The sequence below is a fragment of the Ureibacillus aquaedulcis genome, from assembly GCF_030418165.1.
Lineage (GTDB): Bacteria > Bacillota > Bacilli > Bacillales_A > Planococcaceae > Ureibacillus > Ureibacillus aquaedulcis.
In genome coordinates, this window is sequence record NZ_JAUHTQ010000022.1 from 1 (window position 1) to 41,468 (window position 41,468).

Genomic DNA, 41,468 nt, shown 5'->3' on the forward strand with positions numbered 1-41,468 from the left:
CGCTTTTTGTCCTTGAAGACAGCACCGAAGTTGTCGAGGAGCTAGCGTTCGCAACTAGACAAAACGAAAAGTAGAGAACGCTCGCCCAGCTCCGACAACAACAGTTCAGAAGGAAACCTGAACCCAACGGTAAGGAACTAGCAGGTGAAGTTCCTTTTTCTATTCCTGTTGTTGTATGATAAAATAAACTCGAAATAATTGAACTAAAGATCAATAGGAGGCCTCATATACATGAGCAAAGTATTAGTTTTCGGACACAAAAATCCAGATACAGACACAATTACCTCTGCAATTAGTTATGCCTATTTAAAGCAACAACTAGGTATTGATGCAGAAGCAGTTAGATTAGGTGAAGTAAACAATGAAACGCAATATGCATTGGAAACGTTTGGTTTTGAGGCGCCTCGCCTAGTTGGCAATGTGGCAGGTGAAGCGAATGAAGTAATTTTGGTAGATCATAACGAGCGTCAACAGTCTGCCGATGGAATTGAAGAAGTAAAGGTGACAGAAGTAATTGATCACCACCGTATTGCAAACTTCGAAACTTCAGATCCGCTTTATTATCGTGCTGAGCCGGTTGGATGTACAGCAACAATCCTCAACAAAATTTTCAAGGAAAATAATGTAGAGGTTCCTTCAAATATTGCTGGACTCATGCTTTCGGCAATCGTATCAGATACATTATTATTTAAATCGCCTACTTGTACGGAACAAGACGTACAAGCCGGAAAAGAACTAGCAGAAATAGCTGGTGTGAATGTGGATGAATATGGTTTGGCAATGTTAAAAGCAGGTGCAGACCTTTCTGATCTTTCCTTAGAGGAATTACTAACATTGGATGGTAAAGAGTTTACGTTTGGCGAAATTAAATCAGTTGTAGCTCAAGTAAATGCGGTAGATGTAAACGATGTTTTAAATCGTAAAGACGAGCTAGTAAGCTTAATTAAGCAAAATATCGAAGAAAATGGTTTAAATCTCTTCTTCTTCGTCGTAACGGACATCTTGAACAATGATTCAACTGCTGTAGTCGTTGGTAATGCTGCTGAAGCTGCTGCCAAAGCATTCGGAAAAGAATTAGTAAATGATTTAGTTGACTTGCCAGGTGTTGTATCTCGCAAAAAACAAATTGTTCCTGTATTAACTGAAGGACTATAGAATGCAAAAAAGTTGACCCAAATGTCATTTCAATCTGACTTTTGTGGTCAACTTTTTTTATTTATAGCATCGATGCTGTTAATATTCAGTGTAACAACCATGGACTCTGTACTATTTTTTTAGCTTCAATGGATAGACAGCGGGTCCCTCGATTACATTGCCATCTTTATCAAAACGGGAACCGTGGCAAGGGCAATCCCAAGTTTCGTCCCCTTTGTTCCATCTTGTCTTACAGCCCAAATGTGTACATTTGGGAGCTTCCATTCGCGTTAAATATCCTTCTGCTAAATTAGCAGTGACAAACCCTATTGTACTCAAGCCTCTTAGGAAGTTCGCTCCGAATTGATCGCGAGTAGGACTATAAAGATGGGCAGCCTTATGCTTTTCTTGCGTAATTAAACTCGATAGGATTTCTCCTGCAACAAGGGAACTCGAAAGCCCCCATTTTCGGTAGCCGGTTGCAATATAGAGATCAGGCGTGTCCTCGGAAATCTGGCCGATATAAGGCACTTTATCAGGTGTATTCGGATCTTGTGCGCTCCAAAAGAACGGAGGCTCTGGTACATTGAAAGTCGTCTGCATTTCCTCTTTCAATGTATCATAATAGTTTTGTGTATCCTCGACTTCTCCTGCGATATGGCTGCTTCCCCCATAGATCAGGTAAGGGACATTTTCTATTAAGGCTGTACGAATTGAACGTGAAGAATTTTCAACAGATAAGTATTGGCCTTTATATTCATCAGTTGCTTTAGCCGCAAGTAAATAGGAACGGTCAATCGATAGCTTTGCAGTGACTAGTCCCCTGATAGATTCAATAGGGTAGTGTGTACATAATATTAATTTATTAAATGTTACCTTTGAATCGTTGTCGGTCAATACAAACTTTTCATCAATTTCAACCTTTGTCACACGGCTATTTGTGTATACGGCAGCGCCATTTTCTAAAGCGAGTTTTAAAAAGTGTGTTGCAAATTTTGTGGGGTGGATTTGTGCGGTGTCCTCCATTTTGAGAGCGGATGTGACATTAAAAGGAAGCTCAGTCTCTGTTGTTTCGACCCCAGGAATATTTAATTCTTGATAGGCGTATAATTCCTTTTCTATCGTTTGCTTACCTGAAACGGTAGTGGCATACAAATAGGAATCCACTCTTTTGAAAGAATCCTCAGCAGCCGCTTGAAGTGCGGATTCGATGGCATTTTTGTTTGCTTCGTAATACGTATACACATCTTCAGTAGAAAAATATTTTAAAAGCTTTGAATACACTACACCATGTTGAGGTGTCAATTTACCAGTCGAATGCCCGGTTGTTCCGATAGCAAGAGACGGCTTTGCTTCAAGTAAAACAACATTCACGCCCTTTTTTGCAAGTAGATAGGCTGTGTAGATTCCAGATAATCCGCCGCCCACAATACATACATCACAATCCAAAGAAGTCGATAAATTGGATAACGAAGGGGTTTCCACATTTTTTAGCCACAATGAGTTTTGCATAAGTGCCTCCAGTTTACTTATATTTGACAGTAATGAAACAATCAATGTTGAGTAATTTCACTTTCTGGTGAAATTGGCGATTTTACTAAAGTATTGGAAAAAAGGAACAACTATATTCAAGCGAGCACTTTAATTGTTTGAAAAAAAATTCAATCGTACAATAAAGAAAGTGAGGAGGAATGTCTGATGAAAGTAGAAGTGTGGTCAGATTATGTTTGTCCGTTTTGTTATATCGGAAAACGCCAATTAGAACAATCAATCAAGGATGCAGGGTTTGAAGGGCAAATCGAAGTTGTATTAAAAAGTTATCTGCTAGATCCTACAACTCCGGTAGATACCAATCAATCGGTATATGCTAGTCTAAGCAAAAAGTATAATGTCTCGGAAGAACAAGCAAAAGAGATGACGAAAAATGTTGCTGAGCGGGCAAAAGAAGTAGGTTTAAACTACAATTTCGATATAATGAAGGACGCTAATACAACTTCAGCTCATCGTCTGGCGAAATGGGCAAATACAAAAGGAAAAGGCAAAGAACTAAGCGAACGACTTCTAAAGTCATACTTCTTGGAAGGTGGAGCGATTGGCAAACAGGATGTGCTGCTGAGTTTAGTAGAAGAGGTTGGGCTAGATCAAGCAGAGGCTCAGGAAATTTTAAAGAGCAACCAATTCCAGGATGAAGTAAATCAGGATATTTCAGAAGCTCAAAACCTGGGTGTTCGAGGAGTTCCTTTCTTTGTTGTGGATAATAAATATGGTATTTCAGGTGCACAACCGAAAGCATTATTTGACCAGACAATCGCACAAGCAGCAAGTGAGGCTGGTTTAAAACCGAAACTAAAAATGGTTGGAGATGCCGGGTCAGTCTGCACAGATGGACAATGTGAGTTGTAATAATTTATTTCCCATAAATCTGTTCAGAAAGTGTGAATTCAGTCAAAAGTAGTAGAACTATTTTATTGAAATAGTATATTAACTCCTTTAAGATTAATTATATATCTTGATTTCAAGATACATAATTTTTTAAAGGAGTTTTTTATATTATGACAAACGTATTAGTAATTAAAGCAAATAATCGCCCAGATGGCGTTTCAACTAAAATGTATGAAGCTTATGTAGAAGAAGCAAAAAAAGTTGAAGGTGTTAATTTAACAACTTACGATGTATTCGAGGAAGACACACCATATTTTGGTCAAGAATTATTTAATGCTTTTGGCAAAGTTCAAAACGGAGAAGAGTTAACGGAAATCGAATCACGCCTTCTAGCTGCAAAACAAAAGGCAATGGATGCAGTAACTGCTGCTGATGTAGTAGTACTTGCTTTCCCGCTTTGGAACTTAACAATTCCTGCTAAATTACAAACTTTCATTGATTATGTTTATTCAGCTGGCTTTATGTTTAAATACTCTCCTGATGGTCAAATGATTCAGCTATTAACTGACAAAAAATTTGTTGTGTTAAATGCACGTGGCGGCTATTATTCTGCTCCTGAAGCACAACCAATGGAAATGTCCGTAAATTACATTAAAAATGTATTTGGTGGAGTAGCTGGTATGACACTTCATGATGAAGTAATTATCGAAGGACATAATGCTGAACCAGGCAAAGCACAAGAAATCATTGCTGAAGGAATCGAACGTGTAAAAGCGTCGGCTCAAAAATTAGCTACAATCAATGCATAATTAGATGGAACCCTAACTTCCTTTTCGAGGTTAGGGTTTTTCTTCGTTTTATTCCTTCCCCTATATTACATTTCAATCGCCTGATTATAAGAATTCTCTTTGTCGAAATGAATAGAATCATAAGTGTGTTCATAAAATCTTGAAGGTAAAGAATCCAATATATTTTCAAATAACACGCTCAAATTCAACTTGCTTACTTTTCGTAACTAGATGTAAAATGGTACACTAGAAATAGAGATAGCATATGATATATTCAATTGAATGTTTATAAGTATATTGAACTACTTAATTTGAGGTGGAATGATGAAAGAATCTGCAATATGTCCCCGCTTAGCTAAAGCGATGGAGCTGCTTGGAAAACGGTGGACAACATTGATATTATATCAACTATTAGAAGGACCCCAGCGCTTTAACGAAATCGAATCAGCATTGCCCGTAAGTGGTCGTCTTCTTTCCGAACGTTTAAAAGAACTCGAAAAAGAGGGAATTGTTGAAAGGAAAGTTTACACAGAAGTACCTGTCCGTGTCGAATATTTCCTTACAGATAAAGGGAATGCATTGGAGGGGGCTATCCGTGAAGTCGAGAAATGGTCACAATGTTGGATAAAATAAGGCCATGTATCACTTGTCAAAAAGCTTTTAATTACCCATACTAAAAAAAGAGTAAGTAGTAGAAAGGAAATTTGCTTTTATGACAATTAAGCGATGGGCAGAAGATTTAGCACAAATAGTAAACCCTAGTAATATTAAAATTAATGAATCTTTAAAAACATATACAATGACGAAACTCGGGGGCAATGCGGATATCTATGTCCTGCCTGAAACAGAAGAAGAAGCAGCGGCAATCGTAAAATACGCATATCAACATGAGGTGCCCCTATTAATGTTGGGGAATGGTTCTAACATGGTTGTACGTGATGGCGGTGTTCGAGGAATCGTTATTTCTTTTACAAAGCTTGACGAAATCCGTTTGGATGGGGAAAAAGTATATGCCCAAAGTGGAGCACTCATTAAGGAAGTATCTCGCCTTGCTGCAGCAAGCAGTTTAACGGGCTTTGAATTTGCATGCGGCATACCTGGTTCGGTGGGAGGAGCTATGGCCATGAATGCAGGAGCTTATGGTGGGGAAATTTCTGATATTATTGTAGATTGCACGGTTTTAACTAAAGAAGGCGAACGAATCGTGCTATCAAAGGAAGAGCTGGAGCTGGGCTACCGTAAAAGCATTATTGCCAAAAAAGAATACTTTGTTCTGTCTTCAAACTTCCAACTTAAAAAGGGAGATCAGCAAGAGATTGATGAAAAAGTTGCAGATTTAACATTTAAGCGTGAATCAAAACAGCCTTTAGAATATCCATCGGCAGGCAGTGTCTTTAAACGGCCGCCAGGTTATTTTGCAGGTAAATTAATCCAGGACAGCGGTCTGCAAGGTAAAGGTGTAGGTGGCGCTGAAGTATCGACAAAACATGCAGGATTTATTATCAATAAAGGCAATGCAACGGCTACAGACTATATTGAAACAATCGAGATGGTACAACGTACGGTAAAAGAAAATTTTGATGTAGATTTGGAATTGGAAGTCAAAATCGTTGGTGAAGATTTATCAAATTAATATCTTAAAAGCGTTTATCACAAGATGAACGCTTAGTGTGAAGACAAAGTCGTCCGGAGACTTTGTCTTCACGGTTTTTTTGGATAGTATTCTAAGTTAAACATAGTGGGAATTTAATTAATTTATACATAGAGAGGTTTGCAAATGAAATTTATATCGTGGAATGTTAATGGAATTCGTGCCTGTGTGAAAAAGGGATTTATTGAATATTTTAATGAAGTAGATGCAGATTTTTTATGTATACAAGAAACTAAATGCCAAGAAGGGCAAATTGATTTGTCCTTCGAAGGGTACCATCAATATTGGAACTATGCCGAGAAAAAAGGTTATTCCGGTACCGCCATTTTTACAAAACATGAGCCTTTAACGGTTGCATATGGTGTGGGGGAAGAAGAAAGTGAATCGGAAGGGCGTATTATTACACTGGAATATGACACATTCTATTTAGTAAATGTATATACACCCAATTCACAGCGTGATTTGGCGCGACTACCAAAACGACTTGATTGGGAAGATAAGCTTTCCGCGTATTTGAAGGAACTGGATAGTAAAAAGCCGGTAATCTATTGTGGAGATTTAAATGTTGCCCATGAAGAAAAAGATTTAAAAAATGCAAAATCGAATATTGGAAATTCGGGTTTTACTTTTGAAGAAAGGGGCAAAATGACAGAGTTGCTTCATGCAGGATTTACCGATACCTTCAGACATTTCAACCCCGAGAAAGAAGATGCATTTACATGGTGGTCTTATATGAATAAAGTACGCGAACGAAATATTGGTTGGCGTATTGATTACTTTATAATTTCAAACCGATTAGTTGAACACGTGCGTAAAACAGATATCCATGCACATGTACTAGGCAGTGATCATTGCCCGATATTGTTGGAAATAGACGTCGATTAGTTTGCGGCAGTTACGGGAAATGACTTGTTGATGCATGCAATACTTTTGTAAATTGATCTAAAAAGAGTTTTGGAGCAAATGAAATAATAAGCATAGGTAGGCGAACATCTTTGTCAAAGCCAATATTAATAAATGTAACAGAAGAAATCGTGCTGGGTCTTGTAAGATTTTTGTTGCATAGTCCTGGTTATCAAACGTTTTGTGATTGTGAGTACTGTCAAATGGCTATTTGTTCAGTTGCATTAAATAATTTGCCAACTTATTATGTGTCGACCAGCGACGCTAGAGAGGAAGCCTATCTTACTTTAAAAACACAGGAAAATCTTGAGGTAATCAATAAAAAAATAATCGCCGCAATTCATGAAGTTGGAAAAAAAGCAAATCATACAATATAAGATGTCCAATTAGTCTGCAATAGACTTTTTGGACATTTTTCTTCAAATTTAGGGTTGGACCAATCTCAAATTGTTTTAAGTTACCTTTTTATAAGTGTTGTAGTAAAATTAAACTGATATTTTGAAAGTGAGGAGACTTGTTATGCCAACACCTAGTATGGAGGATCATATCGAGCAAATTTATTTGTTAATCGAAAATAAAGGATATGCGAGGGTGTCGGACATAGCTGAAGCATTATCTGTTCTCCCTTCCTCAGTAACCAAAATGGTGCAAAAATTAGATAAGGACGGATATTTAGTTTATGAGAAATACAGAGGGCTTACATTAACCTCAAAAGGGGAAAAACTAGGTAAACGCCTTGTTAAAAGACATGAATTGCTTGAGCAGTTCCTAAAACTTATTGGTGTAGATGAAGAACGGATTTATGAGGATGTTGAAGGAATTGAACACCATTTAAGTTGGAATTCGATAGACCGAATAGCTGACTTAGTCCAACTGTTAGAAGAAGATTCGCTCCTAGTAAAAAGATTGGAAGCGATGAAGGAACAATAAAAGGACTTCTATATTACAAAGTGAAAGGAAAAACAAAAATTGAACGAATTACAATCAGGTCAAGTTGTTGAATTAACAGTATTGGAAGAGCAGGGATCCAGGTGGCTACTAACGGATGGCCATATCGAAATCCCATTGAATAGTTCTGATGTACAAGCTCCATTAACAATTGGAGAAAGAATCAAAGTGTTCCTATATGCCGATCGTCGGGGCAATCTACAAGCAACAAGTGCCATCCCGGAGATTTTGCAAGGTGAGTATGGCTGGGCTCGGGTGATAAAAGTAACAAAAGAGGGAGCCTTTGTTGATATCGGTTCCTCTAGAGAGGTTCTGGTCAAAGGGGAAGATTTGCCTCCTTTAGAAAGTGTATGGCCGGAAGTTGGGGACCATCTCTTTTTAACACTTCGAACAGACCGTAATGGTGATTTATTCGGACGTTTAATTACGGAAGAAAAGGTAAACGAATTGTATGAGGGTGCCTTTGAAGATATGCACAATAAAAATATCAAAGCACGCCCTTACCGACTTTTGCCAGTTGGCTCGTTTTTACTGGGGATAGAAGAACCTTACCGAATTTTTGTTCATGAATCTGAAATGGAAGCAGAACCTAGACTCGGGCAGGAAGTGGAAGTGCGAATCATCGCAGTAAAAGAAGATGGCTCACTAAATGGCTCTATGCTGCCTAGGAAGCATGAACGACTTGGACAAGATGCGCAAGCGGTATATGAGTATTTACAGAGCGTCGGCGGTAAAATGCCATTTGGGGATAAATCCACTCCGGAAGAAATAACGGAAATGTTCCATATGAGTAAAGGAGCTTTTAAAAGAGCGCTTGGGACGTTAATGAAAGCCGGCAAGATTAAACAACAAGATGGCTGGACAGAAATTTTATAAACAAAAGCAAAAGCTGTGACTCCATCATCCTGTGTCACGGCTTGTTTTATAAAAAAGGGTCTTTGCTATTCAATTCCGGGGAAAGATGAAATGGAACCTTTTCCTTTTTTTTACGTACTAATTGTTGAAAACCAAATAAAGGGGATATAGTATGATAAAACAAAAGTGGATATTGATTGTCGCAACTCTTGCATTATTAGTTTCCGTGATTATGCCAATGAGTACCTTGGCTGCTGATAATAGTCAAAATCAAAATGCTATAAATGAAAAACTGGGAGTGCCTATTGTTGTTTACGGAGCAAATTTATCCGAGGATGAAAAAACAACTGTAAAGGAAGCGCTGCAAGTTGAACAGGAGCAAGAAGTAGATGAAATTACGGTCTCCGGTGAGGATTTAGCGAAGTATATCAGCGATAGTAATCCAAGTTCAAGAATGTATTCTTCAGCTAAAATTACACGTGAAGAAGAAGGCAAAGGGTTAATTATTAGTATTGTCACACCTGATAATATTACGCAAGTGACTTCCGAAATGTATGCCAATGCAATGCTGACAGCCGGGATTGAAGATGCAACAGTAGAAATAGCTGCACCAAAACCTGTAACAGGGCATTCGGCACTTGTTGGTATTTACAAAGCATACGAAGTCAAAACAGGTGAAACACTAAATACAGAACGTACTGACGTAGCAAATGATGAACTTTCTGTCGCTACACAAATTGCAGAAAATGCGAATATTAGCGATGAACAAATAGCAGAACTACTAACAGGCATCAAGCAGCAAATTTCGGAGTTGAATCCAGCTACCAAAGAAGAAGTAGAGCAAATTGTTAAGGATCAATTAGCAAAATTAAACATTGAGCTTAGTGAGCAAGACCGTCAACTATTAGTCGATTTGATGGATCGCATTAGCAAGCTTGATATTGATTTCTCGAAGCTTTCCGATCAATTAACAGATTTGGCGACTACATTTGAAGAAAAATATGGCGAGCTCATGCAGGATGAAGGCTTCTGGAATGGCGTGAAAAACTTTTTCAATAACCTGATCGATACGGTCTCTTCTTGGTTTAAATAAGGGTTTTGACTACATTGATATTTGTGATTGAAAAAGCAAATCAGTACCATTAATAGCTCTTCTATGTTATATTTTAGCAAATGGGAGGGATGTTGATGGAATTTAAACTGATTGAGAATAGTCCAAAACATTTTGCTTTTGAGTATGAACAAGAAGGTAAAAAACTAGCAGAAATTGAGTGGGTAGAACGAGATCATATTATGGATATGACTCATACTTATGTTTCAGATTCACTGCGCGGCCAAGGGGTAGCAAAGAAATTGCTGGACAGAGCAGCGGAATATGCTAGAGAGAATGATCTAAAAATGAATGCCATTTGTTCATATGTAGTGGCAGCATTCGAAAAAAGTGAAGCTTATAACGATGTAAAAGCATAAAAGAAGGGTGTCTAACTACGGTTAGGCACCCTATTTATATAGTGTGTAAAACAGTTGTACACTCTCTAGTAGTAGAAGAATCTGTCAACAAAAAAACCAGCATATTCATTCTAATAGAATACGCTGGTTTATTAAGAATAGAGTTAAATAAAACATCTAAAACATGAATGTAAATCCATAAATAACAGTAGTCAAGAATGATGAGGCAAGTATAATTGAACTAACTTCTTTCCAGTCATACGTAACTTCTTTGTTATTCATCATCATTTGTTCCTCCTTTTAAGTGTTTGTATAGTAGTTTTGAATATTTATCATTTAAAGTATGCCTTAGTATGATTAATTGAATTTATGCAATCGTAGTATAGATAGGTATTCAAACTATGCCAAAATTATTCATCTAAAGCTTTGTTATGTATCTTTTCCACATTTTTAGAGATTCTAAACAATGGAATCGATGGTTTAATTGAATCGAATTCGGGAAAAGTAAACCATAACACTTTTTTGGAGGCGATAGTAATGGCGAAATTAAAAGGAAAAGGTGTAGTAATGACAGCGTTAGTGGCTGGAGCAGCTTCATTTCTAAGTAAAAAAGAAAATCGTGATAATACAGCAAAGTTCTTTAAAGATATGAAATCAAAATTATTTGGTTCAACGCAGCATACAGGAACTCAATCATTAAAGGAAATAGCTGAAACAGCTGCTGGTGCGACATCCACAAAAATTCGAGAAAACAACTTTATTTCTGAGGGTGGAGGACAAACAGCTCTGGCCTATTATAACGAAGCGGATCAGAAACAGGTCCATTAAAGTAAAGAAAAAAACGACAACCCATACAGTTGTCGTTTTTTATGTGAAGATGGGAGCTTCGTCAATTGAGAAACTTCCTTATAATATTAGGCTTTAGAGATTTCTTTTTTCATTGTTTTGTTTTTAGCTAGGTTTACATGCCATGAAAGAGCTTCCTCTAAGATATGAGGAGTTTGAGCATTACCAGTAACTTCTACCGCGCGATTATAGTAATCCCACATTTGTTCTTTGAAATCTGGGTGAACACAGTTTTCAATAATTAATACTGCACGTTCCTTAGGAGCCAATCCACGTAAATCTGCAATACCTTGTTCAGTTACGATAACGTCAACATCGTGCTCTGTGTGGTCAACGTGAGATACCATTGGAACGATTGACGATATAGCGCCACCTTTAGCATAGGATTTCGTTACGAAAATCCCTAGGCGAGCATTACGCGCAAAATCTCCAGATCCACCGATACCGTTCATCATTTTTGTACCGCTAACATGTGTAGAGTTTACGTTTCCGTAAATATCTAACTCTAGTGCAGTATTGATAGAAATTAATCCGAGGCGACGGATTACTTCTGGGTGGTTAGAAATCTCTTGTGGACGTAAAACTAATTTATCTGCATATTTTTCAAGATTTCCGTATACTTTTTTCTGTAATTGCTCAGAAATTGTAATAGAAGTTGCAGCTGCAAAGCTTACTTTCCCAGCATCAATTAAATTGAATACCGCATCTTGAAGTACTTCAGACGCTACAATTAAATCTTCGAATTCAGAATCCGCAAAGCCATCTAATACAGCGTTTGCAACTGAGCCTACACCTGATTGAAGCGGCATTAATTTATTTGTTAAACGACCAGCTTCGATTTCAGAACGGAAGAAATCAAGTAAAAGGTTTGCCATTGTTTGTGTTTCTTCATCAGGCGGTACGATTAATGAAGGAGCATCAGGCTCTTCAGAAATAACGATCGCTTTAATTTTTGCAGGATCGACTTTAATTCCAATTTCACCAATTCGTTTTACAGCATCCGTCATCGGAATTGGTTCACGTTGTCCTTGTGGTCCTGGAACATAAATATCGTGGATTCCGATAAGGCTCTCTGGATGAGAAATGTTCAATTCAACGATAATATTTTCCGCGTACTCAGCAAATACTGGTGAGTTACCAACAGAAGTTGTAGGAACAATTAATCCATCTTCAGTAATTGCAGTAGCTTCTAAAATTAAGTATTTAATAGGGCCGATGATTCCTTGGCGCACTAATTCAGCATTGTGAGATAGGTGGGCATCTACATAATAAACATTCCCGGAGTTAATTTGGTTACGAATACCTGAGTCAGCTATGAAAGGTCCGCGTTTGCGAATAACGCCAGCCTCAGCTAAGTACTTGTCCACTTCCGGTCCTAGCGATGCACCAGTATAAATGTCGATTTTGAAATTTTCATTTTTTGCACGTTCAACTAACGCCATTGGAACGACTTTAGCATCACCCGCACGAGTGAAACCACTCATACCAACTACGTCACCATCATTAATAAGTGCAGCAGCTTGTTCAGCTGATACTACTTTATCTGCTAATTCTTTTAAACCTAAACGATTCTCAACTCTCGGATCCATATAAAAATCCTCCCCTATATTAAAGTAAAAAGAGAAAATTGTGTAGAATTTTCTGTTAAATTGGTTGAATTAATTATCAACTTGTATAATTCATAATAGCATTGTAATGTCACAAAATCTCCATAAAGCGCATGAAAGTGCTTAAAAAATGTTTTTTCGAGAAAAAACAGTGCATTTCGATTGAATATAAAACTCGATAGAGAAATAGGTGGTTTTTTGTATTGTATAAAAATACAAATGACCTTTGCACTTTATGCAAAGGTCGATATAATAAAAAGTTTGTCTCTTTATATTAGGATAGTTTATTGTTGATACATCTTGTAACATAACCAAGAAGGCTATGCCAATATTAGAAGCCTAAAGAGCGTCGGAAATAGCTGGCATAACGTTGACTTACAGGAATTCTCGTCCCGTCTTTCATGATCAATAGGAAAGTTGAGTGGGAATCAGGTTGAACTTCGTCGATATAATCAATGTTCACGATGTATGATCTATGACAGCGAATAAATGAATCAGGAGCTAAAAATAACTCAAGGTCACTTAGATTTAAGCGGTGATACCCTTCACGATTCATTGTTTTTACAAACGTTTTACGTAATTGAGTCTCAAGATAGATGACTTGGTCGTGTTTGATAGGGTACCAACAATCATCAATTTTTATTGTAATATAGTTTGTTAAAAATGGTGACGGCTTCTGAGGGAAGATTGCTGTAATAGCACCTTTTGTTTCTCCTTCTTCAATTAGGGGAATACTCATCCCGTAGTAAGGAACACCGAACACATCAGATTCGATGTAGGTATTGATTTTTTGTCCATAAGTAAGTGCTTTATGTGCAGCGGATCCATCTTTAATAGGGTCACCGGGTTTAATTTTTAAATCTACCTTTTTACTAGGCTGATAATATAGATATTCATTTGTATCCGATATTGCAATTGACGTATTTTCTGGGAAGAAATCTTTAATTATATCCATGATTTCTTCTATTTGTTTTGGTTCCAATTTAAGACACCTCATTTTGTATACATTTTATATCATATATTTTCTATTTTACTACAGTTTGCTGTAAATGAAATAGAGAAGATTACGGTATAGCAGACGAATTTTCTGTAAATATGCAAAATACATTCTTATTTTTGTCACTTTTTAATATTTTCAGCGAAAATAGTGTAACGTATACTTAATAGTAAAAAACAGGTTCGTATTTGTTTAGTATTTAGAACTTGCGTAGAAAGTATGCCTGGTTATAACGATTTTGGAGAAATTAACAGATCACTTAGTTAGTCTTCTAGATTGTGGAATTAAAAAGTCAATTCTTTCTTCAGTAATAAAATAGAGTTTGAAAAAATGCGAAATTATGGTAATATTCACTTAGTTATATATGATTAATTCTTTATTCTTATTAGTAAATTTATTTTAGGTAAATTTCTAGCAAAATCTACTCAATAAGTCAGTTATTTCATAGAAATATCTAGTGAGAAGAACTATATTCTTTATTTAAATTAGGTTATATTACAGTAGTCGATGTGTATTGTTGTAAATTTTAAACAATATTGCAATTGTATTCTGAAGAAAGATGGGGTAATCTATGCAGCTATTTCCACATTCAATATCTGAAACAATTTCTAAACGGTACTTTCAAGAGATTGATAGTATAAATCAATATAACGGGATTGAAGATTTTTATAATATTGAATCTAAGCTGTTATTTGAAATCTTTCACTTAGAGTCGGCAAAAGCAAAAAAATCTTTGCATGAAATAATTGATATATTATCAATAAGATTTGGAAAACAAGTAATCAAAGTAGTGAGAAATTACTTTGTGATCCTTTCATCGATTGTTGCACGCAAGCTCCTCGATAATCAAGTACCTTCCAAAAAGGCATTTGCGTTCAATTTAGCTTGCGCTGATATGATTGAAAATAACATGAAAGATGCTGAGTTCCTGCAATTTGCGGATGATCTAATTGATTTTTATGTTTACTTTATTGCAGATCGCAAACAACCAACATTTAGACATCAAACGGTAAATAAAGTAATCATGTACATAAACGATGAACTTGAAAATGATTTAACGGTAGAAAGCATTGCTCAAAAATTCCATATTAGTACAAGCCATTTATCCAGGATTTTTAGAGAGCATGTGGGCATAACATTGGTTGAATATCTAAATGTTAGAAGAGTAGAGGAATCTCAATACTATTTACGTCATACCAATAAAAGTATTACTTCAATATCCGATCAATTCCATTTTTGCAACCAAAGTTACTTTACAAGAATATTTAAAAAGTATACAGGTGTAACGCCCAAGCATTTTCGTGATGAGTTGCATCATGAGTTTTACCGCTTTGAAATTCCAGAAAATGAGTATGAACACGTATAAGATGTATCTAATGCTGTTGCCGAATTTCTGGCTTATCAGGATTTGTTTATTTTTCTTATATCTCAATAAAAAAGACAACGACTCGGCCTACTTCGGTCGAGTTCCGTTTTTTCTAATAAGGAATTTTTTGAAAACTTAATCGGTTCCTTATCCTTTTTCAATGAAAGCCAACCTCGTCATAATGGATAGTATTTAATTATATGAGCTTGTATTTGATATTCATAAAGTTAATACTGTATACTTCAATTTAGCTAAATAAAATAGTAGGTGGAAAAATGAAAAAACTGAAACTTTTCTCAATCCTAGGTCTTATGCTGTTCTTGCTATCAGGGTGCCAAGCTGTTGAGAATCAGGAAGGCTTCTTTTACAGTACATTTGTTAGACCAATGAATTGGCTGCTGCACTTTTTAGGGAATGATGTTTTTAACGGCAGTTATGGTTTGGCAATTATTGCTATTACGGTGGCTGTTCGCTTAATATTGATGCCATTTATGTTGAAAAATTATCGTCAGCAATCGGCTATGAAATCTAAAATGGATATTGTAAAGCCGAAAATGGACGAGATTCAAGAAAGATTAAAAGCGGCTCAAACAAAAGAAGAGCAAATGGCAATTCAACAAGAAATGCTAAGTTTATATCGTACTCATGGTATTAATCCACTAAATCTTGGCTGTTTACCAATCATCATTCAAATGCCAATTATTATGGGATTATACTTTGCAATTTTATATTCAGGCGATGTAAAAACACATGAGTTTTTATGGTTTAATTTAGGTACGCCAGATATTATCATGACAATTGTTGCTGGTATTGTGTACTTTGTCCAAGCAAAAGTTTCACTTTGGACAGTTCCAGATGCCCAAAAAGCACAAATGAAATTAATGATTTATATTTCGCCTATCATGATTGTATTTATTTCCTTTACATCGATGGCCGCACTTCCATTATACTGGTCCGTAAGTGGTTTACTATTAATTTTACAAACTTATATCGGCAGAAAGTACTTCTCCGAGCATCCAGCCAAACCTGAAACAGATTCAGTTTCATTAGATAAAAAATAATCCAGCAAGTCGAGGTCAACTGCCTCGGCTTTTATTTATGGAAATTTAGTTAAATGTGGGTACCTTGCTTTAACTATTAAGAAGAATAAACCACTTCAAAAAGCCCAGCCTACCACGTAAGCTTCGCAAGGACCCCAGATGCTTTCAGAAGGATATCCAATAGTGGGCGGGCTTATTAATAAAGCACACCAAAGAAATAACTATGGAATCTTTATTAGAATAATATTTTTTAGTTTGTAAGTTTGTTATATAAAGCTGGAATTTCAGGAAAATAATCAAGTCAAATGGTTAAAACAGTGCTAAAATAAAAGCATTGTATAGGAAAGAGGCTCATACGTATGAAAAGAACTACAACTTATGGGAATAAAAATAATAGCAAAAAGAAATACATTTGGATTGGTGTTGGTATCTTGGTTATTTTGGCAGCAGCCATCATGCTGTTTGTGTATTTCAAGCAAGATCGCCTCGATGATCAATCGGCAAATCCTCCTGCTCCAACCGAAGTGAATGAAAAAGAGAACGCTAAACCGAATGATGCAACAAAAGAAGAAGATACTGATTCCAAGTCGGATACTCAAACAAATGAAGAGACGGCTGATATAAATGAGCAACAAATAGAACCAAAAGAAAATGAGCAACCTACCGACAATAATGGCTATATAGAAGGCCAGCCATTACCAAAAGATCCTACAATTGTAGAGGGAGTTCTAATTGCAAATAAAAAGTATCCTTTGCCTAGCACTTTTGCCCCTGGGGAAAATCAAGAGGCACGCAAGGCATTCAATCAAATGGCAGCTGATGCGAAATCCGCCGGCTTTGAACTAGTAGCATTCAGTACTTACCGTTCCTATGAATATCAAGGCACCCTTTATAATAACTATGTCAGCCGCGATGGAAAAGAAAATGCAGATCGCTATAGTGCAAGACCTGGCTATTCTGAGCACCAAACGGGTTTGGCCTTTGATATTGGCGAAAAAGGGAAAGAAGACTTATGGCTAACCGAAGAGTTTGGTGAAACGGGAGCTGGGAAATGGCTAGTTGAAAATGCAAACAAATACGGTTTCATTCTACGTTACCCTCAAGGGAAAGAGGCAATTACTGGGTATATGTATGAATCATGGCATTTCCGCTATTTAGGTGTGGATTTAGCTACAAAAGTAAAACAAGCAAACGTTACATTAGAGGAATATTTAGGAATTCAATAATAAAAGGATGGTGCAGCTAAAATAGCACCATCCTTTTTTTGGATAAATATTGTGAAATGTATCACAAGATGGGGGTTAATAAGCGGGAGATGGATTCTTTGAATTTAATAATACCTGATCGGTTCTCATATCTTTCAATTGTTAACTCTGTACAATCGAATATATCCTTTTCAAATATCTCGGCCAACTCATGGGATATTGTACGATCGTATATAAAAGCGTTTACTTCAAAATTCAAACTAAAGCTGCGGACATCGATATTTGCTGTGCCTACGGTCGAGACTTCATCATCTATGACAATGGACTTTGCATGGATAAAGCCTTTTTCATATATATAGACTTTGGCCCCTGCCCGCAGCAAATGGCCAACATATGAATAGGTAGCCCAATAAACAAACATATGGTCGGGTTTGTTTGGAATCATGATGCGTACATCAATACCGGATAAGGCAGCAATCTCAATGGCGTTTAAAAAACTATTATCCGGAATAAAATAGGGTGTTTGGATGTAAATATACCGCTTAGCTTCCATTAGCAATTTTAAATAGCCGTTTTTGATGGCAGGGAATTCTGTATCTGGTCCACTTGAGACAATTTGCATGGCGATGTCGCCTTTTTGCGGAATAGCTGGAAAGTATCTTTCTGAATAAATAATATTATTATCGCTTGCTTGATTCCAATCAAGTAAAAAACGGGTTTGTAAAGGGTGGACTGAACTGCCTTCAATACGTAAATGTGTATCTCGCCAATAGCCGAATTTTTTATTTAATCCCAAGTATTCATCACCGACATTGAACCCACCGATATAACCTATGCGCCCGTCAATGATGACAATTTTACGATGGTTTCTAAAATTTAAACGCGGGTTGATTAACGGGAAAATAGAGGGGAAAAATACTTCAACCTCTCCTCCTAATTCAAGAAGGGATTTAAAGTACCTTTTTCTCAAACCTCTGGATCCCATTTCGTCGTAGAGAATACGGACCTTCACACCTTGCTGTGCTTTCTTTAATAAAGCTGTATAGATGCGTTTTCCTAAGTTATCTAATTTAAAAATATAGTATTGTACATGAATATGATCCTTTGCATGTTCAATGTCCTCGAGCAAAGCCTCGAACTTTTTAGTACCGTCATCAAAGAGCTGAATATGATTATCCTGCGTTAAAACTGAATCACTTGTTTTTAAATTCATGTGAATTAAACTTTTGAATTTCCCAACTTCTTTAGTGCGGAAATCCAGCGAGTTTTCTTCAAGTGCCTCAATTTGGTAGTTTATTAATTTATCAATCCCAATATCTTTTTGTCCTTCCCATCGGAATAAATGCTTTTTGCGCATAGGTCTGCCGAGCAATAAATATAATATAAATCCTGCTAACGGAAGGAAGAATAGTACGAGTGTCCATGCCCATGTTGAAGAAGGGTCTTTTCTTTCCAAAAAGATGACCGTAATTGCTAGAATAATGTTTAATACGAGAATAATTGGAATAACAGTTATGGTATTGAAGAAAATACTCATATGACTGCACCTACTTTATTTTTATTAAAACAATTATAACTTAACCAGTGATTGAATTGTACTATTGAAGGTAATATCAGAACTGTTCTGCTATAAAATAAACTGAAGAAAAATCAAGATTTCTTAAAGCGTGCTGATTGATAAAAAATTTCAAGACCCCTGAATCTCCGTACATTATTCCTTGTTCGTCATTTGAGACAATTTGCAATAACAAAGTATCAAATCTTTTTAGGAAATTAGAATTCTTTCTTGTATCATATTCAATAAAATACGGATAGCCACCTAATTTATGTTCTGCCGCCAAAAAATTTTCAAAATAAATGTCCTCGAATGTTCGTTCATCTTCGCTAATAAATTCGCTTTCATGATTCGAAATTTGTAAAAGCTCCTCCATCCTATAATCTGAGGCGGAAACAGGTTCGTGTTTTGGGGTAAATTCCAGCTTCCTCTCTTTTTGAATTGGAAAGCAGCCAGATTGTTCCGAATAGGAAAAACTATGTGTATGTTTGTTGTCATTTAAACGTTTCGGGAAGTAGCGTACCTTAAAATCGTGTTGAAAAAGCAATTCCACTTTTTTCTCAATAGGCTGATTAAATTTATTTGAGATAAAGAACTGCAGTAGCCCCTTATTGGGAAATAGCGGGTTCGATGGCAGCTGTTCGAAATTTATTTGAGCCAGTAACGCCATTGATTCGCTATTGGAATCCTTAGGATATAGATGCGACTTAGGCAAATAAGGGTATCCTGCGAACTTGCTATCAGTTAAAGAGGGGTTACCTGCACTAGGGGTAATCCATAAAGAGCTGACAACTGAAGATTCGATTTTATTTCTAAAACCTTCAAGATGACGCGGTAGGTAGATCGATTTATCTGTTTGCACTCATTTCCCTCCAAAAACAATAGGTCTTACTATCTTAGAAAACTTGAATAATAAATATTCATTTCCTTCCAAATTAAAGCATTAGGCACTTTAATATACGTACGCCATTTACTATTCATGTCCTAAAGACTTGGATTATGTTGGTTATCAAAAATACTATAATTACCATTACCCCATTTATACAAAAAGTAAAAGAATAGGTGAGGATGATGTTGGTACCTATAAATGTGAACAAAATGTGTCTTTTGATTTTGATGTTTTATATAGTAAATTTACGGTTATAATTTCAGTAGTGCCTAAGAGTAGAGCGATATTAGAAGGTTTTGGCAAAAAATATCAATGCTATTTAGTTGACAACTTGAAAGTTGTAACAGAATTGAAAAATATTAGTTGTTGGAAGCGTGTTATGATGAACTTAAGAATTGAAGCTAGAGGTTTAATCCTTGAAACTTTTAGAAGGTTAATACGTTATTAATATTATAAAAGAAGGTTAGGTGGAAGAGTATGACGAAGAAAGTAGACTTAAAGAAAATTGTTTCGAATTTATCTAAATTAGGTGTTACTGCAACAGTTACAAAATCCCGTCTTGAATTACTTAAAGTATTAACACCACCAACACAAACTCCACAAGTATAAAAATTAATCTGAATTAGCATACAAAAGCTCCCGACTAGAGAAAGACCAGTCGGGATTTTTTCGATTTCATTAGCTTCAATTTTTTACTTAGATTAGATAAACCTGTGTCTTTTTCACATAATAAAAACCACCTTCTTAGATAAACTTGAAGGTGGTTGCTGATTTTTTGGAGTTTGTGGTAAATCAGGCTTGCTTAAACTAACGAAAAAAGTTTCTATTCGTCATCATCTCTGCCGGCAAACATGTATGACTTGTAATGGTATTTCATACTGAACACTAAGCCGAGTGCCAGGGCATTCCCCATCAACGAACTACCTCCATAACTAATGAACGGCAGCGGAATACCTGTGATTGGCAATAGTTGAATTGTCATTCCAATATTTTCGAATACGTGGAAAGTAATCATGGCGATAATCCCGGCACAAACATAGGTACAGAAAGGATCTTTCAATGTTAAAGTCAACTTCGTCAAATGGTAAATTAATAGGAAGTAGAGACAGATAACGAAGCTTGCTCCGATGAATCCCCATTCCTCCCCAATTACCGTAAAGATAAAATCGGTATGACTTTCAGCTACATATACTTCCCGGTCTAAATAGCCTTTACCGAAGATTTCACCCGAACCAATTGCATTTAAAGAGGTAATTAAATGATATCCTGAACCTGAAGAATAAGAATAAGGATCCAACCAGGAATAAATACGTGCAAACTGGTAAAGTTTAAATCCAAATTGCTCTTCCAGGAAATCCTGCATATACAAAGCCATCCAAAGCAATGAACCGCCCAATGTAACACCTGCAGCAAATACTGGCAGAATGATTTTCCATGATATACCTGCTACAATAATTAGGGCAGCCGTTATCGCCAAAAATACCAAAGAGGAACCTAGATCGGGCTGCATCATGATAAACGCTAATGGAACTATTAGTGTTATCGCAATTTTACCTAATAAAATAAAGTCCGATTTAATACTTTTGATGGAGTATTTTTCGTGGTGCTTACTAATTACCCAAGCTGTGGCCAGGATATAGAAGGTCTTCATAAACTCGGTAGGCTGTATACTCCCTATTGGTGTGGAGAACCAGCTTTTTGCCCCGTTACGTTCGATAACAATTCCACCTGCTGGTATGATTGCTAGAAGTATCAACAATAAAATACCAAAGGCATATAAGTACCAAGACATCTTTTTATACTGATCGGGGTCAAAATAAATAACAAACGCTACAATAATGGCGAATATTACATAATTGACCAATTGCTGCAACACGAAGTTTGTTGCCCCATATTGTCCCGTTGTTTGGGCGGAAGAGATAGCCAACAAACTTACGATAAGAAAAATAAAAATAATTAACGCAAGCTTCCAATCAAACCGTCCTGTAAAATTCCGGTTATTTTCCATTTATTTCACCTAATTAATCTTAAAGATTTGAGAATAACTTATGAACTTGTACATTTTACTTTAACATAGAAATGATTAAAAGGGGACTATCGTTTCAATGTTAAAAGGGTGTAAAATATTGGAGTACTTGTTCAAAATAACATCCTATTTATGTAGCTGCATATGTACAAAAATTTATATGTAAAAGTACGACGTAAATGAAAATGAAAATGTTTCAAATTTACGAGTAACAGCATATAATAACTAATGTATTGTATTATTGGGGGAGTGAGCCTATGGCAAGAAAACAAAAAACTGCGGATGATTTTATACATCATTTATTTGTACATATGAATGATGTTGATCATTTTGTGATATTCAGTGGCCTGACGTTAAAGCAGTTTATTCGCTCTGTCGACCCCATACCAAATTTATTGCTGCTAAAGCACGGCTACGATGACGGATTATTTAATATGCATACTCAGTTCGATTTTGTATCAATTGATGAAATCGCTAAATTTGTTAAAAAAATGGATGATACGGACGGCGACTTATGCTGGATTGATTTTACAGGGGAAAGGGATGTGAATCAGCTAACAGCAATGGAACAAGCGGAATTGCTTTACATTAGCCACAAAAAAGAACCAATTCACACTCCGTTCTTTGCCAAATTGCAGAATCGATACCTGTATTATTCATCGGAAAATGACAAATTAACAAAAGTCTATTTTCGATATCTAAATGATTCGGAATACCTTGTATCCAATTTATTTAACCATCTAGTAAAAGAAAAAGAAGGCAACGGTAGTTTTTGGCGTAGAAAATCAAAGGATGCGATTCCCACTTTAGATCCAGTAGTGTTAAAGGCATATAGACCTTTTATAAAAGAAGGCGCCTTGCTATCTCTATACAAAATGGAGAAGCAAAATAACTGTTATGGTGTTGAAATACGTACTCTTTCCGACTATGATTATCCTGATGAAGTTTGGGATGATTTAGATGTTATATTAAAACAAAACTACGATGAACTAATCAAAATCACTTAAAACTTTCTGTCACAGCACATTTTTGACAGGGAGTTTTTTCGCTTTATTTGAATAGGTGCAACTAAGAATTCTTGCGAAACGTCTTTTTGGTAAACCAAGTTTTCTAACAAATCGGTTTTCGTGTTAAACTAGAACTACTCAATATTTGGAGGTCAAAAAATGAAAAAGCGCGTTGGTTTATTATATGGAGGGAAGTCTGCTGAGCATGAGGTGTCATTATCTACAGCGACTGCCGTTTCAAAAGCTATTGATTATAACAAATATGAAGTATATCCAATCTTCATAACGTTGAACGGTCAATGGCTACGAGGACCTCAATTGACAAAACCAGTTGAATCTATTGAACAATTGCAATTCAATCCTGAAAATACTTCACCTAATAATATTACAGAATTTATCTTAGATAATAATTCACAGGCCCAATTTGATGTAGTGTTTCCGCTATTGCACGGAACAAATGGGGAAGATGGGACCGTACAGGGATTGTTGGAAGTCCTTAATTTCCCATATGTAGGAAACGGAGTGTTAGCCTCTGCAGCCGGTATGGATAAAGTGACGATGAAACAACTATTCAGCGTTGCTGGGTTAAAACAAGTTCCTTATGTTCATTTTATCCGAAAAGAGTGGACTCAATCCCAAAAAGAAATTATCGGAAAATGTGAAGAGGAATTAGGTTGGCCGATGTTTGTTAAACCTGCGAATTTAGGTTCAAGTGTTGGAATTAGCAAAGCGACGAATAGCAGTGAGTTAGTGAAAGCTATCGAGTTTGCTTTCCAATACGACCGTAAAGTAATTGTTGAACAAGGAATTATAGCCCGCGAAATTGAAATGGGTGTGTTGGGCAATGATGAACCGGAAGTTTCTGTAGCAGGCGAAATCAAACCTATGACCGATTTTTATGATTATGATTCAAAATATAAAGATGGTTCAACTGCACTCATCATTCCTGCCGAAATTTCTTCTGATGTGGAAAGTACGATGAAGGACATGGCCATCCGTGCATTCAAGATTCTCGATTGCTCTGGACTTGTTCGTTCAGACTTCTTTGTAACGGAAAATAATGAGGTTTATATAAATGAAGTAAACACGATGCCTGGTTTTACTCCAGTAAGCATGTATCCGCTATTATGGCAGCATACGGATGTAAGTTATCCACAATTAATTGATAAGTTGATCGAGTTAGCGATTGAACGACATACAGAAAAACAACAACTACAATATAACCGAGATTAGAGTGAATTGACATGAAAAGAACAGTAAAAGAAATTGCCGATTGGTTAAATGTTGATTTTGCAGGGGACCTTGACACGATTGTAACGGGTGTCTCGATAGATACCCGAACAATTTCAAATGGGGATTTATTTATTCCTTTTCGTGGCGAGTCGGTAAATGGGCATAAATATGTAGAGCAAGCATTTCAAAAAGGGGCATCCGCAACTCTTTGGTTAAAGGATGAACCCAACCCGCCAAGCGATAGACCTGTTTTATTCGTTGATGATGCTGAACTGGCACTTCAGGCAATGGCTCGTGCATATCGTCATTTACACCAAGCAAAGTTTATTGGTGTAACGGGTTCAAACGGTAAAACTTCTTCCAAAGATATACTAGCCGGTATGCTGGCGCCTTTTTATAAAGTTCAAAAAACAATCGGTAATTTTAATAATCAGTTAGGCTTACCTATTACAATATTAAATCTTGACGAAGATACTGAAATTGCTGTGTTGGAAATGGGAATGAGTGGTTTTGGCGAAATTGAATTCTTAACAAAACTTGCGAATCCCCACTACGCCGTGATTACAAATATCGGAGAAGCTCATATGCAGGATCTTGGTTCGCGAGAAGGGATTGCCAAAGCGAAATTCGAGATTGTTCTTGGCTTAGGTTCAGATGGAATTCTGTTCTTTGATGGTGATGAGCCTTTACTGCAAAGTTTAGTAAAAGAACAACACGGACTTATGTCTAAAGGTTTTGGCTTCAACTCTTCCAATGCTTTAGTTGCAACAGCAATTGAAACGACCGAAAAAGGAAGCCGCTTTACTGTTAGCGGCGAGGTAAATGGTGAATTCTTTATCCCTGTGCTAGGCAAGCATCAAGTGAAAAACAGTTTAAATGCAATATTATTAGGAAACAGTCTTGGTTTGACTGAACAGCAAATCCGTGAAGGTCTATCCCAAGTAGCCCTGACAGATATGCGTATGCAGTTAGTTCCTGCCAATAAAGGGATTTTGTTTATTAATGATGCATACAATGCTGCGCCTACCTCTATGACGGCGGCTATTCAATTTGTCCAATCAACATCTTTGCGTGAGGATAAGTGGCTAGTTCTTGGAGATATGCTTGAGCTTGGTGATGATGAAAAGCGATTCCATGAGCAAATTGCAAGTGTCATTGATGAAAATGAGATCTCGAGAGTTTGCCTATTCGGGCCAAGAATGAAATGGCTATATGACCAATTAGAAGAGAAGATGGCAAGCGAAAAGTTAATTCATACCGATAGTGATTATAACGAGATTGTAGAATATATAGATAAGCATGCAAATGAAAAAACATTAATCTTATTAAAAGGCTCTCGGGGAATGAAGTTGGAAACCATTTTAAATTCATTTAAGTAACTGGGAGAACATTAAGGCACTTTCAAGTCAATTTTGACTTGAAAGTGCCTTTTTTGCGAAAGTAACGGGATTACCCAGCAAAAAGTTAAATAGGATGTAGCGAGTGGCAGAAGATGCAATACATGGGCAATTAAAAGTTCGCGAATTATTTAAACGCTTCAAGAGCAATATAAGACAGTACCAGTTAGTGCAAGTGCTTTGAACAAAAAAGTGCCATCCGGTTAGTAGGATTTATGGAAAACGATGAAGATTTTAAGTACTTTAAAATAATTACTCGCTGCAAGTTGAAAAAAGTTTTATTCCGTACTTAATGGGAAAAGTTATACTGAAAGAAATAATTTAATCTGACTAATGGTTTTCTTAACTTTTCGTCATGGAAAACGAAAATTAAGAATATTATAACAAGAGCAATTTCGTTGCAATGCAGTTAAGAGCCGTGATAGACTATGAGAAGCAATGGATACATTTTGTGCGAAGGCTCTTCACAAAACATGATGAAGAGTGCTTTTTTTTGAATTTAACGGTTTTATTCTATTTTTATTTAGCTTTAAACATAAGAAGATGGGTAGAATGAACCGCTCGGCAAAGACCGGGCTTTCCCTTTCATATAAAATCGCTCTCTGATCAAAGACAGAGAATTATTAAGTATCGGAAACGTTCCAAACTTAGGCTCGAAGTTTGCCGCATTTCATCTGAAAATGTAACCATTTGTCAACTTAAAGGAAAAAGGAGATTGAAGAGTTTGACAAATTTTTCAGAATTAAATATTAGCGAATCGACATTGCGTTCATTGAAACGTATGGGATTTGAAGAAGCGACACCAATCCAAGAAGGCACTATTAAGTTTGCACTGGAAGGCCGTGACGTATTAGGTCAAGCGCAAACTGGTACTGGTAAAACTGCTGCTTTCGGAATACCACTAATTGAAAAAATTGACCCGAAAAACCCAAATATTCAAGCATTGATTATTGCCCCTACTCGTGAATTAGCAATCCAGGTTTCAGAAGAACTATATAAAATTGGTTATGATAAACGCGTTAAATTATTATCTGTATATGGTGGACAAGAAATCGGACGCCAAATTCGTGCGTTAAAAAATAAACCACAGATTATTGTAGGTACTCCTGGTCGTATCCAAGATCATATTAACCGTCACACATTAAAGCTTGACCAAGTTCAAACACTTGTATTGGATGAAGCAGATGAAATGTTGAACATGGGCTTTATCGATGATATTAATGCAATCTTGGAAAACGTTCCTGAAGAACGCCAAACATTGCTATTCTCGGCTACAATGCCGCCTGCAATCCGCAAAATTGCAACCAACTTCATGAAAAACCCTGAAGAAGTGAAAATCAAGTCAAAAGAAATGACAGTTGAGAATATTGAGCAATTTTTCGTAAAAGCTCAAGAACGCGAAAAGTTCGATGTATTAACTCGTATCTTAAACGTTCACCAACCAGAACTTGCAATCATTTTCGGTCGTACAAAACGCCGTGTTGATGAATTATCCCAAGCACTAAGTATTCGTGGATATGTTGCAGAAGGAATTCACGGTGACTTAAGCCAAGCAAAACGTATGTCTGTACTGCGTCAATTTAAAGAAAATAAAATCGACATCTTAGTTGCGACAGACGTAGCTGCACGTGGTCTTGATATTTCTGGTGTAACTCACGTATATAACTTTGACATTCCTCAAGATCCAGAGAGCTATGTTCACCGTATTGGCCGTACTGGCCGTGCTGGTAAATCAGGACTTGCAGTTACTTTCGTAACACCGCGTGAAATGGGTTACTTGCGTATTGTTGAAGAAACAACGAAAAAACGTATGACACCACTTCGTCCACCAAGTGAATCAGAAGCACTTGTTGGCCAACAAAAAGTTGCTATGGAAAAGTTGGTTGAAATCGTTCAAGCAAACGAATTAAATGACTATCGTATTTTGGCGAATGAGTTATTGGAAGAACACAGTGCGGTTGATTTAGTAGCAGCGGCTATTAAATCGATGACAAAAGAGCCTGATGAGACACCGGTAACAATTTCTGAAGAGCGTCCATTACCAGCTCGCAAAGAACGTTCAGGTGGTGGCCGTGGCCGTGGAGGAGACTCTCGCGGTGGTCGTCGTGACTTCGGTCGTGGCGGAAGAAGCGGCGGCGGTGCACGCCGTGACGGAGGTCGCAGAGAAGGCGGTCGTCGTGAAGGTGGCCGTAAAGAAGGAGATCGCCGACGTTCTTCTTCAAGTACACCACGCCGTCGTGAAGACTAATTAATTTAACAAAGTGCCCTTTAGGGGGCACTTTTTTTGTGCATTTATCTGAATAGCTCTCCACACTATAAAATTTTTTGAATAGATTGAAACAATTTTATATTTCATTCGTATAAGATGGAAAGAAGGGGTGATTTTGTGCGTGACCAATTAATTCATCAAATACCTAGAAAAGGTTTGACCGTATGGCGGTTATATGGCCTATTTAATACTTTAGTAGTAGCAGTTGCAATGGGGGTCGCATGTTTTCTGACGTTTCATTTTGATTGGCCCTCTTTTATTTTTTACATAGCAATTGCTCTCGCCCTTATCGTTGCCCTCACTTCCATCTGGCTATTTCCAAATATTCGCTGGGATCATTGGAGATATGAAGTTCGGGAGCATGAGATTGAAATTCAGAGCGGCCTTTTTATCGTCAAGCGGACCTTGATTCCGATGGTTCGTGTTCAGCATGTTGATACATCGCAAGGGCCAATATTAAAAAAGTATGATTTGGCAAACATTTCGATTTCAACAGCCGCTACAACACATATTATCCCGATGTTAGTTACAAACGATGCGGACAGCTTGCGGTCCCGTATTTCAATCTTGGCAAGGGTGGCGGAAGATGATGTCTGAGCAGCGTTTTAAATTGCATCCGGTTTCCGCAGTCGTTGATTTTGTTAAGGGGTTAAAGGATTTAATCATACCTTTTTTGATACTCTTTTTTGCAAACGGTTTTAATGTGAATTTCAATCCGGGGGATGGCAGCTTTTGGTCAAATCTCGTTCCTATAGGTATCTTGCTGCTGGTTATTTTAGTTGGCCTCATCAATGGAATAATAAAGTGGTGGACGTTCGTGTATTGGTTCGAGGAAGAAGAGCTAAGAGTAGAGTATGGTTTGCTGGTCAAGAAGAAGCGCTATATTCCATTTGATCGAATTCAAAGCTTTAACTATAAAGAAGGCATCTTCCATAGACTATTTGGACTTGTCCAAGTAATGGTGGAAACAGCCGGCAGTACAAACGGCAAGCCTGAGGTTATTTTAACAGCTATAACAAAAGAGGCCGCAAACAAAATCGAACTTGTTACCCGCAAAAGAAATCTAGAAAAGCAGGAAATTGAACTGCGGGATGAATCAGTTGTACCGGTTGAGTCAACGCCAAAAACTGCAAGAATAATTCATAAGATGAACATAAAAGATTTAATCATACTTGCTACTACCTCCAGCAGTATGGGGGTTGTTATAGCCGGCGTTGCAGCGGTACTTTCCCAATTTGCGGAATTTATCCCCTTTGATTGGATATTTGAAGAGGTATCGCACTTTATTAAATTTGGATTTGTTATTGTATCACTAGCAATATTTGTATCGTTTTTATTCACGTGGGTTGTTGCTGTCGTTATTACATTTATTAATTATTATGATTTTACGGTGATAGAGGAAAACGAGCGTTTAACTATAACAAGAGGTTTACTGGAAAAAAAGAGAGTCACGATTCCTCTAAACCGAATTCAAGCAATTAAAATTGTGGAGAACCCTTTAAGGCAAATGTTTGGATTTGCATCAGTAGCTGTAGAAAGTGCAAGTGGAGGATTTGGAGGAGAAGAAAAGAAAATTACGCTCTTTCCATTAATCGGGAAAAAGAATCTATCTAATCCACTTCAAGATTTGTTTCCTCAGTTTGAGTGGCAGCCAACTTTGACCAAACCGCCTAAAAGAGCTAAGCATTTCTTTTATCGAATTGATTTTATTTGGCTCCTGCCGGCAATCGCACTATGCACGTATTTTTGGTTCCCGTATGGGATGTTGTCAGTACTGATTTTTATACCAGTAATACTGATCGGTTTATGGCAATTCAAAACAACGGGTTTTGCTATAAATCATAACCAATTGACGATTCGTTATCGCATTTTTAGCCGAGTGACATTTATTGTGGAAAGAAAACGAATACAAGCTTTGGAGAGCAGGCAGAGTTATTTTCAAAAGAGAAAGAAAATCACTTCTCTCCAGGTAACGGTGATGTCTGGATTGACGGGAGCGAAAGCCAAAGCACCTAATTTAGAAAATGGGGCTGCAGAAGATATAATGAACTGGTTTGAAAAACCATCTATGTGAACTTTGATGGAACATAGTAAAAGGCAATCTCAACTATAGAGAGATTGCCTTTTTCGTATTATTTTTGTCTCCATCGAATAATATTCTTTGGCGAGAAATAGGATAAACCAAGTAAGAAACCGGTAATCAAGCCGCCTATATGCCCTGTAACATTAATGTTGGGGGATATAAACGTAATAATCACACTAATAATAATAAGGGGCATAATTACTTGCTTTAACTGTGGCATGGTGCGGCGTGTATAGTAGACAAGCGCTGCAAAGGCACCAAATATGCCATAAATCGCTCCACTTGCCCCGACGCTGGCATACATACCGTCCTGCATTACATATGTAGCCATATTGCCAAAAATGCCAGCTAGGAAGTAAATCGTCAAAAATCGCATCTTTCCAGCGATTTTTTCAAGCTCAGGACCAAATAAGAATAACGAAAACATATTAAATAACACATGCATGAAGCTGGCGTGAAGAAATAAGGATGTTATAATCCGCCACCATTGGCCATCGCCTATTAAGTAATTCACACTTGCGCCTGAGTAAAAAATTTCATCACCGATATTAGGCAGCATTGTTATAATATAGACGATGAAATTTATCGCAATAATCGTTGATACAACTGGATATAGCTTTAAAAACTGATTGAAATTTTCTCTACGAATAAACATGTATTCACCTCATATCTAAGGATATTATACATTGTATTTTATTAATAATAAAAGGAGAACTTCCATATGATAAAAGGAATTGGACTAGATATAGCAGAAATCCCAAGAATTAAGAAAGCAATGGATCGTTCGGAAAAATTTGAACAAAGAATTCTATCCGAACGGGAACTGAAACTATTTTACCAACTATCCGAACTAAGAAAAGTTGAATTTTTGGCGGGGAGGTTTGCAGCGAAGGAGGCATTTTCTAAAGCGAATGGTACAGGCATAGGAAAAGGTTGCGAGTTTCACCAGATTGAGGTATTAAAAGATGACTTAGGAAAGCCAACTTTATTTTTCGACGGAGAATCAGTGAGTGGACATGTCAGCATCACACATACAAAAGAGTATGCAGCAGCTCAAGTTATACTAATGCAATAGCTGTAATGTAAAATACAGCTAACCAGAATCTATAGTAATAGGTGATTAATAATTTGTTAAGTTGTCCAAAAGTGATAGCATAAAGTTATCCATCCACTCATATATTTGACGTATCGGAGCTGAAAGTAGAAGAAAGGATGGAGTTTTGCGACACAAATTAATCTTATTTTTTGTCATGTTGTTGGGAGTGCTAATGCTTGCAGCTTGTGGGGGAGGTTCACAAGAAGATGTTCTACAAGATCTAAATGATAAGTGGAACGATGTAAAAGGATATGAGCTCGATGCCACAATGGAAATCAAAACAGGTACTGAACCACGAGTTTATGATGTAAATGTATGGCATACTGAACCGGAATTTTACCGTGTGAAAGTAACTCAGCAAGGCGAAGATGTTACACAGATGATTATTCGGAATGATGAAGGGGTATTTGTAGTAACGCCTTCTCTTAGAAAAACGTACAAGTTCCAAAGCGAATGGCCGAAACAAAATAGCCAAGCCTATCTGATTGGTGCGTTAGCGGAAGACTTATTGGCTGATGAAGGTGCAACAATGGAGGAAGATGATAAGAACTATATCTTCACTGCAGCAACTCGGAATAATCATAAGAGTATTATGCCTACGCAAAAAATTGTTGTGGACAAGAAAACAATGCTGCCTACTTCTGTTTCAGTAGTCAACGAAGCACAAGAAGAACAAATGGTGATTACGTTTAAAAATATTGATCTAGGAATGCAGCATAAGAAAAGTGAATATGCAGTAGAAAACTTCTCTGAGTCAAGTGAAGAAGAAAAAGCCAGCGCAAGTGCGGATGTTCCAACTGAGTTCCAAACTTATTATCCAAATTTAAATTGGGACAATACAAAACTGGCAGATGAAGAAGCAGTGATGGAAAATGGAACAGAACGCGTCATTTTAACTTTCGAAGGTGAAAAATCATTTACACTCGTTCAACAACCTGTTGAATACGGTGAAACAGCAACCCTTCCGGTATATGCACCTGGTGATCCGGCAGATTTAGGCTTTACGATTGGTGCGATTACCGAAAATTCGATTAGTTGGGAACGCGATGGTGTATCATTCTTTGTGGCTTCTAATACATTGACACAAGAGGAAATGGTAGAAGTTGCTGCATCTGTTACGACAGGGGGATTAAAATAAAATCAATACTATATAAGTATTTGATTTAAGATATACAATTATAAAATTTGAGAGGTTAGTCTTCGATGGTGGCCAAATGCACTCTCTAAGACTAACGCTCTCTTCATTTCTTTCAAAATAAAAGTGGTGGACAAGAACACTTATTAAAAATAAAATAAAAATAAAATTGATATTTACAAAAATTTGAAGTTTATAAACACTAAAAGAGGGAATATCAAAAATGCAAAACAAAAAGCACTTCCGACCAACCAAAGCCATCATCAATTTAGATGCAATAAAATACAATGTTAGTCAATTAAAAGAATATTTAAAACCTGAAGTTCAAATAATGGCTGTAGTAAAGGCTAATGCCTACGGACATGGAGATGTTGAAGTAGCGGCGGCAGCTATTGAATCGGGTGCAACCATGTTAGCGGTAGCAACCCCGGAAGAAGCCCTGCATCTTCGAAAAGCATTCCCTGATATTGATCTATTAATTTTAGGTTATGCGCCAGTATCGTTTGCCCCTTTTGCTGCAACTGAAAATATAACTCTAACTGTATTTTCACTTGAATGGGTGCAGCAAGTTAAAGAGTTAAGCCTATCACATCCTTTAAAATTACATATTAAGGTTGATACAGGGATGGGGAGGATAGGCGTCACCCAAATAGACGATCTACGAAACCTATATAATGAAATTACAGTTTCCGGAAAGTTGCTTGTGGATGGAATTTTTACACACTTTGCTACGGCAGATGAAGAGGATGATTCTTATTTCCACCATCAAGTTAGTAGATTTGAAGAGTTTTTAAGTTCCCTGCCAAAAAAGCCGAGACTAGTGCATGCAGCAAATACAGCAACGATGCTAGTAAAAGATCAAACTCTTCAATATGATGCGGTAAGGTTTGGCATTTCAATGTATGGTCTAGCACCTTCTGATTATGTTAAAACAAAATTACCTTTCCCATTGCAAGCTGCTTTCTCATTAGAAACAGAACTTATTGAGGTAAAGAAAGTCCAGGCTGGTCAATCGATTGGCTATGGAGCAGCCTTTACAGCATCAGAGCCGTCATTCATAGGGACAATCCCTATTGGATATGCTGACGGTTTAATTCGAAAATATAGTGGCCAACATGTATTAGTAGATGGCATACGAGTACCGATCATCGGAAGAATTTGTATGGATCAATGTATGTTACTACTACCAACTGCATATAATATAGGTGAAAAAGTAACTTTAATTGGAAAACAAGAAGAAGAAGAAATTACAATCGATGAATGGGCTAAAAAAGGGGATACAATTAACTACGAGGTTCCTTGTATCATTACTTCGAGAGTCCCTAGAATCTACTACAAAAAATAGTAAAATGCGACAAATACTTCAACAAAAACCGATAAAATTACATGGATAGCCAGATTTTTTAATAATTATCTTTTCAACATATCATTTCGATGATAGAATGAGAAATGAATTGAAATGGTACGGTTTTTGTGGAGGTGCTTGTTTTGTACGCGAAAAAAGTAGAAGAAGTAAAGGAAGTATTGGAACTTCCTCAAGAGTTGTTAATGGCATTTAATACACTTGAGCAAAAATCACGAGATAGTGAAAGCTTTGTTTATATTTCATCTCGTCGATTGTCTACGCACAAGCAACCAAATCAAATACGGGAAGCTTTAATGAAAGGCTATGTGGAAATGTCGCAGATCAACCTGAATATTTGTAGCGAATGTCTACATGCAGAGTATGAAGCGGAACATATGGTAGAGCGTCTCGTAAGCGGGGGATGACATTTTGATTGTGAAACGAGGGGACGTGTTTTTTGCAGATCTCTCACCAGTTGTGGGATCTGAACAAGGCGGTACGAGGCCCGTATTAATCCTTCAAAACGATATTGGTAATCGATTTAGTCCAACTGTAATCATCGCCGCGATTACTGCGCAAATTCAAAAGGCAAAATTGCCGACTCATGTCGAAATCGATGCTAAGAAGTATGGTTTCGAACGAAATTCGGTAATTTTGCTTGAACAATTGCGTACTATAGACAAGTCTAGGTTGACGGATCGTATTACTCAATTGGATGAAGAGCTTATGGAAAAAGTGGACGTTGCGCTGGAAATAAGCCTAGGATTATTGAAATTTTAATACATAAAATGTAAAGGTATGACCTAAGAACTAAATCTTTTGGGTCATTCTTTTTTTTAACCTTTTTGTTGAAAACGGTATTGTTAAAAGAGTATTGGTTCGGATATTTGTTAAATTATGGTAAAACGCAGTATAATATCACCATAATTAACTTTCCTTTTGGAAGGATTTGTTAGCTATAATATTTTCAAAATATTTAGTCTATTTATCACTCTAGCTTTGATATTAAGATATTTGATAATATATAATAGAATTATTAACTTATATACATATTGAGAAATTATAATATGCGTTCCGTTAATTTCATTTGCATAATGGGGGTGCAGTGATGAGAGATGCAAGAATCATAGAGATAGTGACAGAATTAGATATAGTAACTGCACGCAAGCTCGGCCGAGATGAGGCAAAAGAAATTGGATTCAACGATGTTGATCAATCACGGATAACAACCGCGATTGGTGAACTCGCAAACAATATATTATTATATGCCCGTGCTGGGAAAATCGTTATAGAAGAAATTGAAGAAAATGGCTCGAAAGGGATTGCCATTTCATCGATTGATAAAGGAGAGGGAATGAAAGAGATCCATAGAGTGCTGGAAGATGATTATTCCTCCGCGAATACTGGCGCAGGGTTACTTGCAGTTAAGAGACTTGTAGATTCTATAGATATTCAGTCGAAAATTGGGAAAGGAACTACTGTCAAAGTTGTGAAATGGCTAAGTTAGGATGTGTGTTTAGTTGGAGCAAATAAGAAAGCAATATAAAAAAATCCTATCGGACTATATTGGAAATCAGAGTGAAAGTGATCTGTATATCGGCCAAAATTTTATTAAGCGCATGATCCAAAAGAATGTAACGCCAGAAGAGGTAATCAGCATACATAAGCGTGCGCTTGAAGAAATATATGATGATATACCTGAGTCAGTATTGCATGGCTATGATTTCCTGATCGAAGTAATGGTACATTTCGGACTAAAGGTTCAAGAACACCAAGCTCTGTTAGCTAAACAAGAAGAACTAAGGATTGAGATGGAAATAGCAACGAAAATCCAGAATCTATTGTTGGAGAATGAAATACCCAGCCCCAGCTGTGTTGATATCGGGATGATTTCAGTACCTCTTCGTAAAATGAATGGAGACTATGTTCATTTTATGCATGATGATGAACGCTATTTAAGTGTTGCTGTGACAGATGTAGTAGGTAAAGGGGTACCGGCTGCACTATGCATGTCTATGGTGAAATATGGATTGGACACTCTGGAATATGCAAACAGCAATCCTTCCTATGTGCTTGAAGTTTTAAATAGAATCATTGAAAAAAGTATAGATGATAGTATGTTTGTTTCATTGTGCTATATCCGTTACAACTTGCAAACAAATGTACTTACATGGAGTTCTGCCGGACATGAACCTTCCCTTTACTATGAGGAAAAGAGCCAATCCTTCCATGACCTGGAGTCCAAGGGGTTATTGCTTGGCATATTGCCGGAAGCCAAATATACCCAACAGGATATTGAATTAAATAGCGGAGATTTCGTTATTATAATGACGGATGGAGTTACAGATTTTCGCAATAGGGAAGAAATTGATTCTCGCCAAATAATCAAAGAACTTGCTTTAGCTAATCGCCATCTTACTGCTCAAGAGATGTGTGAAGTAATTTATAGTGAATTACAGAAGCTGCATGACTTTAAATTAGAAGATGATTTTACAGTTGTAATAATAAAAAAATAATCTTTTTTAAAAAAATAGGTTTAACAATTTTAAAACCGGGAAAAGACCAATAGGTAATTGTGGGAGGTGTCTTAAAATGAATGTTAATGTACAATTTCGAGAAGATGGAGATACACTGTTAGGATATATTGAAGGTGAAATTGATACTTATACAGCTCCAATTTTAAGAGATGAGCTTGAGATGATTCGTTTATCTGAAGGCTTATCAGTAGAATTGGATTTATCAAATGTAAATTATATGGATAGTACAGGTCTTGGAGTATTTGTGGCATTCTATAAAAAGATAGTGAAAGAGAATGCTAGCCTAAAATTAGTTAACCTGTCTTCAAGACTAACTAGGCTATTTGAAATAACAGGACTGAGTGAATTAATGGAAATAGGAGAAGGTGGGGCAACCAATGCGCGCATTTGACTACATCGAAATTAGAGTTCCTGCAAAGCCGCAGTATGTAAGTGTTATAAGATTAACGGTTTCTGGATTAGCTTCACGTGTTGGTTTTTCCTATGATGAGATTGAAGATATGAAAATTGCCGTAAGTGAAGCGGTGACAAACGTGGTACAACATGCTTATGGCAGCCACGAGGATGGAGAAATTGTCATCGGTGTTGCTTTATATGCCGATAAGCTTGAGGTCATGGTATCGGATTATGGACATAGCTTTAACTTCGAGGAGATTAAATCACAGATTGGTCCATATCAAGAAGACGAAAGTGTTGAATTATTAAGAGAGGGCGGACTGGGGCTTTACTTAATGGAGACATTAATGGACGAGGTCAGGGTGAACAATAACGAAGGTGGAGTCACTGTTTTCATGACAAAATATGTCACTAGAGAGCAGGTGAAGGAAAATGTCCAGTCAATCACCAGATAACCGAACTTCTACTGAACAGATATTGAAATGGATAGAACAATATCAACAAACAGAAGAACAAGAGCCTCTAGATCGCTTAGTAATTCATTATCAAAATTTAGTGGAGTCCATTGCTAGGAGATACTCCTACGGCAAAACGAATTACGAGGATATGGTCCAGGTAGGAATGCTTGGACTACTAGGGGCAATTCGACGTTTTGATACGTCATTAGGCAGAAGCTTTGAAGCTTTTGCTGTTCCAACAATCGTTGGAGAAATCAAAAGATTTTTACGTGACAAAACGTGGGATGTTCATGTACCTAGACGCATTAAAGAACTTGGTCCGAAAATTAAAACAGCTGTAGAATTTTTAACCACTAAACTACAGTATTCACCCTCTATTCAAGAAATTGCAGAGTATCTGGAAGTAGAGGAAGAAGATGTTCTGGAAGCAATGGAAATGAGTAAAAGTTACCATGCTCTTTCGATGGATCATTCAATTGACGCGGATTCTGAAGGTGGCACAGTCACACTGATGGATGTAATAGGAAAAGAAGATGATGGCTTCGAACGAACGAATCGTCGGATTGTAGTTTCAGAGGCAATGGAAATCTTAGAAGATCGTGAAAGAGAAATATTGAAGTTAACTTATTATGATCAAATGAGTCAAAAAGAAGCGGGAGAAATGCTAGGAATTTCTCAAATGCATGTATCTCGTATTCAGAGAAAGGCAATTAAAAAATTACAGCAAGTCATCACTGCTGATGGGGTTGTTTAAAAATTAGTTGCTGAATTTAATAAAAAGGACAAGTCTACCCACCAAAATTGGATAAGGGTAGGCTTTTTTATTGAGCTTTTTTATTGAGAATAAATCATAATTTTTTTATTAAGACCCACGGCAAAGTTCAATAATAGAAGAAAGTGGACAGCAAATGGTAAACTAAGTTTATCTCGTCATACTAAAAATGTTTCACTTTATGAAAAATTGAAAGGCTGTGGAATGATGGAACAACACAAAATGCTACAAATGATCGCAACCGAGACAAAGGTTAAAGCACACCAGGCAGAAGCAGTTATTAAATTATTGGAAGACGGAAATACCGTTCCCTTTATAGCTCGCTACCGGAAGGAAGCAACCGGTTCATTGGATGAAGTTCAAATTAAATCGATTGAAGACCGTTATCATTACATACAACAATTAGAACAGCGAAAAGAAGAGGTCATTCGACTGATTGATGAGCAAGGAAAGCTAACTGGAGAGTTACAAGCATCGATTCAAGCAGCTACAGTCCTCCAACGTGTTGAAGATTTATATAGACCATACAAACAAAAACGCCGTACAAAAGCGACAATTGCCAAAGAAAAAGGACTGGAACCCCTCGCTGATGAGTTAATGAAATTTACCAAAGAAGCAATTGAAAAAATGGTCCTTTCCTTCCTTGACGAAGAAAAAGGAGTGGATACGATCGAAGAAGCTTTAATTGGCGCCAAGGACATTTTAGCTGAAAGATTTGCAGATGATGCGCAGGTACGCGACCAAATCAGAAAGCTTTCCTGGAGAGAGGGGAAGATTGTTACTTCAGTCAAGGATACGGAAAAAGATGAGAAGAAAGTATTTGAAATGTACTACGAATATGAAGAACCGGTAAGACAAATTGTGCCGCATAGGACACTAGCCCTTAATCGTGGGGAAAAGGAAGATATTATCAAAGTGGCGATCCATGTTCCTTTGGATAGAGTACTTCAAATCATGGAGAAAGCCTGGGTTCCTTTGAATACATCTTCACCTGCCGTACAGTATGTGAAAGAAGCGGTGGAAGATGGATACAAACGGTTAATTCAACCTTCCATTGAACGCGAATTACGTAGTGAGTTGACTGAAAAGGCGGAAGGACAGGCAATACATATTTTTGCCGAAAATTTAAAGAGTCTATTATTACAGCCACCAATGCGCGGCAAGATGGTTTTAGGTGTTGACCCAGCTTATCGAACAGGATGTAAATTGGCAGTCGTGGATGAAACGGGTAAAATGCTCGAAGTAACAGCAATTTATCCGCACCCTCCGAAGCCGGATGTGGCAAAATCAAAAGCAGTGGTGAAAGCTATATTAGATAAATATCCAATTTCAATTGTAGCAATCGGCAATGGAACGGCATCACGTGAGACAGAACAGTTTGTTGCCGACGTATTAAAAGAAGTAGAGAAAGACATTGCCTATGTCATCGTCAATGAGGCTGGGGCTTCCGTATATTCAGCTTCCGAAGTTGCAAGAAACGAATTTCCGAATTTACAAGTGGAACAGAGAAGTGCGGTTTCAATCGCCCGCCGTTTACAAGATCCATTATCGGAGCTAGTTAAAATTGAACCGAAAGCTGTTGGTGTCGGCCAATATCAACATGATGTTTCCCAAAAAAAATTAGCAGAGTCTTTAACATTTATAGTAGAAACCGCGGTTAACCAGGTAGGGGTAGATGTGAATACTGCATCATCTTCTCTCCTGCAATATGTTTCGGGTTTATCGAAAACTGTTGCAGAAAATATCGTAAATGCCCGGAGTGAAAGCGGGAAATTTACATCTCGGGCACAATTAAAGAAAATTCCGCGTTTAGGTGCCAAAACCTATGAACAAGCAATTGGTTTCTTGCGTATAGCAGAGGCCAAAAACCCTCTTGACGCTACCGGGATTCACCCTGAAAGCTATAAACTGGCTGAAGATATACTGGCAAGTGTCGGTTTGTCGAAAAAGGATGTTGGTTCAAAACAATGTGAGGAAGCACTTGCTAGATTAGATGTGAAAACTTTAAGTGAGCAACTAGCTGTAGGGGAAGTTACAGTAAAGGATATTGTGGATACTTTAATGAAACCATCTCGGGATCCGCGAGATGCATTCCCTCAGCCATTGTTAAAAACGGATGTATTAAAAATGGAAGACTTGCAGGTAGGAATGGAGCTGCAAGGAACAGTCCGAAACGTGGTTGATTTTGGTGCCTTTGTTGATATCGGAGTAAAACAAGATGGCCTGGTCCATATTTCCAAACTGCAAAAACGTCGCATCAAGCATCCTTTAGAGGTTGTTTCTTTAGGAGATATTGTAACCGTATGGGTAGACAAAGTAGAAGTAAATAAAGGCCGTATAGCGTTAACAATGATAGCGCCTGAAAAACAGGCTGAAGTAATTCAGTAAGTTTTTGAATTGAATGAGTTGCCCCAGTTAATATGGAAACCATTAACTGGGGTGTTTATTATCCATGGCTGGAGATTTAACTTTGACCGAATGATAGGATAAGTATTCTTGGAGGGGAATTAGATGACGGATCAAGAACTGCAATTGTTGGTAGAGGAACTCTCGCTTCATTATTTTGAGCTGCCCTTTTTGCATAAAGCCTATTTTAATAGCAGATTACGAACAACGGGTGGGCGTTACCTTCTAAGAAATCATAATATTGAATTCAATAAAAAATCCTATGAAATTTTTGGCCTGGAAGAATTACGTGGAATTATCCTACACGAACTATGCCATTACCATCTGCATATTAGAGGGATGGGCTATAAACATCGGGACGCAGATTTCCGGGCATTGTTGAAAAAAGTTGGAGCACCCCGGTTCTGTTCTACTATTGAAGTGAATAAAAAGCGGACTAGCAATAAAACATACATATATGAATGTGTCGATTGTAAACAGAGGTACCCTCGAAAGAAAAGAATGAGCGTGACTAAATATCGATGCGGTAAATGTAGAGGGCGTTTAATAGAAATTGCAGCAGAGTAATGGTTGTTAGTGGGGAGCTTAAGTGCGAATCAAAAGAAGATGCTTTTACTAAAATGAATTTAAAATGTATGTTTTCTTAAAAAAATGTACATTATAGGAAAGCTATTTCTTTTTACGCAAGTTTGAAAGTCTTGATATATAAGGGTTTCTGAGAACTTTGAAAGAAATGAAAAAAAGTTTTAGTAAAAGTGTTGACTTTGTTTATAAGTGTCTCTATAATAATAAAAGTCGACAAGATAAGTCGCGAACGAAATATTCCGAAGTAGCTCAGTGGTAGAGCAATCGGCTGTTAACCGATCGGTCGTAGGTTCGAGTCCTACCTTCGGAGCCATGGCCCGTTGGTCAAGTGGTTAAGACACCGCCCTTTCACGGCGGTAACACGGGTTCGAATCCCGTACGGGTCACCACTTATATTTAAATAGAAATAAAGCAATTTGGTCCCGTGGTGTAGCGGTTAACATGCCTGCCTGTCACGCAGGAGATCGCCGGTTCGATCCCGGTCGGGACCGCCATTGTTGGGGTATAGCCAAGCGGTAAGGCAACGGATTTTGATTCCGTCATGCCCAGGTTCGAATCCTGGTACCCCAGCCATTTATACGAGCCATTAGCTCAGTGGTAGAGCATCTGACTTTTAATCAGAGGGTCGAAGGTTCAAGTCCTTCATGGCTCACCAGTTTTTTCTTGACATTGCTCGAGAATGGTGTATAATTAGTAGAGTCTTCATTTTAAACGCGGTCGTGGCGGAATGGCAGACGCGCTAGGTTGAGGGCCTAGTGGGGGCAACCCCGTGGAGGTTCAAGTCCTCTCGGCCGCACCAAGCAGCACATTTCAAATAAGCGCCCGTAGCTCAATTGGATAGAGCGTCTGACTACGGATCAGAAGGTTGTGGGTTCGACTCCTGCCGGGCGCGCCATAATAATTTTAATATGCGGGTGTAGTTTAATGGTAAAACCTCAGCCTTCCAAGCTGATGTCGTGAGTTCGATTCTCATCACCCGCTCCATAATTTATGAACCTTGAAAACTGAACAACAAAACGTTAATGAATACAGTTTCTTCTATTAAGTTAGGGAAACAAAATTTTGGACATCAAAATTGATGCCAGCAACAAATTTGAGCTTTATCAAA

At 37.3% G+C, this 41,468-nt stretch carries 41 protein-coding genes and 8 tRNA genes; 42 read left to right on the top strand and 7 right to left on the bottom strand.

The features are described 5' to 3' along the window. The first annotated feature begins 231 nt into the window (after nucleotides 1–231). A complete protein-coding gene (locus tag QYB95_RS17995; RefSeq protein ID WP_301139756.1) occupies nucleotides 232–1,155 on the top strand; it encodes a manganese-dependent inorganic pyrophosphatase in 924 nt (307 codons plus the stop codon). A gap of 111 nt (nucleotides 1,156–1,266) precedes the next feature. Here the strand turns inward: QYB95_RS17995 and QYB95_RS18000 are convergent, their stop codons facing one another. Beyond that, nucleotides 1,267–2,646 carry an FAD-dependent oxidoreductase gene (locus QYB95_RS18000; protein WP_301139757.1) on the bottom strand — a complete coding sequence of 460 codons (1,380 nt, stop codon included), beginning with the start codon at nucleotides 2,644–2,646 and terminating at the stop codon, nucleotides 1,267–1,269. Nucleotides 2,647–2,832: 186 nt separating this feature from the next. On the opposite strand from QYB95_RS18000, the gene QYB95_RS18005 reads away from it, so the two are divergent. The 11 genes from QYB95_RS18005 to QYB95_RS18055 all read left to right on the top strand — a co-directional run bounded on the left by QYB95_RS18005 (nucleotide 2,833) and on the right by QYB95_RS18055 (nucleotide 10,938). Further along, entirely contained in the window at nucleotides 2,833–3,537 is a 705-nt protein-coding gene (locus QYB95_RS18005; protein ID WP_301139758.1) for a DsbA family oxidoreductase, read from the top strand. Between the two features lie 149 nt (nucleotides 3,538–3,686). Next, nucleotides 3,687–4,325, top strand: a complete 639-nt coding sequence (locus QYB95_RS18010) for an FMN-dependent NADH-azoreductase (RefSeq protein WP_301139759.1) — start codon at nucleotides 3,687–3,689, stop codon at nucleotides 4,323–4,325. A 303-nt stretch (nucleotides 4,326–4,628) separates the two neighbouring features. Continuing rightward, the gene (locus QYB95_RS18015) at nucleotides 4,629–4,937 is read left to right on the top strand and encodes a winged helix-turn-helix transcriptional regulator (protein ID WP_301139792.1); all 309 of its coding nucleotides are present in this window, start codon (nucleotides 4,629–4,631) and stop codon (nucleotides 4,935–4,937) included. Between the two features lie 79 nt (nucleotides 4,938–5,016). Further along, nucleotides 5,017–5,937: a UDP-N-acetylmuramate dehydrogenase gene (gene murB, locus QYB95_RS18020; RefSeq protein ID WP_301139760.1), complete on the top strand. Its 921-nt coding sequence runs from the start codon at nucleotides 5,017–5,019 to the stop codon at nucleotides 5,935–5,937. Between the two features lie 144 nt (nucleotides 5,938–6,081). Then, nucleotides 6,082–6,840 (top strand): exodeoxyribonuclease III, encoded by a 759-nt coding sequence (locus QYB95_RS18025; protein WP_301139761.1) that lies wholly within the window; start codon nucleotides 6,082–6,084, stop codon nucleotides 6,838–6,840. A 110-nt stretch (nucleotides 6,841–6,950) separates the two neighbouring features. Further along, nucleotides 6,951–7,235 (top strand): late competence development ComFB family protein, encoded by a 285-nt coding sequence (locus tag QYB95_RS18030; RefSeq protein WP_301139762.1) that lies wholly within the window; start codon nucleotides 6,951–6,953, stop codon nucleotides 7,233–7,235. 142 nt (nucleotides 7,236–7,377) lie between these two features. Next, nucleotides 7,378–7,788, top strand: coding sequence for a transcriptional regulator MntR (gene mntR / locus QYB95_RS18035; RefSeq protein WP_301139763.1), 411 nt, complete (start codon nucleotides 7,378–7,380; stop codon nucleotides 7,786–7,788). Between the two features lie 39 nt (nucleotides 7,789–7,827). Further along, complete coding sequence (locus tag QYB95_RS18040; protein ID WP_301139764.1) at nucleotides 7,828–8,682, top strand: CvfB family protein; 855 nt, start codon at nucleotides 7,828–7,830, stop codon at nucleotides 8,680–8,682. Nucleotides 8,683–8,836: 154 nt separating this feature from the next. Then, entirely contained in the window at nucleotides 8,837–9,754 is a 918-nt protein-coding gene (locus QYB95_RS18045; protein WP_301139793.1) for a DUF1002 domain-containing protein, read from the top strand. A 95-nt stretch (nucleotides 9,755–9,849) separates the two neighbouring features. Next, entirely contained in the window at nucleotides 9,850–10,131 is a 282-nt protein-coding gene (locus QYB95_RS18050; RefSeq protein ID WP_301139765.1) for a GNAT family N-acetyltransferase, read from the top strand. Between the two features lie 516 nt (nucleotides 10,132–10,647). Then, the gene (locus QYB95_RS18055; protein WP_301139766.1) at nucleotides 10,648–10,938 is read left to right on the top strand and encodes a hypothetical protein; all 291 of its coding nucleotides are present in this window, start codon (nucleotides 10,648–10,650) and stop codon (nucleotides 10,936–10,938) included. Between the two features lie 86 nt (nucleotides 10,939–11,024). Here the strand turns inward: QYB95_RS18055 and scpC are convergent, their stop codons facing one another. Together scpC and QYB95_RS18065 are read right to left on the bottom strand one after the other, a co-directional pair. Beyond that, nucleotides 11,025–12,545 carry a succinyl-CoA:acetate CoA-transferase ScpC gene (scpC, locus tag QYB95_RS18060; protein WP_301139767.1) on the bottom strand — a complete coding sequence of 507 codons (1,521 nt, stop codon included), beginning with the start codon at nucleotides 12,543–12,545 and terminating at the stop codon, nucleotides 11,025–11,027. Nucleotides 12,546–12,894: 349 nt separating this feature from the next. Beyond that, on the bottom strand, nucleotides 12,895–13,545 hold the full coding sequence (locus tag QYB95_RS18065) for a LytTR family DNA-binding domain-containing protein (protein ID WP_301139768.1): 651 nt from the start codon (nucleotides 13,543–13,545) through the stop codon (nucleotides 12,895–12,897). A gap of 586 nt (nucleotides 13,546–14,131) precedes the next feature. Between QYB95_RS18065 and QYB95_RS18070 the strand changes: the two genes are divergently transcribed. The 3 genes from QYB95_RS18070 to QYB95_RS18080 all read left to right on the top strand — a co-directional run bounded on the left by QYB95_RS18070 (nucleotide 14,132) and on the right by QYB95_RS18080 (nucleotide 17,192). Next, complete coding sequence (locus tag QYB95_RS18070) at nucleotides 14,132–14,926, top strand: helix-turn-helix transcriptional regulator (RefSeq protein WP_301139769.1); 795 nt, start codon at nucleotides 14,132–14,134, stop codon at nucleotides 14,924–14,926. 275 nt (nucleotides 14,927–15,201) lie between these two features. Beyond that, nucleotides 15,202–15,987 carry a membrane protein insertase YidC gene (gene yidC, locus QYB95_RS18075; protein ID WP_301139770.1) on the top strand — a complete coding sequence of 262 codons (786 nt, stop codon included), beginning with the start codon at nucleotides 15,202–15,204 and terminating at the stop codon, nucleotides 15,985–15,987. A 338-nt stretch (nucleotides 15,988–16,325) separates the two neighbouring features. Beyond that, nucleotides 16,326–17,192 carry a M15 family metallopeptidase gene (locus QYB95_RS18080; RefSeq protein WP_301139771.1) on the top strand — a complete coding sequence of 289 codons (867 nt, stop codon included), beginning with the start codon at nucleotides 16,326–16,328 and terminating at the stop codon, nucleotides 17,190–17,192. A gap of 61 nt (nucleotides 17,193–17,253) precedes the next feature. Here the strand turns inward: QYB95_RS18080 and cls are convergent, their stop codons facing one another. Beyond that, nucleotides 17,254–18,708, bottom strand: a complete 1,455-nt coding sequence (cls, locus tag QYB95_RS18085; protein ID WP_301139772.1) for a cardiolipin synthase — start codon at nucleotides 18,706–18,708, stop codon at nucleotides 17,254–17,256. A gap of 76 nt (nucleotides 18,709–18,784) precedes the next feature. Then, nucleotides 18,785–19,588, bottom strand: coding sequence for a YwqG family protein (locus tag QYB95_RS18090; protein ID WP_301139773.1), 804 nt, complete (start codon nucleotides 19,586–19,588; stop codon nucleotides 18,785–18,787). Between the two features lie 504 nt (nucleotides 19,589–20,092). Here QYB95_RS18090 and QYB95_RS18095 point away from each other — a divergent pair. Next, nucleotides 20,093–20,224 (top strand): Lmo0850 family protein, encoded by a 132-nt coding sequence (locus tag QYB95_RS18095; protein ID WP_258516822.1) that lies wholly within the window; start codon nucleotides 20,093–20,095, stop codon nucleotides 20,222–20,224. A 214-nt stretch (nucleotides 20,225–20,438) separates the two neighbouring features. Here QYB95_RS18095 and QYB95_RS18100 read toward each other — a convergent pair whose 3' ends face one another. Continuing rightward, entirely contained in the window at nucleotides 20,439–21,623 is a 1,185-nt protein-coding gene (locus tag QYB95_RS18100; protein WP_301139774.1) for an FtsW/RodA/SpoVE family cell cycle protein, read from the bottom strand. A gap of 275 nt (nucleotides 21,624–21,898) precedes the next feature. Here QYB95_RS18100 and QYB95_RS18105 point away from each other — a divergent pair, with 275 nt between their 5' ends. From QYB95_RS18105 to QYB95_RS18130, 6 genes are all read left to right on the top strand, one after another. Continuing rightward, entirely contained in the window at nucleotides 21,899–22,648 is a 750-nt protein-coding gene (locus QYB95_RS18105; protein WP_301139775.1) for a hypothetical protein, read from the top strand. Nucleotides 22,649–22,807: 159 nt separating this feature from the next. Beyond that, on the top strand, nucleotides 22,808–23,881 hold the full coding sequence (locus QYB95_RS18110; RefSeq protein WP_301139776.1) for a D-alanine--D-alanine ligase: 1,074 nt from the start codon (nucleotides 22,808–22,810) through the stop codon (nucleotides 23,879–23,881). An 11-nt stretch (nucleotides 23,882–23,892) separates the two neighbouring features. Further along, complete coding sequence (locus QYB95_RS18115; protein WP_301139777.1) at nucleotides 23,893–25,260, top strand: UDP-N-acetylmuramoyl-tripeptide--D-alanyl-D-alanine ligase; 1,368 nt, start codon at nucleotides 23,893–23,895, stop codon at nucleotides 25,258–25,260. Between the two features lie 742 nt (nucleotides 25,261–26,002). Continuing rightward, nucleotides 26,003–27,526: a degradosome RNA helicase CshA gene (gene cshA / locus QYB95_RS18120; protein ID WP_301139778.1), complete on the top strand. Its 1,524-nt coding sequence runs from the start codon at nucleotides 26,003–26,005 to the stop codon at nucleotides 27,524–27,526. A 138-nt stretch (nucleotides 27,527–27,664) separates the two neighbouring features. Continuing rightward, the gene (locus QYB95_RS18125) at nucleotides 27,665–28,144 is read left to right on the top strand and encodes a PH domain-containing protein (protein ID WP_301139779.1); all 480 of its coding nucleotides are present in this window, start codon (nucleotides 27,665–27,667) and stop codon (nucleotides 28,142–28,144) included. Beyond that, nucleotides 28,134–29,621 (top strand): PH domain-containing protein, encoded by a 1,488-nt coding sequence (locus QYB95_RS18130; protein ID WP_345783734.1) that lies wholly within the window; start codon nucleotides 28,134–28,136, stop codon nucleotides 29,619–29,621. The genes QYB95_RS18125 and QYB95_RS18130 overlap by 11 nt, the downstream gene beginning before the upstream one ends. A 58-nt stretch (nucleotides 29,622–29,679) precedes the next feature. On the opposite strand, the gene QYB95_RS18135 is transcribed toward QYB95_RS18130, so the two are convergent. Next, nucleotides 29,680–30,285 carry a rhomboid family intramembrane serine protease gene (locus QYB95_RS18135; RefSeq protein ID WP_301139780.1) on the bottom strand — a complete coding sequence of 202 codons (606 nt, stop codon included), beginning with the start codon at nucleotides 30,283–30,285 and terminating at the stop codon, nucleotides 29,680–29,682. Between the two features lie 66 nt (nucleotides 30,286–30,351). Here QYB95_RS18135 and acpS point away from each other — a divergent pair, with 66 nt between their 5' ends. The 20 genes from acpS to QYB95_RS18235 all read left to right on the top strand — a co-directional run bounded on the left by acpS (nucleotide 30,352) and on the right by QYB95_RS18235 (nucleotide 41,344). Further along, nucleotides 30,352–30,705, top strand: a complete 354-nt coding sequence (gene acpS, locus QYB95_RS18140; RefSeq protein ID WP_301139781.1) for a holo-ACP synthase — start codon at nucleotides 30,352–30,354, stop codon at nucleotides 30,703–30,705. Between the two features lie 145 nt (nucleotides 30,706–30,850). Next, a complete protein-coding gene (locus QYB95_RS18145; protein ID WP_301139782.1) occupies nucleotides 30,851–31,864 on the top strand; it encodes a LolA family protein in 1,014 nt (337 codons plus the stop codon). A gap of 220 nt (nucleotides 31,865–32,084) precedes the next feature. Continuing rightward, nucleotides 32,085–33,206 (top strand): alanine racemase, encoded by a 1,122-nt coding sequence (gene alr / locus QYB95_RS18150; RefSeq protein WP_301139783.1) that lies wholly within the window; start codon nucleotides 32,085–32,087, stop codon nucleotides 33,204–33,206. 203 nt (nucleotides 33,207–33,409) lie between these two features. Continuing rightward, nucleotides 33,410–33,631, top strand: a complete 222-nt coding sequence (locus QYB95_RS18155) for a hypothetical protein (RefSeq protein WP_425609226.1) — start codon at nucleotides 33,410–33,412, stop codon at nucleotides 33,629–33,631. Between the two features lie 4 nt (nucleotides 33,632–33,635). Continuing rightward, nucleotides 33,636–33,986, top strand: coding sequence for a type II toxin-antitoxin system PemK/MazF family toxin (locus QYB95_RS18160; RefSeq protein ID WP_301139785.1), 351 nt, complete (start codon nucleotides 33,636–33,638; stop codon nucleotides 33,984–33,986). Between the two features lie 328 nt (nucleotides 33,987–34,314). Next, the gene (locus QYB95_RS18165; protein ID WP_301139786.1) at nucleotides 34,315–34,713 is read left to right on the top strand and encodes an anti-sigma regulatory factor; all 399 of its coding nucleotides are present in this window, start codon (nucleotides 34,315–34,317) and stop codon (nucleotides 34,711–34,713) included. Between the two features lie 13 nt (nucleotides 34,714–34,726). Next, nucleotides 34,727–35,722, top strand: coding sequence for a PP2C family protein-serine/threonine phosphatase (locus QYB95_RS18170; RefSeq protein ID WP_301139787.1), 996 nt, complete (start codon nucleotides 34,727–34,729; stop codon nucleotides 35,720–35,722). A gap of 76 nt (nucleotides 35,723–35,798) precedes the next feature. Next, nucleotides 35,799–36,134 (top strand): STAS domain-containing protein, encoded by a 336-nt coding sequence (locus QYB95_RS18175; protein ID WP_301139788.1) that lies wholly within the window; start codon nucleotides 35,799–35,801, stop codon nucleotides 36,132–36,134. Further along, complete coding sequence (gene rsbW / locus QYB95_RS18180) at nucleotides 36,121–36,594, top strand: anti-sigma B factor RsbW (protein WP_301139789.1); 474 nt, start codon at nucleotides 36,121–36,123, stop codon at nucleotides 36,592–36,594. Before QYB95_RS18175 ends, rsbW begins: the two co-directional genes overlap by 14 nt. Then, nucleotides 36,572–37,351: an RNA polymerase sigma factor SigB gene (gene sigB / locus QYB95_RS18185; RefSeq protein ID WP_301139790.1), complete on the top strand. Its 780-nt coding sequence runs from the start codon at nucleotides 36,572–36,574 to the stop codon at nucleotides 37,349–37,351. Before rsbW ends, sigB begins: the two co-directional genes overlap by 23 nt. Nucleotides 37,352–37,576: 225 nt before the next feature. Continuing rightward, nucleotides 37,577–39,757, top strand: a complete 2,181-nt coding sequence (locus QYB95_RS18190; protein ID WP_301139795.1) for a Tex family protein — start codon at nucleotides 37,577–37,579, stop codon at nucleotides 39,755–39,757. A 123-nt stretch (nucleotides 39,758–39,880) separates the two neighbouring features. Beyond that, nucleotides 39,881–40,342, top strand: a complete 462-nt coding sequence (locus tag QYB95_RS18195) for a SprT family protein (protein WP_301139791.1) — start codon at nucleotides 39,881–39,883, stop codon at nucleotides 40,340–40,342. A gap of 256 nt (nucleotides 40,343–40,598) precedes the next feature. Further along, nucleotides 40,599–40,673, top strand: a tRNA-Asn gene (locus QYB95_RS18200). Between the two features lies 1 nt (nucleotide 40,674). Then, nucleotides 40,675–40,749, top strand: a tRNA-Glu gene (locus tag QYB95_RS18205). A gap of 29 nt (nucleotides 40,750–40,778) precedes the next feature. Further along, nucleotides 40,779–40,854: transfer RNA gene (locus QYB95_RS18210), tRNA-Asp, on the top strand. 4 nt (nucleotides 40,855–40,858) lie between these two features. After that, nucleotides 40,859–40,933, top strand: a tRNA-Gln gene (locus QYB95_RS18215). Nucleotides 40,934–40,940: 7 nt separating this feature from the next. Continuing rightward, nucleotides 40,941–41,015, top strand: a tRNA-Lys gene (locus tag QYB95_RS18220). 58 nt (nucleotides 41,016–41,073) lie between these two features. After that, nucleotides 41,074–41,159 (top strand) — tRNA-Leu (locus tag QYB95_RS18225). A gap of 19 nt (nucleotides 41,160–41,178) precedes the next feature. Next, a tRNA-Arg gene (locus QYB95_RS18230) sits at nucleotides 41,179–41,255 on the top strand. A 15-nt stretch (nucleotides 41,256–41,270) separates the two neighbouring features. After that, nucleotides 41,271–41,344: transfer RNA gene (locus QYB95_RS18235), tRNA-Gly, on the top strand. The last annotated feature ends 124 nt before the right edge of the window (nucleotides 41,345–41,468 follow it).

Excerpts from the sequence above, each read along its gene's own strand:
- QYB95_RS17995 (WP_301139756.1), top strand. The coding sequence starts at position 232 with ATGAGCAAAGTATTAGTTTTCGGACACAAAAATCCAGATACAGACACA.
- QYB95_RS18000 (WP_301139757.1), bottom strand. The coding sequence starts at position 2,646 with ATGCAAAACTCATTGTGGCTAAAAAATGTGGAAACCCCTTCGTTATCC.
- QYB95_RS18005 (WP_301139758.1), top strand. The coding sequence starts at position 2,833 with ATGAAAGTAGAAGTGTGGTCAGATTATGTTTGTCCGTTTTGTTATATC.
- QYB95_RS18010 (WP_301139759.1), top strand. The coding sequence starts at position 3,687 with ATGACAAACGTATTAGTAATTAAAGCAAATAATCGCCCAGATGGCGTT.
- QYB95_RS18015 (WP_301139792.1), top strand. The coding sequence starts at position 4,629 with ATGAAAGAATCTGCAATATGTCCCCGCTTAGCTAAAGCGATGGAGCTG.
- murB (WP_301139760.1), top strand. The coding sequence starts at position 5,017 with ATGACAATTAAGCGATGGGCAGAAGATTTAGCACAAATAGTAAACCCT.
- QYB95_RS18025 (WP_301139761.1), top strand. The coding sequence starts at position 6,082 with ATGAAATTTATATCGTGGAATGTTAATGGAATTCGTGCCTGTGTGAAA.
- mntR (WP_301139763.1), top strand. The coding sequence starts at position 7,378 with ATGCCAACACCTAGTATGGAGGATCATATCGAGCAAATTTATTTGTTA.
- QYB95_RS18050 (WP_301139765.1), top strand. The coding sequence starts at position 9,850 with ATGGAATTTAAACTGATTGAGAATAGTCCAAAACATTTTGCTTTTGAG.
- QYB95_RS18055 (WP_301139766.1), top strand. The coding sequence starts at position 10,648 with ATGGCGAAATTAAAAGGAAAAGGTGTAGTAATGACAGCGTTAGTGGCT.
- scpC (WP_301139767.1), bottom strand. The coding sequence starts at position 12,545 with ATGGATCCGAGAGTTGAGAATCGTTTAGGTTTAAAAGAATTAGCAGAT.
- QYB95_RS18070 (WP_301139769.1), top strand. The coding sequence starts at position 14,132 with ATGCAGCTATTTCCACATTCAATATCTGAAACAATTTCTAAACGGTAC.
- yidC (WP_301139770.1), top strand. The coding sequence starts at position 15,202 with ATGAAAAAACTGAAACTTTTCTCAATCCTAGGTCTTATGCTGTTCTTG.
- QYB95_RS18080 (WP_301139771.1), top strand. The coding sequence starts at position 16,326 with ATGAAAAGAACTACAACTTATGGGAATAAAAATAATAGCAAAAAGAAA.
- cls (WP_301139772.1), bottom strand. The coding sequence starts at position 18,708 with ATGAGTATTTTCTTCAATACCATAACTGTTATTCCAATTATTCTCGTA.
- QYB95_RS18095 (WP_258516822.1), top strand. The coding sequence starts at position 20,093 with ATGACGAAGAAAGTAGACTTAAAGAAAATTGTTTCGAATTTATCTAAA.
- QYB95_RS18100 (WP_301139774.1), bottom strand. The coding sequence starts at position 21,623 with ATGGAAAATAACCGGAATTTTACAGGACGGTTTGATTGGAAGCTTGCG.
- QYB95_RS18105 (WP_301139775.1), top strand. The coding sequence starts at position 21,899 with ATGGCAAGAAAACAAAAAACTGCGGATGATTTTATACATCATTTATTT.
- QYB95_RS18110 (WP_301139776.1), top strand. The coding sequence starts at position 22,808 with ATGAAAAAGCGCGTTGGTTTATTATATGGAGGGAAGTCTGCTGAGCAT.
- QYB95_RS18115 (WP_301139777.1), top strand. The coding sequence starts at position 23,893 with ATGAAAAGAACAGTAAAAGAAATTGCCGATTGGTTAAATGTTGATTTT.
- QYB95_RS18130 (WP_345783734.1), top strand. The coding sequence starts at position 28,134 with ATGATGTCTGAGCAGCGTTTTAAATTGCATCCGGTTTCCGCAGTCGTT.
- QYB95_RS18135 (WP_301139780.1), bottom strand. The coding sequence starts at position 30,285 with ATGTTTATTCGTAGAGAAAATTTCAATCAGTTTTTAAAGCTATATCCA.
- acpS (WP_301139781.1), top strand. The coding sequence starts at position 30,352 with ATGATAAAAGGAATTGGACTAGATATAGCAGAAATCCCAAGAATTAAG.
- alr (WP_301139783.1), top strand. The coding sequence starts at position 32,085 with ATGCAAAACAAAAAGCACTTCCGACCAACCAAAGCCATCATCAATTTA.
- QYB95_RS18155 (WP_425609226.1), top strand. The coding sequence starts at position 33,410 with ATGGCATTTAATACACTTGAGCAAAAATCACGAGATAGTGAAAGCTTT.
- QYB95_RS18165 (WP_301139786.1), top strand. The coding sequence starts at position 34,315 with ATGAGAGATGCAAGAATCATAGAGATAGTGACAGAATTAGATATAGTA.
- QYB95_RS18175 (WP_301139788.1), top strand. The coding sequence starts at position 35,799 with ATGAATGTTAATGTACAATTTCGAGAAGATGGAGATACACTGTTAGGA.
- rsbW (WP_301139789.1), top strand. The coding sequence starts at position 36,121 with ATGCGCGCATTTGACTACATCGAAATTAGAGTTCCTGCAAAGCCGCAG.
- sigB (WP_301139790.1), top strand. The coding sequence starts at position 36,572 with ATGTCCAGTCAATCACCAGATAACCGAACTTCTACTGAACAGATATTG.
- QYB95_RS18190 (WP_301139795.1), top strand. The coding sequence starts at position 37,577 with ATGGAACAACACAAAATGCTACAAATGATCGCAACCGAGACAAAGGTT.
- QYB95_RS18195 (WP_301139791.1), top strand. The coding sequence starts at position 39,881 with ATGACGGATCAAGAACTGCAATTGTTGGTAGAGGAACTCTCGCTTCAT.